The sequence below is a fragment of the Pontibacterium sinense genome, assembly GCF_015209595.1.
In the GTDB taxonomy this organism is placed as follows: Bacteria; Pseudomonadota; Gammaproteobacteria; order Pseudomonadales; family Balneatricaceae; genus Pontibacterium; species Pontibacterium sinense.
Window position 1 is genome coordinate 57,672 of sequence record NZ_JADEYS010000011.1, and the last position, 57,671, is coordinate 115,342.

45 protein-coding genes and 1 pseudogene (2 of these 46 cut by a window edge) are annotated in these 57,671 nt (G+C 50.7%); 22 read left to right on the forward strand and 24 right to left on the reverse strand.

Annotation, left to right across the window (positions count from 1 at the left end):
• Positions 1-1,054: the 3' portion of a class II fumarate hydratase gene (locus tag IOQ59_RS11975; protein WP_193953588.1), read on the forward strand. Its footprint begins 326 nt before the window's first position; only the last 1,054 of its 1,380 coding nucleotides appear in the window; its start codon lies beyond the left edge, outside the window; its stop codon occupies positions 1,052-1,054.
• 10 nt (positions 1,055-1,064) lie between these two features.
• Here the strand turns inward: IOQ59_RS11975 and IOQ59_RS11980 are convergent, their stop codons facing one another.
• The 4 genes from IOQ59_RS11980 to IOQ59_RS11995 form a co-directional block, all read right to left on the reverse strand.
• A complete protein-coding gene (locus IOQ59_RS11980; RefSeq protein WP_193953590.1) occupies positions 1,065-1,976 on the reverse strand; it encodes a DMT family transporter in 912 nt (303 codons plus the stop codon).
• Positions 1,977-2,131: 155 nt separating this feature from the next.
• Entirely contained in the window at positions 2,132-2,701 is a 570-nt protein-coding gene (locus IOQ59_RS11985; protein WP_193953592.1) for a TetR/AcrR family transcriptional regulator, read from the reverse strand.
• Positions 2,702-2,832: 131 nt separating this feature from the next.
• A complete protein-coding gene (locus tag IOQ59_RS11990) occupies positions 2,833-3,069 on the reverse strand; it encodes an HP1242/YdcH family protein (RefSeq protein ID WP_193953593.1) in 237 nt (78 codons plus the stop codon).
• 200 nt (positions 3,070-3,269) lie between these two features.
• Positions 3,270-5,897: a nitrate reductase gene (locus IOQ59_RS11995; protein ID WP_193953595.1), complete on the reverse strand. Its 2,628-nt coding sequence runs from the start codon at positions 5,895-5,897 to the stop codon at positions 3,270-3,272.
• A 231-nt stretch (positions 5,898-6,128) separates the two neighbouring features.
• Here IOQ59_RS11995 and IOQ59_RS12000 point away from each other — a divergent pair, with 231 nt between their 5' ends.
• The gene (locus tag IOQ59_RS12000) at positions 6,129-6,743 is read left to right on the forward strand and encodes an ANTAR domain-containing response regulator (RefSeq protein WP_193953597.1); all 615 of its coding nucleotides are present in this window, start codon (positions 6,129-6,131) and stop codon (positions 6,741-6,743) included.
• Between the two features lie 19 nt (positions 6,744-6,762).
• Positions 6,763-7,800, forward strand: a complete 1,038-nt coding sequence (locus tag IOQ59_RS12005) for a CmpA/NrtA family ABC transporter substrate-binding protein (RefSeq protein WP_193953599.1) — start codon at positions 6,763-6,765, stop codon at positions 7,798-7,800.
• A 356-nt stretch (positions 7,801-8,156) separates the two neighbouring features.
• Here the strand turns inward: IOQ59_RS12005 and IOQ59_RS12010 are convergent, their stop codons facing one another.
• Positions 8,157-9,761 carry an ABC-F family ATPase gene (locus tag IOQ59_RS12010; RefSeq protein ID WP_193953601.1) on the reverse strand — a complete coding sequence of 535 codons (1,605 nt, stop codon included), beginning with the start codon at positions 9,759-9,761 and terminating at the stop codon, positions 8,157-8,159.
• Between the two features lie 415 nt (positions 9,762-10,176).
• On the opposite strand from IOQ59_RS12010, the gene IOQ59_RS12015 reads away from it, so the two are divergent.
• Positions 10,177-10,863, forward strand: a complete 687-nt coding sequence (locus IOQ59_RS12015; protein ID WP_193953603.1) for a PilZ domain-containing protein — start codon at positions 10,177-10,179, stop codon at positions 10,861-10,863.
• Positions 10,864-10,960: 97 nt separating this feature from the next.
• On the opposite strand, the gene IOQ59_RS12020 is transcribed toward IOQ59_RS12015, so the two are convergent.
• From IOQ59_RS12020 to IOQ59_RS21210, 5 genes are all read right to left on the reverse strand, one after another.
• On the reverse strand, positions 10,961-11,878 hold the full coding sequence (locus IOQ59_RS12020) for an MBL fold metallo-hydrolase (protein ID WP_193953605.1): 918 nt from the start codon (positions 11,876-11,878) through the stop codon (positions 10,961-10,963).
• The gene (locus IOQ59_RS12025; protein ID WP_193953607.1) at positions 11,866-12,099 is read right to left on the reverse strand and encodes a thioredoxin family protein; all 234 of its coding nucleotides are present in this window, start codon (positions 12,097-12,099) and stop codon (positions 11,866-11,868) included. Before IOQ59_RS12025 ends, IOQ59_RS12020 begins: the two co-directional genes overlap by 13 nt.
• Positions 12,100-12,111: 12 nt before the next feature.
• Positions 12,112-13,101, reverse strand: coding sequence for a permease (locus tag IOQ59_RS12030; RefSeq protein WP_193953609.1), 990 nt, complete (start codon positions 13,099-13,101; stop codon positions 12,112-12,114).
• Positions 13,094-14,137 (reverse strand): ACR3 family arsenite efflux transporter, encoded by a 1,044-nt coding sequence (gene arsB, locus IOQ59_RS12035; RefSeq protein WP_193953611.1) that lies wholly within the window; start codon positions 14,135-14,137, stop codon positions 13,094-13,096. The genes IOQ59_RS12030 and arsB overlap by 8 nt, the downstream gene beginning before the upstream one ends.
• A gap of 197 nt (positions 14,138-14,334) precedes the next feature.
• On the reverse strand, positions 14,335-14,601 hold the full coding sequence (locus IOQ59_RS21210; protein WP_228050863.1) for a hypothetical protein: 267 nt from the start codon (positions 14,599-14,601) through the stop codon (positions 14,335-14,337).
• Between the two features lie 75 nt (positions 14,602-14,676).
• Here IOQ59_RS21210 and IOQ59_RS12040 point away from each other — a divergent pair, with 75 nt between their 5' ends.
• The 5 genes from IOQ59_RS12040 (at position 14,677) to IOQ59_RS12060 (ending at position 21,694) form a co-directional block, all read left to right on the forward strand.
• On the forward strand, positions 14,677-16,056 hold the full coding sequence (locus IOQ59_RS12040; RefSeq protein ID WP_193953613.1) for a CmpA/NrtA family ABC transporter substrate-binding protein: 1,380 nt from the start codon (positions 14,677-14,679) through the stop codon (positions 16,054-16,056).
• A 60-nt stretch (positions 16,057-16,116) separates the two neighbouring features.
• Positions 16,117-17,124, forward strand: coding sequence for an ABC transporter permease (locus IOQ59_RS12045; RefSeq protein WP_193953615.1), 1,008 nt, complete (start codon positions 16,117-16,119; stop codon positions 17,122-17,124).
• A 24-nt stretch (positions 17,125-17,148) separates the two neighbouring features.
• A complete protein-coding gene (locus IOQ59_RS12050) occupies positions 17,149-18,066 on the forward strand; it encodes an ABC transporter ATP-binding protein (protein WP_193953617.1) in 918 nt (305 codons plus the stop codon).
• Positions 18,067-18,258: 192 nt separating this feature from the next.
• Positions 18,259-19,728 (forward strand): NarK family nitrate/nitrite MFS transporter, encoded by a 1,470-nt coding sequence (locus IOQ59_RS12055; RefSeq protein ID WP_193953619.1) that lies wholly within the window; start codon positions 18,259-18,261, stop codon positions 19,726-19,728.
• A 217-nt stretch (positions 19,729-19,945) separates the two neighbouring features.
• Positions 19,946-21,694 carry a bifunctional protein-serine/threonine kinase/phosphatase gene (locus IOQ59_RS12060; protein WP_228050864.1) on the forward strand — a complete coding sequence of 583 codons (1,749 nt, stop codon included), beginning with the start codon at positions 19,946-19,948 and terminating at the stop codon, positions 21,692-21,694.
• Between the two features lie 13 nt (positions 21,695-21,707).
• Here the strand turns inward: IOQ59_RS12060 and IOQ59_RS12065 are convergent, their stop codons facing one another.
• From IOQ59_RS12065 to hisI, 3 genes are read right to left on the reverse strand one after another with little or no spacing between them, the layout of a single operon-like run.
• Entirely contained in the window at positions 21,708-23,045 is a 1,338-nt protein-coding gene (locus IOQ59_RS12065; RefSeq protein ID WP_193953622.1) for a dihydroorotase, read from the reverse strand.
• 14 nt (positions 23,046-23,059) lie between these two features.
• Positions 23,060-24,046 (reverse strand): GTP cyclohydrolase FolE2, encoded by a 987-nt coding sequence (gene folE2, locus IOQ59_RS12070; RefSeq protein WP_228050865.1) that lies wholly within the window; start codon positions 24,044-24,046, stop codon positions 23,060-23,062.
• Entirely contained in the window at positions 24,039-24,491 is a 453-nt protein-coding gene (hisI, locus tag IOQ59_RS12075) for a phosphoribosyl-AMP cyclohydrolase (protein WP_193953624.1), read from the reverse strand. Before hisI ends, folE2 begins: the two co-directional genes overlap by 8 nt.
• A 168-nt stretch (positions 24,492-24,659) precedes the next feature.
• Here hisI and IOQ59_RS12080 point away from each other — a divergent pair, with 168 nt between their 5' ends.
• From IOQ59_RS12080 to IOQ59_RS12095, 4 genes are all read left to right on the forward strand, one after another.
• Positions 24,660-25,316, forward strand: coding sequence for a DUF1826 domain-containing protein (locus IOQ59_RS12080; RefSeq protein WP_193953626.1), 657 nt, complete (start codon positions 24,660-24,662; stop codon positions 25,314-25,316).
• A 473-nt stretch (positions 25,317-25,789) separates the two neighbouring features.
• Positions 25,790-26,443, forward strand: a complete 654-nt coding sequence (locus IOQ59_RS12085; RefSeq protein ID WP_193953628.1) for a CDP-alcohol phosphatidyltransferase family protein — start codon at positions 25,790-25,792, stop codon at positions 26,441-26,443.
• Between the two features lie 72 nt (positions 26,444-26,515).
• The gene (locus IOQ59_RS12090) at positions 26,516-26,959 is read left to right on the forward strand and encodes an FAD synthase family protein (RefSeq protein ID WP_193953630.1); all 444 of its coding nucleotides are present in this window, start codon (positions 26,516-26,518) and stop codon (positions 26,957-26,959) included.
• Between the two features lie 890 nt (positions 26,960-27,849).
• Entirely contained in the window at positions 27,850-28,059 is a 210-nt protein-coding gene (locus IOQ59_RS12095) for a cold-shock protein (protein ID WP_193953632.1), read from the forward strand.
• Positions 28,060-28,258: 199 nt separating this feature from the next.
• Here the strand turns inward: IOQ59_RS12095 and IOQ59_RS12100 are convergent, their stop codons facing one another.
• Complete coding sequence (locus IOQ59_RS12100; RefSeq protein ID WP_193953634.1) at positions 28,259-28,729, reverse strand: hypothetical protein; 471 nt, start codon at positions 28,727-28,729, stop codon at positions 28,259-28,261.
• Between the two features lie 436 nt (positions 28,730-29,165).
• On the opposite strand from IOQ59_RS12100, the pseudogene IOQ59_RS12105 reads away from it, so the two are divergent.
• Positions 29,166-29,348 (forward strand): annotated as a pseudogene (locus tag IOQ59_RS12105) (transposase); the annotation flags it as partial.
• Between the two features lie 277 nt (positions 29,349-29,625).
• On the opposite strand, the gene IOQ59_RS12110 reads toward IOQ59_RS12105, so the two are convergent.
• Together IOQ59_RS12110 and IOQ59_RS12115 are read right to left on the reverse strand one after the other, a co-directional pair.
• Complete coding sequence (locus IOQ59_RS12110; RefSeq protein ID WP_193953636.1) at positions 29,626-31,644, reverse strand: serine hydrolase domain-containing protein; 2,019 nt, start codon at positions 31,642-31,644, stop codon at positions 29,626-29,628.
• A 133-nt stretch (positions 31,645-31,777) separates the two neighbouring features.
• The gene (locus tag IOQ59_RS12115) at positions 31,778-32,707 is read right to left on the reverse strand and encodes a DMT family transporter (protein ID WP_193953637.1); all 930 of its coding nucleotides are present in this window, start codon (positions 32,705-32,707) and stop codon (positions 31,778-31,780) included.
• A 111-nt stretch (positions 32,708-32,818) separates the two neighbouring features.
• Here IOQ59_RS12115 and IOQ59_RS12120 point away from each other — a divergent pair, with 111 nt between their 5' ends.
• Positions 32,819-33,730 carry a LysR family transcriptional regulator gene (locus IOQ59_RS12120; RefSeq protein WP_193953639.1) on the forward strand — a complete coding sequence of 304 codons (912 nt, stop codon included), beginning with the start codon at positions 32,819-32,821 and terminating at the stop codon, positions 33,728-33,730.
• A 123-nt stretch (positions 33,731-33,853) separates the two neighbouring features.
• Here IOQ59_RS12120 and IOQ59_RS12125 read toward each other — a convergent pair whose 3' ends face one another.
• A complete protein-coding gene (locus IOQ59_RS12125) occupies positions 33,854-34,387 on the reverse strand; it encodes a dihydrofolate reductase family protein (protein ID WP_193953641.1) in 534 nt (177 codons plus the stop codon).
• Between the two features lie 120 nt (positions 34,388-34,507).
• On the opposite strand from IOQ59_RS12125, the gene IOQ59_RS12130 reads away from it, so the two are divergent.
• The 6 genes from IOQ59_RS12130 to IOQ59_RS12155 all read left to right on the forward strand — a co-directional run bounded on the left by IOQ59_RS12130 (position 34,508) and on the right by IOQ59_RS12155 (position 43,949).
• Positions 34,508-35,062 carry a TetR/AcrR family transcriptional regulator gene (locus IOQ59_RS12130; protein WP_193953643.1) on the forward strand — a complete coding sequence of 185 codons (555 nt, stop codon included), beginning with the start codon at positions 34,508-34,510 and terminating at the stop codon, positions 35,060-35,062.
• Between the two features lie 420 nt (positions 35,063-35,482).
• Positions 35,483-36,748, forward strand: a complete 1,266-nt coding sequence (locus tag IOQ59_RS12135) for an NAD(P)/FAD-dependent oxidoreductase (RefSeq protein WP_193953645.1) — start codon at positions 35,483-35,485, stop codon at positions 36,746-36,748.
• A 13-nt stretch (positions 36,749-36,761) separates the two neighbouring features.
• Entirely contained in the window at positions 36,762-39,257 is a 2,496-nt protein-coding gene (gene nirB, locus IOQ59_RS12140; protein WP_193953646.1) for a nitrite reductase large subunit NirB, read from the forward strand.
• A gap of 25 nt (positions 39,258-39,282) precedes the next feature.
• Positions 39,283-39,630 (forward strand): nitrite reductase small subunit NirD, encoded by a 348-nt coding sequence (gene nirD, locus IOQ59_RS12145; protein WP_193953647.1) that lies wholly within the window; start codon positions 39,283-39,285, stop codon positions 39,628-39,630.
• A 455-nt stretch (positions 39,631-40,085) separates the two neighbouring features.
• Positions 40,086-41,630 carry a peptidoglycan-binding domain-containing protein gene (locus IOQ59_RS12150; RefSeq protein ID WP_193953648.1) on the forward strand — a complete coding sequence of 515 codons (1,545 nt, stop codon included), beginning with the start codon at positions 40,086-40,088 and terminating at the stop codon, positions 41,628-41,630.
• Positions 41,631-41,966: 336 nt separating this feature from the next.
• Positions 41,967-43,949, forward strand: coding sequence for a methyl-accepting chemotaxis protein (locus tag IOQ59_RS12155; protein ID WP_193953649.1), 1,983 nt, complete (start codon positions 41,967-41,969; stop codon positions 43,947-43,949).
• 94 nt (positions 43,950-44,043) lie between these two features.
• On the opposite strand, the gene IOQ59_RS12160 is transcribed toward IOQ59_RS12155, so the two are convergent.
• The 3 genes from IOQ59_RS12160 to IOQ59_RS12170 all read right to left on the reverse strand — a co-directional run bounded on the left by IOQ59_RS12160 (position 44,044) and on the right by IOQ59_RS12170 (position 47,328).
• Complete coding sequence (locus tag IOQ59_RS12160; protein ID WP_193953650.1) at positions 44,044-44,607, reverse strand: pilus assembly FimT family protein; 564 nt, start codon at positions 44,605-44,607, stop codon at positions 44,044-44,046.
• Between the two features lie 597 nt (positions 44,608-45,204).
• Positions 45,205-45,444, reverse strand: a complete 240-nt coding sequence (locus tag IOQ59_RS12165; protein ID WP_193953651.1) for a hypothetical protein — start codon at positions 45,442-45,444, stop codon at positions 45,205-45,207.
• Between the two features lie 102 nt (positions 45,445-45,546).
• Positions 45,547-47,328, reverse strand: a complete 1,782-nt coding sequence (locus IOQ59_RS12170; protein ID WP_193953652.1) for a TolC family outer membrane protein — start codon at positions 47,326-47,328, stop codon at positions 45,547-45,549.
• 310 nt (positions 47,329-47,638) lie between these two features.
• On the opposite strand from IOQ59_RS12170, the gene IOQ59_RS12175 reads away from it, so the two are divergent.
• Positions 47,639-48,328 carry a transglutaminase-like cysteine peptidase gene (locus IOQ59_RS12175; RefSeq protein ID WP_371871863.1) on the forward strand — a complete coding sequence of 230 codons (690 nt, stop codon included), beginning with the start codon at positions 47,639-47,641 and terminating at the stop codon, positions 48,326-48,328.
• Between the two features lie 48 nt (positions 48,329-48,376).
• Here the strand turns inward: IOQ59_RS12175 and IOQ59_RS12180 are convergent, their stop codons facing one another.
• The 4 genes from IOQ59_RS12180 to IOQ59_RS12195 form a co-directional block, all read right to left on the reverse strand.
• Complete coding sequence (locus IOQ59_RS12180) at positions 48,377-53,662, reverse strand: retention module-containing protein (RefSeq protein ID WP_193953653.1); 5,286 nt, start codon at positions 53,660-53,662, stop codon at positions 48,377-48,379.
• Positions 53,663-53,928: 266 nt separating this feature from the next.
• Positions 53,929-54,552 carry a response regulator transcription factor gene (locus IOQ59_RS12185; protein WP_193953654.1) on the reverse strand — a complete coding sequence of 208 codons (624 nt, stop codon included), beginning with the start codon at positions 54,550-54,552 and terminating at the stop codon, positions 53,929-53,931.
• Positions 54,553-54,555: 3 nt separating this feature from the next.
• Complete coding sequence (locus IOQ59_RS12190; RefSeq protein WP_193953655.1) at positions 54,556-55,932, reverse strand: HlyD family type I secretion periplasmic adaptor subunit; 1,377 nt, start codon at positions 55,930-55,932, stop codon at positions 54,556-54,558.
• Positions 55,929-57,671, reverse strand: partial view of a type I secretion system permease/ATPase gene (locus IOQ59_RS12195; protein WP_193953656.1) — the 3' portion only. The gene runs 387 nt beyond the window's last position; 1,743 of the gene's 2,130 nt are visible here — the last part of the coding sequence; the start codon falls outside the window, past its right edge; the stop codon is at positions 55,929-55,931. The genes IOQ59_RS12190 and IOQ59_RS12195 overlap by 4 nt, the downstream gene beginning before the upstream one ends.

The window sequence follows — 57,671 nt, forward strand, 5'->3', positions numbered from 1 at the left end:
GGTGATTGCGAGCCTCGCCAGCAACAAACTCGGCGAACCGATCAGTGCCAACGATCATGTGAACTTTGGTCAGAGCAGCAACGATGTTATCCCCAGTACCGTGCATATCAGCGCAGCATTGCAATTGAATAACACACTCCTGCCAGCCCTGCGCCATCTGCTAACAACAATCGAAGCCAAAGCGGAGACCCTGAAAGGATACTGCAAAACAGGCCGCACCCATCTGATGGACGCAATGCCGGTCCGTATGGATCAGTCGCTGCTGAGCTGGGCTGCTCAGATTCGTCAGAGCATTCAACATCTGGAGGCACTGCAACCCGCAATCCAAACACTGGCGCAAGGCGGCACTGCTGTCGGCACAGGCATCAACGCCCACCCAAATTTTGCCCGCGTATTCAATCAAAATCTCAGTGGGTTGACGGGCGTAACCTTCACTCCGGGGGACAACCTCTTTGCTCTGATCGGCTCACAAGACACGGCTGTGGCACTGTCCGGACAACTAAAAGCAACGGCAGTATCTATTATGAAGATCGCCAATGACCTGCGCTGGATGAACTCCGGGCCACTGGCGGGTCTTGGTGAGATATCACTGGAAGCGTTACAACCGGGTTCCTCGATCATGCCGGGCAAAGTGAATCCAGTGATTCCAGAAGCTGCGGCAATGGCGGCTGCGCAGGTCATAGGCAATGACGCCGCCATCACCATTGGCGGTCAGTCCGGCAATTTCGAACTGAACGTCATGCTCCCAATGATTGCCTACAACCTGCTCAATAGCATTGAGTTACTGGCCAACAGCACCACCCTGCTAGCAGATAAAGCCATTGCCAGCTTCACGGTGAACGAAGACAAGCTGAACGAAGCCTTGCACCAGAATCCAATTCTGGTCACTGCGTTAAACCCGATTATTGGTTATCTGAAAGCCGCAGAGATCGCAAAACAAGCCTACAAAGAGAAACGCGCGGTCATCGATGTGGCGGAAGAACACACGGATATCCCACGCGAAGAACTGGCTCGATTACTTGATCCCGCCAAACTGACCGAAGGCGGACTCTGATGTAGTGACGTTATTCATAGCGCCTTTTGAATAGCTTTAGATACAGCGCTAAACGCTGTGACAGATCAGAGTTCGCAACCAGAATCCCCACCGCAACGATGGAAAATCCCAGCCAGTCCATCAGCGTGGGGATCTCATCAAACATCGGCCAGGCCATCAACGCTGCAACCACAGGCACGCCGTAGAACACACTCGCCACCTGTGTCGCCTGTGTGTTACGTAGCATAATGTAAAGCACACTCAACGCCCCGATCGACACCCCCACGCCCATCCAAAAAACAGCTAAAGCCAAGTCTGTATGCCAGACAATATCTCCAGTCTCAAACATCCATCCGAGTATCAACAGCAGAGGTAGGGTCGCCAACACCTGAATGGCACCGCCACTAAATAGATTCATCTGTGCACAGTGTTTTTTCTGCACCAGTTGCCCCGCAGCTAAACCGACCAAAGACACCAACGCCCAGCTCAAATTGGTGAGAGTGATACCTTCAACCGCTAATCCATCAGCCACCACCAGCGCCACACCTAAGACACCAATCACTAAACCCACCCAGCGCTGGCGACTGACCTGCTCTCCCAGATAAGGGCCTGCTAATACGGCAACCAACAAGGGCTGTAAAGCGATAATCAACGCCGAAACGGCAGGTTTCATACCCAGCCAAAGCGCATAGAAGACACCCGCGGAGAACACGCCTTGCATCAACAAACCACTGAGCAGCAACCAGCCCCAGCGTCTTGGCCATACTGCATCCATCAGAAACGCTGCCGCCACTAGCAGCACACCTGCTAACGCAAAACGCATTGCCAGAAAGACAAAAGGCTCACTGTAGAGCAACCCGAGTTTGGCCCCAACAAAGCCGGAGCCGTAAATCACGACAAAAATCAGTGGCAGGCTCAGTGCCTGAATCGACTTGTATTGCATAGTACACCTCTCAAGTTTGTATCTTTATATTTATGTACATACTAGTAGGTACAGTCATTTGATAATAAAAAACGCACTCACTCCGGTGCGTCTCGACATCATTCATAGACCTTACCCGCCGCTTATTGAGCAAGCGACCGAGCTATAGCAGCGGCTTATTCTGCCAAACGCTGAGTATTTAACAGCGTTATAAAACTGTCTGTTGCGTCATTCACCACATCACCTTCCTGCATTGCACGGCCATAGACAAAGCCCCCCTGCAATGCGCTGATCGCCAACGTTGCCAATTGTTCAGGAGATAAGGCATCTGACAACAGACTCTCTGTTTGTGCCTGTTGAAATAGCTGGGTTAATTTTCCATGCTGCTCACCAAAGAAACGTTTCAGTGGCGCATTCAACAAGGGATCTTCCAGCGATGGGTCCTGGACGATACGTCCGATACGACACCCTTTGGACGCATCGCGGGTCTGGCACATGTACGCAGCAACCGCAGCCAAGGGATCGGAATGCTTAGCAACCAGACAATCAAATTCTTCAGACAACTCATCCGCACGCGAATCCATCGCCGCAATCGCTAACTCTTTTTTACCTTTAAAATGATGGTAAAAACTGCCCTTCCCAGCGCCTGAGCGTTCTAATACTAAGTTGGGGCTGGTCGCATCATAACCACGCTCCCACAATAATTGCTTCATGGTCTCTACCAACAGCTCACGGGTTTTGGCCATAACGAACTCCAACAGAACAGACGACAAAAACATACTAGTAGGTACAGTACTAAGTTACAACTCGAATTTGGGCGTATTCAGACAAAAAAATACCCACAACTAGGCGGGTATTTTTTAAACAGCGTCGTCAATCAGTTCATCAGCATGCGGTACAGCTTGTCTTTCAGATTTACACGCTTGAGCTTGTACTCTTCTTCCGTCTGAGTGGTTACCGGCTCAATTTCCGTTTCCATGCGTTCCACGTCTTTGGTCAGGTCATGGTATTCATTAAACAGGCGAGCGAAGTGCGCGTCGGTCATTTTTTTCTCGTGGATGCGCTCACGCAGCTCAGGAAATTCATGTACCAGATCGTGGTGTTCGATGCTCATTCAGGTTCCCCTTTCAGTCCTAGTTCTTGTTCCTTGAGTTCAGTTTCCTCCTCCCCTGAAGCGGCGACATTGACCCGTATCAACGATTGCACCAGCAGGAAAAAAACGCTGTTACCGACCAAAAAAGCCTCTCCAAACTGAGTGGCCGATAACAACAGGAAAACCTCAAATCCAGCCCTGGAAAGGAGATAAAAAACCGATTAACTTGCGCGGGTAAAAAAGCCTTCCAGCTCGGGAATACAGGAGCCACAGTTGGTTCCACACTGGAGCTTTTCACCTAACTCTACGGCCGAGCCACAACCCGACTTAATCGCTTTGTCGATAGCCGTGGTACCCACCTGATAGCAGCTGCAGATAATCGTACCCTGATCTTCCACCTCGACGTTGGTAGCGCTGAGCAGGTATTGATACTGCTGCGTTTCCAGTGTCTCCTGTACAAACAGATGATCGATCCAGTCCGCTGAAGGAAAGTTGTTGAACGGTGTTATCAGTAACACCCAGTTCAGTTTGCCGTTCATAAACCCGGCTGCACGAAATGAACGTTTAGCCGGGTCTTCAATCCAAAGATCCGGCTCACCCAGGTGCTCCTGACACCACTGCTGCCAGGAATCTACGGTATCCAATCCCGCAACGTGATAGGCATCCGTATTGGTTTTAGGAATACGCGCCCAATAATCCACCGCAGGTACCGGCATCGATTTGGTGGTGATCAACCAGCCTTCCCATTGCTCATTTAAAGGTTCCATCTGTACGGCGGCATGTTTTAACTCCGGCTGACCGGATAGAGGATCCGTCACTGGTGCCACTAACGCCCCCATGCGCCCCTGAGAGGCAAACGCTTCGTTCCAATGCATCGGCACGAAGATTTCCCCTTTGCGCTGCCCCTCTTCTATTCGGGTGCGGGCATAATAGTCAGCACGGGGGTTCGAGACTTTCACCAGCATGCCATCGCTGATATTGCGGATCGCCGCATCACGCGGATGCACTTCTACAAACGGCTCTTCACGGTGGTTAAACAGACGCGGCGCGGTGCCAGTACGGGTCATCGTGTGCCACTGGTCGCGGATACGACCGGTATTCATCACCAGCGGTGCGCGATCAGTGGGCTGCTGCACCGGTGCACGTGGGATGATCTCAACAAAACGGGCCCGCCCCGTCGGCGTAAAGAACTTGCCGTCAGCAAACATTCGCTCAGTCCCATCAGGGCATTCCGCGGTGACCGGCCATTGAATCGGCTTCAGATTGTCATAGGTAAAGCGATCGATATTGGAGAAATAGCTGATATCGAAATCGCGCTGCCCTTCGTTCTCAAATCCCGACAACGCGGCATGCTCAGCGAAAATTTCGCTGGGATGACGATAGCTGAATTCGGTGTCATAACCCATCCGCTTCGCCACTTCGCACATAATCCACCAGTCATGGCGGGCTTCTCCACTCATGGGGATCAGACCACGCTGACGTGATATACGACGCTCAGAGTTGGTGACCGTGCCATCTTTCTCACTCCAACCTGTGGCAGGCAACAGAATATCTGCAAACTTGGCCGTATCACTGTCAGCAACACACTCGGAAACAACCACCGTTTCACACTTCTCTAATGCGCGTTTAATCTGATCAGCGTCTGGCAAACTCACCACCGGGTTGGTCGCCATAATCCAGACAGCTTTAACCTCTCCCCGCTCGATCGCCTGAAACAGGTCAACCGCTTTGTAACCGGGTTTCGTCGCCATGTTCGGCGCATCCCAGAATCGTTCTACCCGATCGATAGATTCAGCATCAAAGTCCATGTGTGCCGCCAGCTGATTGGCTAAACCGCCGACTTCGCGTCCACCCATCGCATTGGGCTGCCCCGTCAGTGAGAAAGGCCCCTGCCCCGGTTGACCGACGCGACCAGTTGCCAAATGACAATTGGTGATCGCATTCACGTTATCCACCCCACTCGCCGACTGATTGGTCCCCTGAGAGAAAAAAGTCAGCACGTTTTCTGTCGCACCAAACCAGTTAAAGAAGGAGTGCAAAGACTCCACGGGAAGATCACAGTCTTCCGCCAGCTGACGCGGATCTGCGGAACTGTTTACAGCAGCGGCCAGTGCGTATTCAAAGCCGTCAGTGAAACGGTCAATATAATCCTGATCCAGATGGCCATTGGCCGCCAGCCAGCTCAGCAGGCCGTTAAACAAACGCGTATCGCTGCCGGGTTTGAGTGCCAGATGAATGTCCGCCAGCTTGCAGGTAGCGGTCTCACGCGGATCGATGACCACCACTTTAAGATTCGGATTATTCTTTTTCGCCAACACCATCCGCTGAAATAAGATCGGGTGATTCCATGCTGTATTAGAACCCACCAGCACAATCAGGTTGGCCAGTTCGATGTCGTCATAACTGCACGGCACTGTGTCAGACCCAAACGCGCGCTTATAACCCACCACGGTTGATGCCATGCATAAACGGGAGTTGGTATCGATGTTCGCGGTGCCGATAAACCCTTTCATCAGCTTGTTGGCCACATAATAATCTTCCGTCAGCAGCTGCCCCGACAGATACATGGCAACAGAGTCCGGACCATGCTCCTCAACAGTGCGCTGAAAGCGTGCAGCGACCTCATTCAGGGCATCATCCCAATGCGCAGGCAGGCCATCAACCTGCGGTTTTAACAGGCGACCACGGGTGTCCAGCGTCTCGTGCAAACTGGATCCTTTCACACATAAACGTCCGAAATTTGCCGGGTGTTTTTTATCTCCTTTCACGCCAGAAATCTGGCCTGAATCCCTTATAACCTCTACGCCGCAGCCTACACCGCAGTAAGGACAGGTGGTGTGAGAGTTCATGTGTGACCTCCAAAAAAAAGCCCGACACCGGACCAGGAATCCAGTATCGGGCGACATTGCCCAGCAACTATAAAAACGTCTTTGCTAACTAAAAATGAAGTTCGAGGAGCTCGACACCTCATGACATGGATACTGCAAGTGGTGTGCCAATAGCGTTTTCATTCGCGGCATATTTATTGCTTTACCTTTATCCGAGCCAACTTATCTGGCACTAAAAAGGTTATGTAGTAGATGAAAGATTCACGTTCACTCGATGTCCTGATAGTCGATGACGAGCCCACACGCGCAGATGCACTCTTTGAAGCCCTCAATGCTTTGGGTCACAAAGTCGTCTGCCACCTGTCCGATTCCAGCGGTTTGTGTGATCAGGTCAGCGAGCGTAGTCCGGACATTGTGATTATCGATATGGATTCACCCAATCGAGATACGCTGGAAAGCATGGCAGCGATGAGCCAGAGCAACCCACGCCCCATTGTCTTCTTTGCAGAAAAGGCCAATGACCGTGACAGTATCTCTGCGGCGATCAATGCAGGCGTTAGCGCCTATATCGCAGATGGTCTGCAAACGGATCGGGTAAAAGCCATCATGGATACGGCCATTGCCCAGTTCGATGCTTTTCATTCACTACGGACCGAACTGGAAAAAGCCAAAATCCAGCTATCAGAACGCAAAGTGGTCGAAAAGGCCAAAGGCATGTTGATGAAGCATCAAGGCTGCGATGAAGAGCAGGCCTACAAAACCCTGCGTAAACTGGCGATGGATCGAAGCCAGAAACTGGTAGAAGTGGCACAGAGTGTCATCGACATTCTGGAACTCACCGGCCTGCCCAAAACAGGCAAGCGGTAAGCAAGAGGAATTACGAAGTATGAGTATTGCAGCACCCGAAAAAACAGCATTAAAACTAGGTTTTGTTCCTCTGCTGGATTGCGCACCGCTGGTTATCGCCCGTGAAAAAGGCTTCTTTCAAAACGAAGGACTCAACGTTGTTTTATCCCGAGAATCCAGTTGGGCCAACATCCGCGACAAGGTGAGCTTTGGTCTCTTGGACGGTGCTCAAATGCTGTCACCGATGCCGCTGGCATCCACGCTTGGTCTGGGTAGCCAGTCCACACCGATGATCACGTCACTGGCATTGAGCATGAACGGCAATGCCGTCACCTTATCCGCCGAACTATACAGGGCACTCAGCCCGCAACTACGAGACCGCCCCAACGCAGCAGAAGTTGGTAATGCCCTGAAACAGTGGATTGCATCCGTGCGCACTAAGCCCGTTTTTGCGACCGTGTTTCCATATTCCTGCCAACACTATCAATTGCGTTACTGGTTAACCGCCTCCGGTATCGATCCGGATCAGGATGTGACACTCATTGCCGTCCCGCCAACCAAGATGGTCAGTACCATGCGCGATCACCTGATCGATGGGTATTGTGCAGGGGAACCCTGGAATACGTTGGCAGAATCAGGAGCGGTCGGAAAAGTGGCCGTCACCGGCTATCAGATCTGGTCTGATTCAATAGAGAAGGTATTTGCCGTCACGCAACGCTGGGCGGATAGCCATCCCAATACCCATACTGCACTGATTCGGGCACTGGTCGCGGCATGTGAATGGCTCAGCCACTCCTGCAACCATGCGGAAGCACTGGATCTGCTGCGCCTGCCTCCCTACCTTGATCAGAGTGTCATTCCACTCTGTCAGACCAGTGAAACACATCCGATCATGCAATCATTCTATGGCTCTGACGTGAACCTACCGTCACTGAGTCATGCCCACCTGATGCTGGAACAGATGGAGCGCTGGGGACAATGGAAAGGCGGTGATCGCACGCAGATAGCCCAGCAGGTCTATCGACCGGATCTGTACGCTGAAGCATTAGCACAAGCACCATCACAACAGCTTGCTTAGGCCTGTATGAGAGATAAATCCGTCGGAGGGATTGATACAAAGTGGATGAGAAATCACAAAACTGATATTCGTCAATTTCCCGACTGACCTACTTGGTTATTATCGATCTCGCTCTCAACAACAAATTATTGGCTAGCGAGGTGTTTTATGAGTTCATGTTGTGGTGTGTGTGGTGGCCAGGATGCGGAAGAAGTGAAAAAACAGGAACAGGCTGAAGAAGCCAAATCGCAAGAACAAACTGAACAGACCACGGAAGAATAACCAATGGTTATCGATCAGGCGGGAATCTGTCCTCCCCTCCCCGCCTGACTCAATCTCACCTAGGCCCGTTTCCGGACCCGGTGATCTTATCTTTCTCAGGCAACTTTTGCCGCAGCCACCTGACTTGCCAGATACTCTTCGTACGTACCCTGGAAGTCGATCAGCTTCTGATCTTTGATCTCAACCACACGGGTTGCCAGTGAGGAGACAAACTCGCGGTCATGGCTGACAAAAATCAGCGTGCCATCATACCCTTCCAACGCCCGGTTCAGGCCTTCAATGGACTCCATATCCAAGTGGTTGGTCGGCTCATCCATGATCAGCACGTTGGTGTTCATCATCATCAGCTTGCCAAACAGCAGTCGGTTTTTCTCTCCACCTGAGCAGACTTTTGCTTTCTTGTTAATGTCGTCCGCCGTGAACAACAAACGCCCCAGCATGCCACGTACCGCCAGATCGTCGTGCTTCGGCTGACGCCACTGAGCCATCCACTCGAACAGATTCAGATCGCAGTCGAAGTCTTCAGTGCTGTCCTGAGGACAGTAACCAATCATGGCATTTTCAGCCCACTTAACATCACCGGACTGCGCGCTGATCTCATTCATCAGGCAACGCAGGAACGTGGTTTTACCGACACCGTTTTCACCAATGACAGCCAGTTTCGCACCCGCTTCCAAAATCAGGTTACCGCCACTGAACAGCGGTTCATCATCGTAACCGTGACCAACATTTTCCAGCACCAACGCCTGACGGTGCAGCTTTTTCTCTTGTTTCAGACGGATATACGGCGTCTGGCGGCTGGACGCTACGACCTCTTCCAGCTGAATTTTCTCCATCTTACGCGCACGGGAAGTTGCCTGTTTTGCTTTAGATGCGTTCGCAGAGAAGCGGTTTACAAACTGCTGCAACTCTTCCAGCTCTGCACTCTTCTTAGCGTTTTCGCTATGCAGCTGTTCCTGAATCAGAGACGATGCCGCCATAAAGTCTTCGTAGTTACCCGGATAGATACGCAGGTCACCGTAATCGATATCGGCCATATGCGTACATACGGAGTTCAGGAAGTGGCGGTCATGCGAAATGATGATCATGGTGCACTTGCGCTGATTCAGAACCGTGCCCAACCAGTTGATGGTGTGAATATCCAGGTTGTTGGTCGGCTCATCGAGCAGCAAGATATCAGGATTGGCGAACAATGCCTGTGCCAGCAAGACACGCAGCTTCCAGCCCGGCGCAACCTGACTCATCAGGCCAAAGTGATACTCTTCTTCAATACCCGCCTGCAACAAGATCTCTCCGGCGCGGCTTTCGGCACTGTAGCCATCCATTTCAGCGAATTCAGTTTCAAGGTGTGCAACCCGCATCCCCTCTTCTTCCGACATTTCCGGCAAAGAGTAGATACGCTCACGTTCCTGCTTAACCTTCCACAGTTCCGCGTCACCCATGATCACCGCATCAACCACGCTGTATTCTTCAAACGCGAACTGATCCTGACTCAGCGTACCCACCTTATATCCAGGCGTGATAGACACGTTGCCGGAGGTTGGCTTCAGTTCACCGCTCAGAATTTTCATAAAGGTCGACTTACCGCAACCGTTCGCTCCGATCAGGCCGTAGCGATTGCCGTTGCCAAATTTTGCGGAGATATTTTCAAACAATGGCGCAGGGCCAAACTGCATGGTGATGTTTGCGGTGGTAATCAAAGAACTATTCCTGAGGGCTTACGTTTGGGGAAGATCATTAACGCCAGCAATGGCATACAGACCGGATGACTTACAAGCCAAATAACTTATAAATACGGAGCGCGCACTTTAAAGAGTTGCAACGCTAATGTCGAGGAAAGCTGTACAGAAAACGTACTAAAAAGCACAGAGAGTCTCTCACCTATAGCGCAACCGGCAGATACGCTTTGCTGCACCAGCGAAATAGCAGCCAGAACCCAGCGGTGCATCGACGTATAACTCACGGATTTTAAGGTGATTTTAATGAGCACTCATTCCGAAAAATACCAGAGAAAGCGCAAGATAGTCCCAAAGACAGGGCGATTTTATTACTAAACATAAAGGGCACACCAACTAACATCCATTTTACTGTGCCTTCAGGGCTGGGAAGAGATTGATGCAGCAGATTAGTGTGACACCTCTCGAATACCTGCCAAATTTCCGGGTTGGAACTAAGGTCCAAATCTCTTCGCAGGATGGAAAAATGCGGTTTCTGACATCCCTTGTGGGCGTACATGATCAGGATGTTATCGTTGCCCACCTGCCCACGGCTGAAGAGCTATTAGAAAAGTGTGGATGCTCTCAGGTCCCGCTGCAGTGGTATGAAGCTTTCTTCAACGTCAAACAAGATCTGATCTTACGACTCGTTGATAAAGGTGTGGTGTATGCTTTCGAAACCTCAGTCATGGAGATCACCGGCAGCAAGAATCGAATGATCATGCTGAGTTACCCCGCAAAGGTTTATCAACAAGAGCTGAGAAAAGAACCTCGTTACCCTTGTACGCTGCTCGCGCATATCTATTGTCGCCACGAACAGTTTGACGGCCTTATCAAGGATGTCAGCTCCGGTGGATGCCAGATCCGCCTGCCAGATCATGAATCACTCCAAAAGATCCGTCAGTTGAAAGACTCTGGTTTTTTTATCACCTTTGAGATTCTTTTCCCCGATAACGATACGTACTTTGTCTTCAAAGGCGATCTGATCTCCGTGTTACCGCTGCAGCGTGGATTACGGCTGGGGATCGCGTTCAAAAACCAATATACAGAGATTGCGAAATACCTCGCAGCACTGCATCTCAACTGACAAATTAAGGAAAGGGCTGGCATAGGAGATCACAACACACATCCAGCCTTATAACCGGCTGCAGCAAGGATAGCTGCAGCCGGCCGGGATCGGGTATTTATTCCCACTCCATCTCTTCAAACACACGCTGAGCATTGCGGGCATGGATCTGTTCATACACAGAGAGATAACTGAACGCACTTTGATCAATACTGCTCGTTGCACTCATATCTTCCCCGTTCTCCAGTAGCTGGCCTACGGCACTACGCAGAAACCGTAAATAACGATAGGTATCACGCTCCGCACCCGTCAGGTCCGTTGGCTGTCCGTGCCCGGGTACGATCTTGCCCGGCTTCAGCTGCTGAATGACCTTAAAAGCTTCAATCCATGCCAGATGTTGCGATTGCGGCCCAACGCCCAGCATCCGATCCATATAGACAACATCACCGCTGAATAGCACACCAGATTCAGGTAACCACACCAGTGTCTCTCCACCCGTATGCGCGGGGCCAACAGGAATCAATTGCAACTGAATCCCTTCCACCGAGATATCCGTGACAGCTGACACCATCTCTTTGGCAGGCATCACGTCCGTCCCGTGCCAGCTTTCACCCGTATAACGGGAGGTTGACGCCATCTGAGCGTCTCCGCGGGCCTGCTGATCAGCCAGAGTCTGTTCAGAGGTCAACGTGCGAATGCCCTGCTCAGCGAAATAACGATTACCAAACCAACGGTGATCCTGTCCGCCCGTATTAATGACCAATACAACGGGCTTATCAGTCACCGCGCGGATCTGTGCTTCAATCGCTTTCGCCCCCTTCAGCGTGCCACCGCTATCGATCAGAACAACACCGCGTTCACCCACGATAAAACCAAAATTGGCATTATTCGCCAAATTGGTTTCTGAACGCTGTTCCATCGGACCAATCAGGGCAAAGACATTTTTACTCACCTCGATACGCTGTAACGGATTCGCGTGAACGGAATGAATCACACATGCGCTGAACAACAGGATTGTGCGTATTAAACCAGCCACTGTTTAACCTCCTCCTGCGTGGGTATCCGGCCGCTATGTACCACCGCGTCATTAATCACGACCGCCGGTGTACTCATCACACCATATCCCATGATGACCTCGGGGTTTGTTTCCTTCTCCACGATCACCTCTGTTGCCAGCTCCCGCGCAACCTTCTCAATCACTTCCGCTGTTTTTGTACATTTTGTACAGCCGGTACCCAGTACTTTGATCTCTTTCATCCGATCCTCCGATCAATGTGGAAAAGCCATGTTAAAAATCCAGCCAACGGCCGTGAAAGACAGCAATAACATGGCAAATAGCGTGGCAAGCAGTCGCCACTGCATCACTTGCTTCAATAGAATAAATTCAGGGAAACTCGCGGCTACGGTACTCATGCAAAATGCCAGCGTGGTGCCAACCGGCAGCCCTTTCAGTAACAAACTCTCCATCACCGGAATCACACCTGTCGCATTGGAATACAAAGGTATCCCCATCACCACTGCGGCCGGCACCGACCACCACTGCCCATTTCCCAGATTGGTTTCGACCCATCCCTCAGGCACAAACCCGTGCAGGCCTGCGCCGAGTCCAACTCCTATAAACACCCATTTCCAAACCCGCCCCAAAATCTCTTGCGTTTCTTCACGTGCAAACTGATGACGCTCTAGCATCGATACACGGGGAGCTTCCACATCACCCATCACAGGTTGATGGGAGGCTGCTCGTTGATACGCCTTTGCCGCAAAGGGTTGCAGCCACTGTTCAGCCTTGATCAGATCAAGAAATATGCCGCCAATGACACCCACGCAAATCCCCACCAGCACGTACATCAGGGTAAATTTCCATCCCAGCAGGCTCAGTAATAACAGCACGGCCACTTCATTGATCAACGGAGAAGTCAACAAAAAGGCCATCGTGATACCTACCGGAATCCCCGCTGACGTAAACCCCAGAAACACCGGTATGCTGGAGCAGGAACAAAAAGGCGTGATCGCGCCAAACATTGAACCTAACAGATAACCGACACCACGATGTTTACTGGCCAGATAGTCGCGCACCCGCTCGACATTAAGCGATGCCCTTAGCCACGCCACGAGATAGATCATCACCAACAACAGGGCAAAGATCTTCGTCGTGTCTTCCACGAAAAAATGCAATGCATCCCCGTGTTTCGTGTCAGCTGCCAAACCAAATGTTTCGTACACTAACCAATCGGCAAAATGGGTAAATACCTCAAACATTCTGTTCCTCCTGGAACCAGTGACGTGTGCGGTTCACGATCATCACCAATGACAGCATCACTGGCACTTCTACCAGCACACCGACCACAGTCGCCAGCGCCGCACCAGAATGCAGACCAAACAACGAGATCGCCACCGCGACCGCCAGCTCGAAGAAATTAGAGGTCCCGATCAGGCACGCGGGGGCCGCTATGTTGTGCGGCAAGCGTAGTTTTTTCGCTGCCAGATATGCGATCAGAAAGATACCGTAGGTTTGAAGTAGCAGCGGAATCGCAATCAATACAATTGTCTGGGGTTGAGTCAAAATGACTTCAGCCTGAAAACCAAACAACAGCACGACCGTTGCCAATAATCCCAGCACGGACCAGGGCTTCATTCTATGGAGGAAGTCGTCCAACTGATGCGATTCAGCATGATTCTCTACCCGCCTGTTCAATCGATTCCGGGTGACAATGCCAGCGATTAGGGGTAACACCACATAGAGCACCACCGACAGCAGTAACGTTTCCCAAGGCACCGTGATATCACTCACGCCCAACAAGAATGCGGCTATCGGTGCAAACGCGAAGATCATGATCAGGTCATTGACTGACACCTGCACCAACGTGTAGTCCGGGTCCCCGTCTGTAAGCTGACTCCAGACGAACACCATCGCTGTACAGGGTGCGACACCTAACAGAATCATACCGGCGATATATTCCCCCGCTGACTGAGGGTCAACCAGGTCGGCAAACAGTACTTTGAAGAAGAGCCAGCCCAACGCCGCCATAGAGAATGGCTTGATCAGCCAGTTGATCACCAACGTCAGCATTAAACCCCGTGGTTTTTTGCCAACGTCCCGAATGCGGGAAAAGTCGATCTGCACCATCATCGGGTAAATCATCACCCAGATGAACAACGCCACTACAAGATTGACGTGGGCCACTTCCAATTCAGCAATGACCGCAAAAACCGTTGGTATCCAGTTCCCTAGCAGCACACCCACCGCGATACACAGTGCGATCCAAACTGATAGATAGCGCTCAAAAATACCCATGTTTATCCTTTCCTAATACGGCACGTGTTTATTGCTGCCTGCTCATCCGTTTCTATTCACAAATGAGATAGGGCAACGGTATATGCGAATTTAATCATATATGATTTTAAATATATATGATTTATCGCATATGTTTGTCTTTTGATCTTGGAAACTGATTTTCAGCCGACACGAGCGTTGTCCAAAAGTGCACCGATCTAATCCCTTAACTGAAAGGCATAACTGCGCCAAAACGATGCCCAGGGTTTATCACTCGCCCTATGATGCAGCGCAGCATTAATATACCCACCCTCGAAATCCATCTTTAAAAACCAATAAGCCATTGAAATAAAAGAATTTAAAAAAACTGGCACGCCTCCTGCTACCTCCACGACATCAAGTGCACCAATGGCGGTGCCAGATAAATAACCGGACAAGTACACGCTGACGTGTACTGAACACACAACCGGAACAGCATCAGGCAAAGGCGTCTGTTCTCCCAGTCAATACTGGTGCGGAACGACGTCTTTTTTATTTTTGGGTTATCAACGGAGATGACTATGTTCAAGAAATCACACTCCCTGTTAAGTCGTGTCATCAGCACGACGGTATTGGCGGCTAGTCTGGCTACAGCACCTGCATGGGCTGCAATCGGCGAACCGGAAAAGGAAGACCTGAAGTTCGGCTTTATCAAGCTGACTGACATGGCACCACTGGCCATTGCTTATGAGAAGGGTTACTTCGAGGATGAAGGTCTGTATGTGCAACTGGAAGCGCAGGCAAACTGGAAGGTATTGCTGGACCGTGTGATTGATGGACAACTTGACGGCGCGCACATGCTCGCCGGGCAGCCACTGGGCGCCACCATCGGTTTTGGTACAAAAGCCGACATCATTACCGCCTTCAGCATGGACCTGAACGGCAACGCGATTACCGTATCGAACGACATCTGGGATCAGATGAAGCAATACATCCCCAACGGCCCGGACGGCAAGCCGGTACATCCAATCAAAGCGGATGCATTAAAACCCGTTATCGAGAAGTACAAAGACGAAGGTAAGCCGTTCAACATGGGGATGGTGTTCCCGGTCTCCACCCACAACTATGAACTGCGTTACTGGCTGGCGGCCGGTGGTATCAACCCGGGTTATTACGCGCCTCACAAAGGGGACACCTCCGGTCAGATCGATGCCGACGCACTGCTCTCTGTTACCCCTCCACCTCAGATGCCAGCCACGATGGAAGCCGGCACCATCTACGGTTACTGCGTGGGTGAACCCTGGAACCAGCAGGCCGTATTCAAAGGCATCGGCGTACCAGTGGTAACCGATTATGAAATCTGGAAAAACAACCCGGAGAAAGTGTTCGGCGTATCCAAACACTGGGCTGAAGAATATCCGAACACTCACCTGCGTGTCGTGAAAGCGATGATCCGTGCCGCCAAGTGGCTGGATGACAAAAACAACGCCAACCGTCCGGAAGCGGTGAAAATTCTGTCCCAATCCGAATATGTAGGGGCCGATTACGATGTCATCGCCAACTCCATGACTGGTACCTTCGAATACGAAAAGGGCGACAAGCGTGACGTACCTGATTTCAACGTATTCTTCCGCCACAACGCAACATACCCGTACTACTCCGATGCGATCTGGTATCTGACACAGATGCGCCGCTGGGGTCAGATTGCTGATCCAAAACCGGACAGCTGGTACATGGATATTGCCAAAAAAGTGTACCGTCCCGACATCTACCGCCAGGCGGCTGAAGAGCTGATCGCCGATGGTGTGATCAGTGCAGCAGAGTTCCCGGATTTCGCCACTGAAGACGGCTTCAAAGCACCGCAAACACACTTCATCGACAACATTACGTACGACGGCTCTAAGCCAAATGAGTATCTGAAGAAGTTTGAAATTGGTCTGAAAGACGATCAGAAAATCTGATGACCTGCTCCCTGCTGGCAAGGTATCGCCAGTGGGGAGCGTTTTGCGGGAGTATCCATTATGAGTCATTCATCTACAAAATCATCTAATCCACTGGCAGCTCTGCTATCTGTCTTCCAGTGCGAAAACCCGATTCAGTCTGCGTTGCAGAGCTTAAAACAGCTCATTTTGCCTTTGATTGGCATGCTGGTCTTTTTGCTGATCTGGGATATAGGTGCCAAGAATATTCACACCTCTCTGGGTACGTTTCCCGGCCCTGCACAAGTTTACGAACAAACCGTTGGCCTGATCGACGACCATCAGGCTGAACGCCAAAAAGAGGTCGCTTTCTACGAGCGACAGGAGAAACGCAACGCGAAGAAACTGGAAAAGAACCCGGACGCCAAGATCAAGGTCCGCCCCTATACCGGTAAGCCAACGTTTTTCGATCAGATCGGCACCAGCCTGATCACCGTACTTGCGGGCTTCTTTTTCGCGTCACTGATCGCGATCCCGGCAGGCATTATGATCGGTTTAAATCAGCCTCTCTATTCCGCGTTGAATCCGCTGATTCAGCTGTTCAAACCCGTATCACCACTGGCATGGCTGCCACTGGTCACCATGGTGGTCAGCGCAGTGTACGTCAGCAAAGATCCGATGTTTGCCAAATCTTTTATCACCTCGCTGGTCACTGTATCGCTGTGCTGTTTGTGGCCAACGCTACTGAACACCGCTGTCGGTGTTTCCGGTATCAGTAAAGATCTTCAGAACGTCTCCCAGGTATTACGCCTCTCCTTCTTTACTCACGTGGTGAAGATTGTACTGCCATCGTCCATTCCGATGATGTTTACCGGCCTGCGTTTGTCGCTGGGTATTGCATGGATGGTACTAATCGCTGCAGAGATGCTGGCGCAGAACCCGGGGCTCGGCAAATTCGTCTGGGATGAGTTCCAGAACGGTAGCTCCAACTCACTGGGGCGCATCATGGTTGCCGTACTGGTGATTGGCCTGATTGGCTTCCTGCTGGACCGCATCATGCTGCTGATCCAGAAGAAAGTGTCTTGGGATAAAACAGCCATTCTGCGCTAATTCAACCTCATAAGGAGAAGACTGATGACAACAACACATCTCGAACTGACCGGGGTTGATATTGAGTTCCCAACCCCAGACGGCCCGTTTAAGGCGCTGGACAATGTGAATCTGAAGATCAAAAAAGGCGAATACATCTCCCTGATTGGTCACTCCGGTTGCGGTAAATCCACCGTCCTCAATATTGTCGCCGGTTTATATCAGGCCACTAAAGGCGGCGTATTGCTCGACGGCAAAGAGGTCAACGAACCCGGCCCTGAGCGTGCAGTGGTGTTCCAGAACCACTCTCTGCTGCCATGGCTGACCGCTTACGAAAACGTTGAACTGGCGGTGAATCAGGTCTTTAAGGGCAAGAAAAGCAAAGCCGAGATGAAAGACTGGATTGAACACAATCTTTCACTGGTTCATATGACCCATGCGATGCATAAACGCCCGGAAGAGATCTCCGGTGGTATGAAACAGCGCGTGGGGATCGCCCGTGCACTGGCGATGGAACCTAAAGTGCTGCTGATGGATGAACCCTTTGGTGCACTGGACGCCCTCACCCGTGCACACTTGCAGGATTCATTGATGGAGATTCAGAACGAGTTGAACAACACCGTGATCATGATCACCCACGATGTGGATGAAGCGGTGCTGCTCTCTGACCGTATTGTGATGATGACCAATGGCCCTGAAGCCACGGTGGGTGAGATTCTGGAGATCGACCTGCCCCGTCCGCGTAACCGCATCGCACTGGCCGATGACCCACAGTACAACCAGTACCGCGCAGCCGTACTGAGCTTCCTGTACGAAAAACAGCGCAAGCCGGACACCGGCGAAACCAGTCAAAAACCGGCAGAAGAAGAAAAGCTGGCACACAACCTGCAATCAGAAGAGACAAAAGGTGAAGTTTCAATGACCGAAACCACCGCCGACAGTGAAAAAGTTAAAGCGGCCTAAGTCCGAAGCCCCATAAACACGGGGGTTAAAGCTTAAGCCCGGCAAAGCAGCCATTTCCAAACCGGTGCAAAGGCGCACCACATTGGCTCAACCTCTGCTTTGCCTGCACAGATTTGAACAAAGGCGTTCATGCCCCGCTTCTGAATTGGTGCGGGCTGAACGCCTTTTTGCGTTTTTATAGAGGGCAATCACATGCACGACAGCGGAAAACTCAACCTGCTTTCCTTTACGGGAAAGATGAAGATCCTTCATTTCAGTTGGATCGCATTCTTCATCACGTTCTTTGTTTGGTTTAACCATGCGCCTTTGCTGGGTTCTATCGCTGAATCCCTTGGCCTGACCAAATCCGAAATCAAAACCCTGCTGATCCTGAACGTAGCCCTCACCATCCCGGCCCGCATCATCGTTGGTATGCTGACCGATAAATTTGGTCCGCGTATTACCTATGCGGCGCTGCTCTTCTTCGCCAGCATCCCCTGCTTTATGTTTGCGCTGTCCAGCAACTTTATGGAAGCGGCGATCTCCCGCTTCCTGCTGGGTTTCATCGGTGCCGGTTTTGTCATTGGTATCCGTATGGTGAGCGAGTGGTTCCCAGCGAATGAACTGGGTACGGCAGAAGGTATCTACGGCGGCTGGGGCAACTTTGGTTCTGCGGCGGCAGCTATGTTGCTGCCAACCCTCGCCATTGTATTTGGTGGCGAAGATGGCTGGCGTTATGCGGTGGGCCTGACCGGTGCAATCTGTCTGGTCTTCAGCTTTATCTGGTACAAAAACGTAACCGATACACCAAAAGGCTCCACCTACTTCAAACCGAAAAAGATTGGCGGTCTGGAAGTGACCAGCAAATCTGACTTCGTCTTCCTGCTGGTGATGAAGATTCCTATGTACGCTGCGCTGGCACTGCTGACCTGGAAGCTGTCTCCGGCAGGCGTTTCCATGCTGTCCGATGCTGTCGCACTGGGTATCTACATCGCACTGGCGGCTATTTTTATCTACGACTGCTACAGCGCATATGACGTAAACCGCGAGATCTTCGACAAGCCTGTACCGGAAGTTCACCAGTACAAGTTCAAGCAGGTCGCGGTATTGAATGTACTCTACTTCGCAACCTTTGGTTCTGAACTGGCCGTGGTGTCTATGCTGCCACTGTTCTTCGCCGATGTGTTCGAACTGGACATGGTCTATGCCGGTCTGCTGGCGTCTGCTTATGCCTTTATGAACCTGATGTCCCGTCCGGGTGGTGGCTGGATCAGTGACCGCTTCGGTCGTAAGAAAACCCTGCTGATTCTGACCGCCGGTCTGGCCGTGGGTTACGCGCTGATGTCGATGATCGATAGTACCTGGTCACTGATTCTGGCAGTGCTCACCGCCATGGCATGCTCGTTCTTCGTACAGGCCGGTGAAGGTGCGGTTTTTGCGGTGGTGCCTCTAATCAAACGCCGGCTGACTGGCCAGATTGCAGGGATGACCGGTGCCTACGGTAATGTCGGTGCAGTGTTCTACCTGACAATTTTGTCTATGGTGAGTTATGAGATCTTCTTCAGTGTCATTGCCTGTACGGCGGTTCTTGGCTTCATCGCCCTGCTGTTCCTGGAAGAACCTAAAGGCCACATGGCGGAAGTGAAAGAAGACGGTACCGTCGAGCTGATCGAGGTGTCTTAACCGGCACCCGCTTGTTGGGAGTCGCTGCGCTCACCCCAACCTACATCGCTCTTGTAGGTTGTTGCTGGTTCCCACGGTCCTCCGTGGGAACCCATACGGTGGGTTCCGGCTAATCCATCGTCCCGTATCACTGAGACATATAAAGCGATATGCATTCCCACGCGGGAGCATGGGAACGAGGTATCCGCAGGACCTGACTGACACTGCCACGAGAATCATGATGACCAGTAAACAGCCACCTCAAAAACAACTCAGCATCCGCTTTGGCGGCCGCTCCACTGCCGGTGTAAAAGCGGTTAATCAGGATGCCTTTGCCGCACAACAGCCTGACGGCAGCGAGCTGGAGTTTAAGGGTGTGGCGGCGGCCATCGCCGATGGTGTCAGCAGTTGTGCGGATTCTCAAATCGCCAGTCAAACCTGCGTCACCGGGTTTATTCAGGACTATTTCAGTACCCCCCACAGCTGGAGTGTGAAGCACTCTGTGTCGCGGGTCCTGACCGGCCTGAACAACTGGCTGCATCAGGAAAATATTCAGGCACGACGTGAGAAAGACAGCATGCTTTGCACCTTCTCCGCGCTGGTCATTAAATCCAATACCCTGCACTGGTTCCACGTGGGGGACTCCCGCATCTACCGTTTTCACAACGGTGAGCTAGAGCTGCTTACCAAAGACCACACCCGCCGTGAAGCAGGACGTAACTATCTGTCCCGCGCCATGGGGGGTGATCAACACCTCGAAGTTGATTACAACTCGGCGGTGCTGGAGGAAGGCGCATTGCTTCTGCTCACCACCGATGGGGTGCACGAATTCCTGAAACCGGCCCAGATCAGCAGCACGCTGACCGATGCCGGAGACGATCTGGAAAAAGCCGCCGCCGATCTGGTGCAACAGGCTGAAGAACAAGGCAGCGACGATAACCTCACCGCCCTGCTCATCTCAGTGGATCAACTGCCTCAGGAAACGCTCGACGAAAGTCATCACCGGGTGACCCAGCTACCGATCCCCCCGGTACTGGCGGCAGGTAATAAGATTGACGGTTACGAAGTGCTGGATGTGATCTTCAGCGGCACCCGCAGTCATATGTATCAGGTGAAGGATCTCGAAACCGGTCAGCACTATGTGCTCAAAGCACCCTCGATGAACTTCAGTGAAGATACCGTCTATCTGGATGGGTTTATTCGCGAGGAATGGGTCGGCCAGAAGGTCAACCATCCGAACGTGATGAAGACCTATAAACCCACTCACGCCAAACGTTTCCTTTACTATCTGGGTGAACATATCGAGGGGATGACCCTGCGAGACTGGATGAACGACCATCCCAACCCGGGACTGGATGAAGTCCGTCGACTGGCCTCGCAGATTATCCAGGGACTGCGCGCGTTTCAGCGTGCAGATATGTTGCATCAGGATCTGAAACCGGAAAATATCATGATTGATATGGACGGTCGGGTGAAGATTCTGGACTTCGGCACCGTACGAATCGCCGGTATCGAAGAGATGAGTTCACCACTGGATAAGTCGGTGCCTCAGGGTTCGGTCAACTATGTTGCACCTGAGTACCTGATGGCCGAAATGGGAACCTTCCGCTCTGATATGTTCTCACTGGCGGTCATTGTGTATGAGATGTTGACCGGTCAGCTGCCGTTTGACGAGCGCAATATCAAGCAGGTAGAGATCAATCACTACTCTGAGTTCAGCTACACCCCGGCAATCCAGCACCGCCGGGATCTCCCGCTCTGGATGGAGGGCTGTTTGCGAAAAGCCCTGCAACCTAACCCCATCCATCGCTACGATGCCTATTCCGAATTTATTCAGGATCTGACCGTTCCCAACTCGCATCTGGAAGCCAAAGTACGGCACCAACCCCTGCTGGAGAAAAACCCCACCCGTGTCTGGCAAGGGATCGCCGCGCTGCTGTTGCTGCTCAACCTGGTACAGCTGATGCTTCAGGATACGGTGGGTTAACGTCTGAGACCCTTTATCGGTTGAAACGCAACGCCTGAGCCGCATCGGTGTTGGCGATCACTTGAGTGCCATCAAACACCTCCACTCCGTTGACAAAGGTCTGGCAGATTCGAGCCCGGAAGCGTTCCCCAGCAAACGGTGTCCAACCACACTTGTAACGCACCGAACCATCCTCTACCTGCTGTTCAACGTTCAGATCCACCAGCACCAGATCGGCGGCATACCCTTCGCGAATAAACCCGCGTTGCGCGACCTGATAACGTATGGCCGGATTATGGCAGGCTTTCTGTACGATCTGCTCCAGCGAAAATACACCCTGATGATAGAGTTCCAGCAACATCGGCAAAGCATGTTCCACCAACGGCAAGCCCGCTGGAGCCTGCATATAGGGCTGGTTTTTTTCGCTCAGCAGGTGAGGGGCGTGGTCGGTGGCGATCACATCGATCAGATCACTTCTGACCGCTTCACGCAGTGCGTCCCGGTCGCTTAATGATTTCACCGCCGGGTTACATTTGATGCGATTACCCTTCTCAGAATAATCCAGGTCACTGAACCAGAGATGGTGCACACAGGCCTCAGCGGTAATCCGTTTATCCACCAGATCTCCGGCGGTAAACAGCGCCAGCTCTTTCGCGGTGGTCAGGTGTAAGACGTGCAGATTACTACCATGCTGCTTAGCCAGCGCCACCGCCATCGAACTTGAGGTATAACAGGCGTCCACATCACGGATCAGCGGATGCATCTCCACCGGCACCTCGCCGCCATACTGTACGCTGATCCGTTCGGCATTGGCGTCAATCATCCGGCTGTCTTCACAGTGAGTCGCGATCAGGATCGGGCTGTCACGGAAGATCAAATCCAGCGCGTCAGGATCATCCACCAGCAGATTTCCGGTGGAAGCCCCCATAAACACTTTCACGCCACAGACACGGGTCGGATCAATCGCACGGATCTGGTCGATATTGTGATTGCTGGCGCCAAGATAAAACGAGTAATTCGCCACCGAGCGCTGCGCGGCCCGCGCAAACTTTCTCTCCAGCGCATCCATATTCAGCGTGGGTGGATCTACGTTAGGCATCTCCATATAGCTCGTGATTCCACCGGCTACAGCTGCCGCCGATTCGCTGGCAATATCACCTTTATGGGTCAGTCCCGGCTCACGAAAGTGGACCTGATCGTCGATCATGCCCGGCAACAAATGAAGGCCGCTGGCGTCGATTACGCGATCTGCTGTTTTGTGTTGCAGATCGCTGCCAATCGCCTCAATCTGGCCCTCTTTAATCAGCACGTCACAGGTACGTTGCTTGCCTTCGTTGACCATACAGGCGTTCAAAATCAGTGTGCTATTCATAGTCTTTTTCTCGGTTACCAAGACAACTGAGGCGTAAAACCACCCACCAGACCACGGGTGGTGATGGCGACGGCGTTATGGGCATGTAAACTCTCTTCGTGCGATACCTTGAGCCAGAAGTCACGCACCAAAGTTTCATCCATCAACGCAGCCTGAATGCGGCGGGCGGCATCTTCGCAGAACATCAGATTCTGACCGTTCAACGCTGCGAACGCCTGCTCATCTTCACGCTTCACCGCGGTTTGCACCGGCGTTTGCAAGGCATTTTCGACACAGTTGATAAGATGGACCAGCGGGAAACTGCCCGTCTCGGAACAGCTATCCAGCCGCAGTTTCAGATAGGCCCAGGAACGCTGGCTATGGGGTGTGGCAACAGAACCGCGCTCGCTCAAGAGCCACTCACTGATCTGCGTTTTGCTGAGTGAGGTTTGGTCGGCAAAGTCCTGCTGTAACGCCTCCTCCAATAGCTGACGGGAGAGGGATGCGGAGCACGGGCAGGTGCTGGAATAGGGCACACTCAGCTTCAGATCGATCTCCACCTCGCCACCGTGTAACTCCGCATCGATCTCGACCGGATAGGCCTTCCAGCCCGAATTCTCACTTTTCAGCGCAGGCCGGTTGAGCAACAGATCGAAACTCAGGTGCAGACGCACTGCATCACTGATTCCGTTCTGGCTCTCACACTGGTCAAGCATCAGCTCACTCAGCAATTTGGGTGTCAGCGGCTGCTCAGCACATCGCGCCTGCAACAGCAGATAGAGCCGGGACATATGGATGCCCTTGGTGGCCGGATCGGTGATATTTACAAAAGTCTGCACGCTGGTATCACAGTGCACCCGGCCCTGATCCCGATCGTTCAACGTTATAGGTAACGCAATGCCCGCCATCCCCACCCAGTCCAACGAAGATTGCACGGCAGCCGCGCTGGAACGGGCAACATCCGGCAGCGTACGAACCGATTGAGCGTCCTGCTCTGCGTTGGGATTGACCATCTTATTCATCGCCAGACTCCCCTCCAGATTCAACGCTAGGCATGGTCTGGTTTACACGCACCACCTGTTCGCCGGGGCTGAATGAGAAATAGAAACAGTTGTCACGCCCGGTATGGCAAGCACCGGCCTTCTGATCGGCCAGACAGAGCAAGGTATCTCCGTCACAATCGGCCCGCAGTTCGATCAGCCGTTGCAGATGGCCGCTGCTCTCCCCTTTTTTCCACAGTTGATCGCGGGAGCGAGACCAGTAGGTCACCCACCCCGTCCTCAGGCTCAGGTCCAACGACTCCCGGTTCATCCAGGCCATCATCAATACCTCGCCACTGTCGTGCTGTTGAGTGATCACCGGAATCAGGCCATCGGCGGTCCAGGCGAGCTGGTCTAAAAATTCATCTTGTGGAAATTCAGTGCCCTGCGGGCTCGGTTCGATCTTTTGGAAGAAAGCACGTGTCATCGGGGTAATCGTTATTCGTTGGCTATGGTTGGATGGCACAACCCTCTGCCCTCACGATTGCTCAGAACACAGTGGGCTGTACCACTTATCTTATAATTGTTATAACATAACATAACAAAAGACAGTTAACCCTTTGCCAACAATCCCCGACATCGACAAACCATAATAATGAATACAGCAACACACGCGGCCTTAACTCAGCAGCCCAGTCAGCAACTCAAGCGCATTGCACGTATCAGTGATCAAGCCGAAGTTCTGGGCGAGATCTATCAACCCGACGTTAATCTGGCCGTCTGGCAGCGCGATCTGGGAGCGGAGATAGAACACTACATGGCCCAACTCGCCGACTCTAACCGGCAGGTCAATCTGCGCTGCCTAATCGGCACCGGCGATGAGATGCATGAAGAAACCAGCACGCAGCTCAACCGGGTTCTACCTGACTTCATCGGTAAGGATGCCCTGACCAACAATATCTGCGAACTGGTGGAGATGTACCAGTGCCTGTTTGAACCACAGCAGATCGGCATCCGTCTGGCTACACTCAATCGCGCCATGTGTCCGAAGTTCCATGTGGACTACCTACCCGCTCGTATGGTGACGACCTACAGTGGCGCAGGCACCCACTGGTTGCCGAACCCGGAAGATGGCAGTCCTCGAATTCCGGAAATAGAACCGGAGCATTTCGAACAGATCAGTGCTGGAGATGTGGCCTTGCTGAAAGGGGATGGTTGGTTCGAGAATGAAGGTTTTGGAGTGGTACACCGGTCACCGCCGGTAGCCGAGGGCGAAACGCGGATGTTTCTATCGTTGGATTTTGCGGACTGAGGTTCCAAGGAGTAAGTCCTTATCGGCCGCTTTCGATCCAAAGAAGTCTCTCAGACTAGTCCTGCATAGGCTGAACTTCCCCCAGATTAACGGATACCTTTAATCGGCGAACACTATATCGCCAAAATAGCTTGCAACTGGCAAGAAAACCTAAGCCGTACGAGACGATACAAATTAAAAATTTAACCGCTGTGCGCCTGACCAAATAGAGCGTATAGTGACGTAGTTAGTCTTTCCCTGTATCGAGCCTACTGGCCAACACGCCTCTATCCTCCTTATAGCGACTCTAAATTTGCATGTAAGCAAATAGAGTCGATTCATAGTACCTACCGTTTGTGCTTCTCAAGCTTAATGAGAATAGCCAGTCTTTTAACGTATCTCTGTGCTTTTGAGCAGCGAGATGCTGCGCGTGATATTTTTTTAGCGTGATGTAGGTGCGTTCTTGATTTGTACTTATTCCTTTTAGGAGCTCCATGACTACCGGCATTGAAGAAACTCAAAAGTTACAACCTACCATTATTTCCTATGTGAAAGACCTCCCTAATGTGTGTTCACTTGCCGGCTTAGCTTGCACAATATTGGCGATCTATTTCAGTATTATTGGCGTTTACTACGCAGCAATGATTGGCATGATCTGGGCAGTTGCCTTTGACTGGGCCGATGGTCTGGTTGCGCGAAGAATGAAGGGGCGTACAGGCAGTGACCGAATTTTTGGTGGTCAACTCGATCTGCTCATAGACATTGTTAGCTATGGTGTCGCCCCGGCGATCCTTTTGCTTAGTTATGGAGCGTTCGACCCTATATTTTTGCCAGCCGCTTTCATTGTACTCGCTGCCAGTGCGATACGCTTAAGTTACTTCAGTACCTTCGGCTTGTCTGACGAATCCAAATACACCGGGTTGGCGCTGGACAACAACAACATCCTATTGGTTTCTATATTTCTTTTAGAAAGTGTTCTTCCTAGTGAAATATTCACAGTGATCCTCTATGTCAGTGCTCTAGGGCTGGCCGCTCTCAATGTGTCTCAGATTAAAACGCCCAAATTTTCTGGCAATCCGCGAAATGTTTTTTTGCTTGCGTTTTATACGCTTGGAATTACGGGAATTTATGCTTGGAAGCTTTTATAGTCAGTATTAGCACTGGTAAAACTGCCTGTAAAAAACGGTACTGATAATTATTTTTGAGGAATTAAATAGCATATGATTGTATATACCGTAGGTACTTTTGATTTGTTGCATGTGGGACATCTTGCTTTACTGGAGTACTGTAAATCATTGGGTGGTGTTTTAGCCGTTGGCGTTGCTTCAGATCGTGTTGTGAATTCTTACAAGCCCAATGTGCCTGTTATTCCTCTTGATCAACGCATGGAAATGCTGAGAGCTTTGCGTTGTGTTGATATTGTGCGCCCCTACGATGAACTTGAATATGTGTCTGGTTGCAAAGAACTGAATGCTGATATTTTCGTGATTGGCGAAGATTGGGGGAATAAGCCCCACAATATCGCGGTGGAGTCTTATCTTAAATCGGCAGGAAAGCAGATCAAGCAAGTACTTTATAACCCCCGTACTTCATCAACCTCGATAAAACAAAATGTCATTGCTCAATCTTATAATGTAAGCAATTTAAAGACTACTGTAGCGTAGTGGCTTAATTAACAGGAATAAGTTTGACTACTACGGAGTCCTCTGGACATCTCCTTCCGTTCGGCCAAGGTAAGAGATAATCTTGATCGTTTCCTTTATCGAGGTCGAATTCCTCCACTGGGAGCCTCCAGCAAACGCAACAGTCGGGGGGCTGCTTGACCTTCCCTAGAGGTGAGGCTCTCCGTAACCATATGCAACTCCAAATGCGACATCGGGAAGAATGGGGATGTTTTTTATGCCCTAAACAAAGATCGAAAATAGTACGAAGATCATAATAGGTTCACCCATTATCACCCCTACTTTAGCAGAATATTACGCTATTTTAGAGGATGTCCGCTCCGTGCCGTTAAGCGACCACCCAGGTCGTTACAACCTGCTAACTGCTGGTCACTGGGTAAAGAAGTCGGTTTACGACCCAAAGCGGTCATCAATAGTAAGAGAAAGCTGCTCAAAATAGTCAGAAATATGACCACTAGACCTCATCATAGTTACGTGATCCCCCGTTCGCCGGAGGAAAAACGGTCACAGTAATTATTGGTATGGCATTGGACTATAGTGTGACCATCCGGTGAATACGCCCCACAAACAGTGTTGGAGTGCGCCTTTGGCTCAGATGGATAGGCCAGCTATAACAGGGAGGTAGATGGAGAAAACGTGGTGCACCCGGAGGGATTCGAACCCCGAGCAACAGGATAGAAATAGTTTGCCCCAGACTAATTTTCTGTATGTTATTTGACCGGCCTGATGCTTTATTACCTATTTATGCACGTCATTTCGACGTTTTTCTCAATTCCTCGTCCTGTTTTCATAAGTACAACGTAAAAATTCCTGCATTTTTTTGCCTGCTTCAGGCGGTTCACTCATTTCCAAAAAAAAATAGGATACAAATTATGTCTAATAGGACGACTGGCACAGTTAAATGGTTTAATGATGAGAAAGGCTTTGGCTTTATCGAACAACAATCCGGACCCGATGTTTTTGCCCACTTCAGCGCAAATGCTGGCGACGGCTTCAAAAGCCTTCAGGAAGGCCAGCAGGTTGAATTCTCTGTGACTCAAGGTCAAAAAGGCCCACAAGCAGAGAACATCCGTCCTCTGTAAGTTTTAAATTGGTTTAATTCAATTTAAAACTGCTGGGAGCATGGTTTTATTTTGTTCCCTCAAACAATCACTGTTCCCCACCCTACATTAAAGCTTCACTATTTCCAGATCAGACAACGGTTGTGGTGTGTAGCCACGAGCATTAATGAAACGTTCAAAAAAGGACGCGAAAAACCGTCAGCGCGGTTCAGTATGGACATTATTCGTTTTTTTCGATGTCCTTCTTGATTGTATCCAATCTTTCTTTTTGCTCCTCGCTATTTTGCATCTGCGTCGAACCAGTTTTGTGAGGAGCGGTAAAACGCTCAGTGTTATCTAGCGCCTCGGATAGTTCTTCCAACCTTTCGCTGATTGAACGAAAGAGCATTAAGTCCAGCTGATCCACATCTTTAAGCGCCTGAGTTGACTGCCAGAGCAGGAGCGGAAGTGATTCCAGGATAGTGTGTTCTATGGATTGCATCTCTAATTTGGACTGTAGTTTCTTGCGATCCTCTAGCCATAACACAAGCTCTTTTACCTCCTCAATGAATAGTTCTGCCGCTACATGGGGAGGGACTCGGTCAACTCCGGCATTGAATGAGGCCACATTGATTTGGGTTTCCTTACCCGAATCTTTATCTTTGATAATACGAATGCAATCAATCGTTTCGCCTTTGGTAATGAATTCCATAAGCACCTTCTCACTCTGTGTCAGCTTCAGAGACAACCTAAAATTTAGACTTAGAGAAGAATAATTGCCAACATATAGTCTTGGGCCAATATCTGATTGGTCACGTATGTTATTCCTTGCAGACCTAATGTGGGGGTTAGCTGCGAGTTAAGGAGGATCACCAGCAAAAATAAAAACCAGATTGTTGGGAAAGTCTGGTTTGTGCCGTTAAGCGACAGCCTTAGTCTCTACCGCATTAGCGTCATACTTCAGTCTGCTCTGCCATTTCCCAAAAGCGTCTTCTACGTCAGTTCCCAGCTAACTGACGGTGCTTTCCAGATTACTGTGCCCCAGGAACTGCTGCTGCACGGCCCTGAGGTCCTTAGTTCGTTTATAGATCAGCACTGGTTTGGCTCGCCTCATCGAGTGAGTTCCGTAGACGGAAACTTCAAGACCGATCCATTCTGAATATTTAAAGGCGAGTATTCGTGCCAAAGTGGAACATCTATTCCGTATCATCAAGTGCCAGTTCGGCTTTACCAAGGCTCGCTTCAGGAGAATGCGGAAGAACGACAATAAACTCGCCATGCTTTTTGCGTTGGCAAATGTCGTTCGGGTGATTCAAATGCTGAGGACCTAAGATCAGTGCGTCCGTGGGCTGGGAAACAGATCCGCAGATAATAGAATGCGAATGAAAAGCAGCGAGTTCAACTGAAATCCCGAGAAAAGGCTTGTTGTTGTAATAAGAGACTTAAACAAAGTACTGCCAGGGATAAGCCTACGCTACGTTTCGGTTTGCTCCAGAGCGCAACGTTATACGCTTTTCGTAGCTCCTTTACCGCCAATAGCCTTTTCAGCTCGTCGGTCTCAGCTTAGGTTGCACGTCCATACGAACCCCCTTCGTCTGCGGGCCAGTATTAGTAGGACCACAGTCGCACACCGATCAAGCCCTCGCTTATCAAAAAGATCGCGGTGCCGATACAGGCGATCGACACCAGGCGCGACCAGTTACGCAACAGGAGCCCCCCCTGTGCCGGGAGAAACAGCCTAATAGCCAAATAAAGGCTAATCAGAGTGAACGCGAGCGTGCCAAGGAATAACGACAGAGTCGAGACTGACATGCGCAGCAGGACGTGGATATCTGTCAGCGTTACCACTGTCAATGTAAGTGAACCGTAGAGGCTGAGCGAAGCGAGGAATGGGGGCAACACCACGCCTGTAGGTATTGATATCATCTTGCCGAAAAGTCGCGCGCCCAACCAGACGAGGCCGAAGAGTAGTGAGGAGAGCATAAGCAACTGAGCTAAGCCTGTGGCAATAGGCTGAAACCAGGCCCATAGCGCGGATATCTTACGCATCTGGCCTTCAAAGCCACTTTGTAGATAGGTGGCTCCCTGCTCGTCTGTAACCAGAAAGCGCGTTGCAACGGGCTGATCTTCTGTGCGGAAGCTGTTTTCGCTGACCGGGATCAGTTCCGTTTTTTCGCTCCCCAACAAGGGCTTTTCGTACAGACGCCCCTCTTCCATCCATACGTGTCTCAGCCACACGAACCTAATAACGAAGTTCGTGATCTGGGTGCGCGGCGTCACCGCCTGATAGTACCCCGTGACACGCTGGAGCTGGCTGGCGTCCAGTCTAACGGATGGCTTTTTGGTGGGAACCCGGGCCGCGATTAGAAACTCCGCGATGCGCTCAGCAATGTCGTTGAGCTTGCCGTCGAGTTTGTTGATCGACACGAAATAGCCGACATCTAACTCAGGTGAGTATGCGGTCGTCGCTATAAAACCAGTTATGCTACCACCGTGGCCGTGAAACTGATGTCCGCCCATGATGGACGCGTGATTCCCGAGCCCATAGCCGAAGTCATGACCGGCTTTCGCCGCCAGGGTTGTGGTCGGCCGTTCCATCCGCGCTATGGTTTCAGAACGAAAAACCTGGAGGCTGTCGAGTTGGCCTCGGTTGATCATCATGCGTAGGTAATGACTCATTTCGAGAGCCGAGGTGTTTATCGCTCCCGATGGCCGGACAATGATGTGTTCGTAGATCGACTCGGTTTCTCCGTTAGCCTGGTAGCCCTTGGCCAGCACACCTTCTCGGGGAATCTTGAAGGTCGTATTGGCCATGCCTAAAGGCTCGAACACATGCTCCTTCACATAGCTCTCGAACTCCTGCCCAGTCACTGCTTCCAGCACTAAGGCGGCTATCGCTGGCCCGGAATTTGCGTAAGACATGTGGGTTCCGGGTGGCCATCGACTGGTTCTTGAATGGGGATGGAAGGCCAGTCCAGCCTCTAGAGTGATGTTGGGGTCGTCCATTTTGCCTATCTCGACAAAATGCATGTCATCAAACCCGGTGGTGTGCTCCAACAGGTGCGCCACGGTGATCGGATGCGTCTCCGCCCAGGGGTTTTGGTATTCGAGTTCCGGAACCAGCTTGCGAATAGGGGTATCAAGATTCAGCCGGCCTTGTTCCACAAGCTTCAGCAGGGCCAGCGCAGTGAACGACTTGGTGACCGAGCCTATGCGAAACAAGGTGTCAGCCGTGACATCCACGTTATCGGCAACGTCGGCTTTACCCAGTCCGCCGGCCCAGACAATCTCGTCACCCGTGACGAGAGCAACCGAGGCACCCGGAATACCCGCCTCGTCCATCATCGCCTGGATGTCTGCCTTTAACTGCTCAAGGCCGTCAGATGAATACTGACCGATTTGCCCAAAGGCCGGGGATACGACGCACATGACGACCGCAATAATCACCCACGCATGTAGAGTTGTTTTCATGATTTCCTTCTTTTCGCGGTGGATGGTATCAGCTTCGCCATCCAGCCACCTGGATGCTCCAAGGGACTTTTCATCACGGGTTCTGCCAACTACACCCAGTGCCGCCAACGACGAGGGGTGGAATAAAAAGTTACGTTTCCGGACAGGGTAGTGCATGGCGTATAACTAGGCGTGCGTGGCAAGGGACGTTGCCTTGATGCCTAAAGCGGAAATAGTTAAACGCTACTTACATTGCCAATGGCGTAATGGAGGCAACCAGCCATAACATCCAACTGCTATCCTTGCGACCTCAACAACGTTTTCGCTTCCGCACCAGTTTTGGAAAGCGGGTTGGAAAGGACTTCATTTCCAACATGCAGAGACCGGCGATACTGATTGCTACACCCAACATCTGGGTTGCGTCCAAGGTTTCTCCTAATAGCAAACACGCAAACAACAAGGTGATGGCAGGTCCAGACAGGGAGACCAAGCTAGCACGACGAGCTCCGCACCGTTTGATGGCTTCATACAGTAGAAAAAAAGGGATCACCGTGCAGACTGTGGCGATCAACACACTCCACCCAGCCCCCTCTGGGGTGTACTCCATGGTAAAACCCCTACCGCTACCCGCCAGAAACAATACCACTAATATCAACGTGACGGTGTTGCTCGCGGCAGTAAAGCGACTGGAACTAAGTTGCTTCAAAATCATCTGACTGTAGATCAGATAGAACGCATAGGTAACAGATGCCGCCAACGCCCAAACGATCCCCTTAAGGGTCTCACTAGACAGCGGGGTATCCCCCTGAGGCGACACGACCAACAGCAGGCCGCTATAGCTCACGGTAAAGGCAACCAAATGTTGTCCGGTGGGTAAACGCCGTTCCATTAGTGCAGCGATCAGCACCACAAACAGTGGAAATGTAAACAAAATCAATCGTGATAATCCGGCATCGATATAAGACAAAGCCGTGAAATCAAAATAAGTAGCGAGGAAAAACAAGGTCCCGGTCCCCGCGCAGTGTCCCCATTGTCTACCATCAATACCTCCTGTTGCCCCATATACAACGCGCGCACCGATCCAAAATAATGGAACGGCGATGGCAAAACGTACCAGCATCAGAAAATCCACGTCAGTATCAGCGGCAAAAACGAACTTGGCTAGTATTCCCTTGAACGACAGCGCGATTGTCGCCATCAGGACGAACAGAAAGCTAGGGTCATTGGGCTTGAGGTGCATTGGCTCGATACCCTCTTTTGCGGTTCGGTCTGGGTATTATTGCCAAGCTGAGATATTAATCTATATCCTAATAATTCTTTCAGATATTAAAATTTATTATATCATTTAAGAATGGACTCTAAACATCTACGCAGTTTTCTACATATCTCCGAACTTGGCAGCATCAGTAAGGCTGCCGAACGTCTAAATTTGACCCAACCTGCGCTCAGTCGGCAATTAAAAATTCTGGAGGAGGAAGCCGGAATGCGCCTTCTGCAACGGACCGGACGCGGGGTCAGCCTTACCGATGCAGGGCGTTTGTTGGCACAACGGGCACAATCAGTCATCAGCGAACTGGAGAAAATTAGCAGCGAATTAGCAGCAATAAAGGGCACTGTAAGGGGAGAACTCTGCATTGGTTTTCCCCCTAGTGTCGGTCTACGATTGGCCGGTCCGGTGGTCCAGCGGTTCCATTCCGAATATCCCGATGTACAGTTACGAGTAGAACAACTCATTTCAGGGACACTGGAACAGAAACTGCTCGCAGGACGTATCGATCTGGGTGTGTTGTTTGACGGTACCATCAGCCCTAATTTGCGCACCGAGCCACTATGGCAAGAGCAGTTGGCTGTCATTGCCCATCCGCAGATCGGACTTGATGCATACAGCTCACTCTCCCTGAAGCAGGCACTGCAACTACCGTTAATCCTCCCCAAGGCCCCTCATAACCTCCGGGACATGTTGGAGCAGCAAGCATTTCGGGAAGGTATCCCGTTGAACGTGGAGATCGAAGTGGATTCCCTGATGATCCAATTGGCGCTGGTACGTCGAAATCTTGGTTGCTCTATCATGCCAGCCGCTCTGTGCCAGACTGAGCTGTTGGCAGATATGCTTACTTCTACAGATATTGTTGATCCTGAGCTGACCCGCACTGCACTATTGGCGTGGTCTAAGGACCATCCTTTGACCACCGCTGGCCATATCATGGCTGAGATGGTGCGCGCATGTGCGGCAGATAACAAAGATGGAGAAATATTCTCCTAGAGAGCTTTTGGATTCCGTCGCAGAATGATTGAGTGATCCATTGAATCCACAGCCGGAAGCGGACATTTGAATCGACGATGTTGGATAGCTTTGATCAACCAATTGACGTCATTTACTGCCAAATTATCGCTTGCGTCGATAGTGGGTCTGAACCAAAGCATCCAAATGAACCTGGGTGCTGATATGTTCAAATGCTAATGGTTCAGCCAAAGTCCCGAAGAGCGGCACGCCTCCCCCCAGCAGTATCGGTAGTTGTGTAATGATCAACTCGTCAATCATGTCGGCATCCAGAAAGCTCTGGATAGTTTTGCCACCATCAACATATAAGTCGGTAAAACCTCTTTGATTCAGGGATTCAACAACTTCAGATAATGAGCCTGAAATTATCTCTGCTTTATCACTATACGCCTCTGGAATAGAAGTCATTGTGTCACTAAGTACAAAGACAGGCATAGGGTAAGGCCATTCCACATCGAAGCCACATACGGTCTCAAATGTATTTCTCCCCATAATCAAGGCATCGATTTTTTCCATAAAATCAACCCAGCCTAAATCAAGGTTATCTGGATTTGGAATACTGTGAAGCCAGCCCAATCCCCCATCTTTATCAGCAATGTAACCATCTAGGCTGGTAGCGATGTACACGATCTTCGACATAAAACCCTCTAACAACAAAGCCTTGCAAAAACTGGAATTGGATCAAGATGAGCTTGTATTAACTCTTTGCTCAAATTAATATTCTACAATGTAGAATATATATGCTATCGAGGTTTTGTAATGGCTGTCAAGGCGAGGAAACGTGGGCGTCCTGCCCAAGATCAAAGTCAATTAACTGCCGAACTTATTGTTTTAAGTGCACGAAGGCTGATGCAGGAGAACGGTAAGGTTCCAAGTATTCGTCAGGTTTCTAGTGTTTTGGGAGTTGACCCAATGGCCATTTATCACTATTTCTCAAGTAAATCTGTACTTCTTGAGGCACTGACGATCTCGTTGATCGAGGATATCTACGATCCCAAAGAAGGTAGAAAGTGGCAAGATGAGCTGGAGCAGTTGTGTAAAAGTTACTTGGAATTGCTGAGAACGCATCCAGGACTGTTAGAGACCTTGCTATCCATAAAAGCGTTTGGGCCAGCACAGGTATTCAATCAGCGTTTAGCAATAATATTGGCTCCGCTTGAGCTTTCACAATCAGCTTTTACTCAGGCTCAGGATCTATTAGTTGATTACATGCATGGAGTCGCTTTAGCTATTCAGTGCAATCCAGATAATTTGTCGTCGAATTGTATTGATGGCCCTCTTAGTTTGATTCGTTTAGGGCTGGAGAGTAGATGACAAATACAACAATCTAGTGATATCCGCTCTGTTGTCGAAAACCAACGATCTGTACGGCTTGGGATAGTTGTTTCTGATGTCCACTGTGTACCGAAAGCAGACCGCCCTAGTTTTTGCCCCTCATTGATACCAATTCCCCTCCGCACAATCTGGTGCACCCCGCCCAACTCCGTGCACGCTTTTAGTTCATATAAGCCCCTTCGCTATGTGCGAATACTCCTAAGACAGTACCAAAAAACAAATATACCCAACAAAAACAACATGTTAAAAAACCTGGCACCCTATCTGCTATATACCGTTTAAAAATAAAATTTAGTTTTAACGAATGAACAACGGCGTTCATCAACCACCGGCCCTTCCCGACCGGTTGGTCGATGAGCGCTTTTTTTTTGGCAACCGTGTGAAGGTTAAGGCGTAACGATGAAGAAAGAGCATCTGATCATTATCGGCAACGGCATGGCGACTGGACGGCTGCTCAGCGAGATTACCGCGCTGGATGCAGACCGGTACGAGATCACCGTGTTCGATCAGGAACCACACGGTAGCTACAACCGTATCATGCTCTCTCCCGTGCTTGCCGAAGAGATGACAGCAAAAGAGATTGTTATCCACACCGCCGACTGGTTTACCAATAACAACATCACACTGCACACCAACGACCCGATTGTCAGTATTGATCGTGAGAACAAAACAGTTACCAGCCAGCGCGGCGTAACCGCCCACTATGACAAGCTGGTGATGGCGACGGGTTCAGAACCCGCACTGCCCGCAGCAGCACGCGACTGCTCTCTGAACGGCATTCTCAGTTTCCGCAATATGCGTGATGTACAACGCATTAAAAGCCACGCCAACAACAGCGAACACGCCTTAGTTATCGGTGGCGGCTTACTGGGACTGGAAGCGGCTTATGGCCTGCGTAAACAGGGTGTGCATGTCACTGTACTGCACCGTGGAGAATGGCTGCTGAACCGTCAGTTGGACGAAGCTGCGGGCAAACTCCTGCAGACTGAGCTGGAACGCCGTGGCATCAACATCGTACTGGGCAAAGAGGTCACCGCCTTTAAGGGCGCTCAGCACATCTCTTCGGTCAGCCTGTCCGACGGCAGCGAACTGAACGTACAGCAGGTGGTTATTGCGATCGGCATCGTACCCCACACAGAGTTGGCAGAACGCGCAGGGCTTGAATGCCAGCGTGGCGTGCACGTGAACAACTGCATGCAGACCAGCGATGAAAATATCTACGCCCTGGGCGAATGCTGTCAGTTCGGCGATGACACTTTTGGCCTGGTTGCTCCGATCTGGGATCAGACCCGTGTCCTGAGCAACCTGCTCTGTGATGACGGCAGCCACCGTTTCGAGGTAAACCCTACGGCCACCAAACTCAAAATCTCCGGCATCGATCTTTATTCTGCCGGCGAATATCTGGACAGCGACGATACCGACGCAGTGATCTTTAACGACCGTCTGCGCGGCACCTATAAAAAGCTGCTATTCCGCAACGACCAGCTGGTCGGCACCGTGCTCTACGGCGCAGTGCAGGACGGTAACTGGTACTTCGACCTGATCCAGAACAAACAGAATACCCGGGCAATCCGCCCACATATCATTTTTGGCCGCGCTTTCAGCGAGAAAAAGAGTGCCACAGGCACCGACACAGAGCGCACAACCCTTGCGGCAGCTTCTTAAGAGGACCTCTCCCATGAGTAAACAGAAATTAGTAGTGATTGGTAACGGAATGGTGGGACACCACTATCTGGAAAGTCTGGTGGAGTCCGGTTTTGCCGAACAATACGAAATCACCGTGTTCTGTGAAGAACCGCGCCTGGCCTATGATCGTGTACATCTGAGTGCCTACTTTGACGGTTCAAGTGCCGATGATCTGGCCATGGGTACACCGGCGCTGTATGACAGCTGGGGCCTGAACGTCCTGATCGGTGAAAAAGCGGTCGAAATCGACCGTAAGAATAAAACCGTGACCGCGACCAACGGTGACGTGCTGAATTACGACAAACTGGTACTGTCGACCGGCTCGTACCCGTTTGTTCCCCCGGTTCCTGGCCATGAGCGGGAAAACTGTCTGGTCTACCGCACCATTGAGGATTTAGAGGCGATTGAAGCCGCTGCCAAGGGTTCCAAAGTGGGCGTAGTCGTGGGCGGTGGTCTGCTCGGTCTGGAAGCGGCAAAAGCCCTGCGTGATCTGGGTCTGGAGACCCACGTAGTGGAGTTTGCCCCCCGTCTGATGGCTGTGCAGCTGGATGAAGACGGTGGTCAGCTGCTGCGCAACAAGATCGAAGGCCTGGGTGTAAAAGTACATACTAATAAAAATACCCAGCTGATCGATGAGGGCGAAACCGCAAAACACTGTATGAATTTTGCGGACGGCAAAAAGCTGGAGACAGACCTGATACTGTTCTCCGCCGGTATTCGCCCCCAGGACGAACTTGCCCGTCAGAGTGGACTCGAGATAGGCGAGCGCGGCGGTATCGTAGTGAACAATCACTGCCAGACCTCCGATGAAAACATCTACGCCATCGGCGAGTGCGCCCTGTGGAATAATCGAATCTTTGGTCTTGTTGCGCCGGGCTACACCATGGCAAAAACAGCGGTCTCCCACATGCTGGGCGGCACTGAAGAATTTACCGGTGCGGATATGAGCACCAAGCTGAAACTGCTGGGTGTGGATGTCGGTTCCATCGGCGATGCGCACGGCATGACACCCGGTGCGATCAGCTACAAATACTCCGATGACAACACCGCCAGCTACAAGCGCATCATTGTCTCTGAAGACAAGAAAACCCTGATCGGCGCGGTGCTGGTGGGTGATTGTGAGCAGTATGACACCCTGTTGCAGTACGCCCTGAACGGCATCGAACTGCCCGAACATCCGGAAAGCCTGATTCTGCCAGCACTGGACGGTAGCTCTGCACCCGCGCTGGGGCCTGATGCATTGCCTGATACCGCAACAATCTGCTCCTGTCTGAACGTCACTAAAGGTCAGATCTGCTGCTCCATCGATGACGGCGCAACCGATGTAGGTATGGTTAAAGACGCAACTAAAGCCGCATCAGGCTGCGGTGGTTGTGCCGCACTGGTGAAATCGGTTGTCGATTGTGAGCTGGAAAAACGGGGTGTCGAGGTAAATACCGACATCTGTGAACACTTCCCGCATACCCGTGAAGAGATCTACCACATCATCCGTGTCGAAGGCATCCGCAGCTTCCATGAACTGATTGGCAAGCACGGCAAAGGTCTGGGTTGTGACATCTGTAAGCCCGCGGTTGGCAACATGCTGGCATCGTGCTGGAACGAGCACATCATGGATGAAAAGCATGTCAGCCTGCAGGACACCAACGATACCTTCATGGCGAACATGCAGAAGAACGGCACCTATTCCATCGTTCCCCGTATCGCTGGTGGCGAGATCACCCCGGACAAACTGATCGTATTGGGTCAGGTGGCAAAGAAATACAACCTCTACACCAAAATCACCGGCGGTCAGCGAGTTGACCTGTTTGGTGCACAGCTACATGAACTGCCACTGATCTGGGAAGAGCTGATTGCCGCCGGATTCGAAACGGGCCACGCCTACGGTAAGTCCCTGCGTACAGTTAAATCCTGTGTCGGTAGCACCTGGTGCCGCTATGGCGTCAAAGACAGTGCCGGTACGGCCATTAATTTAGAGAACCGTTACAAAGGGCTGCGGTCTCCCCACAAAATTAAATTCGCAGTCTCCGGTTGTACCCGTGAATGTGCCGAAGCTCAGAGTAAAGACATCGGTGTCATCGCCACAGAAAACGGCTGGAACCTGTATGTCTGCGGTAACGGTGGTATGAAACCCCGTCATGCCGACTTGTTCGCGACCGATCTGGACGACGAAACCCTGATCAAGTACATCGACCGCGTATTGATGTTCTACATCAAAACCGGTGATCGCCTGCAGCGTACCTCTGTCTGGATGGACAATCTGGAAGGCGGTCTCGACTACCTGCGCGATGTAGTCATCAACGACACTCTAGGCATCGCTGAGGAACTGGAGAAACAGATGGCACATGTTGTAGATACCTACGAATGTGAATGGAAAGCGACACTCAACGATGAAGAAAAACTGAAACGCTTCCGTACCTTCGTCAACGAAGACGGTGGCGATCCTCAGATCGTTAATATCATCGAACGCGATCAGATCCGTCCGGCTTAAGCCTTAGATTAGAAGGAGATAACAGATGAATACTGCAACGAAACTCGACTGGAAAACACTCTGCTCTCAGAACGATCTGGTGCCTTTTTCAGGCGTCGCGGCCAAGCTAGATGAAGCACAGATCGCACTCTTTTATCTGCCCGGTGAAGAGGAAAGCCTGTTTGCCGTGTGTAACCACGATCCTGTCAGCAGCGCGAATGTCATCGCCCGTGGCCTGATCGGTGATGTAAACGGAGAGCCTGTTGTTGCCTCTCCCCTGTATAAACAGCACTACGCACTAAAAAGCGGTTTGTGTCTGGAAGATGAATCCCTGCAGTTGCGTACCTTCCCGGTACGCATCAATGGTGATCATGTTGAAGTCCTCAACGCCTAACCCATAATTATAAGCAATGTCCCCCAACCCTAAGGGCCGTTATTAAACGGCCCTTTTTTTGGTCGAAATAAGGCAAGAGTGATACTCCCCCATTAAAACGCGCCTTAGACCGCAAGAGTTCCACTTTGTTCAGCATGAATTCAGATAACCAATGAGACACTCATCGACGAGTAGAAGCCAGATGCTAACCAATCAACACATTCCGATGTCATGCAACCGATCTGTGGGACCGGTATTCGAACCAACCCTTTGCCAGATGCAGCACATATGTCGAAACGTACAGCATTTGAATACCCACTCTTAACCCTTTTGCCTTATGCCTTATGTATTAAATAAATCATACTTATTATCGTTTCACGCTAAAACTAGTTACGTCATAGACGTTCGAGGTCAGTTTTGACGCGTAAAAATGTGTGGAGTGTACTCCTTACATTGCCCACTTTCAGGAGGAAAACATGGCTATTACCCGTAAAACCACCATGAAGCTAAGCGTGCTCTCTGCTTCGATATTGCTTGCTGCATGCAGTGCGAACGACCCAAAATCACAACAACTATCGCCTTACTCGGCAACTGAGCTAGAACAACGTAATCAGGAACTGCTGGAACGTGAGCGTGAAGTATCACGCCGTGAAGCTGAAGCGCAGAACGCACTGGCGGCTTCCAAAGAAAAAGAAGGTATCAACGATCTGCTTCCGCCAAACGCTAAATCCGGCGAATGTTATGCACGTGTTTGGGTCGAACCAACGTATCAGAGCTACACAGAGAAAGTACTGGTCAAAGAGGCAAGCGAGCGTGTAGAAATCATTCCAGCACGTTACGAAGCGCAATCTGAAACCGTTCAGGTACAACCCGCAAGCCAAAAGATCGAAGTCACTCCTGCTCAGTATGATGTGGTAACAGAGCAGAAATTGATTCGCGAAGCCGGTACTCAGTGGTTGGTTGATCTGGCTAAAGGCAGTGCGCCAGCCAGCAAGCAATTGCTGCAAGCGGCAAGTGCGCATGGTATCGATCTGGATGCGGCTCAGCCAGGTATGTGCTTCCACGAGCACTACAAGCCTGCTCAATTTGAAAAGGTTAAAGAGTCCGTGCTGGTAAAAGACGGATATGATGTCGTTGAAACTGTACCAGCCAAATTCCGCTGGACTGAAAAGCGTGTACTGGTGAAAGAAGCCAGCACCCGTATCGAAGAGATCCCAGCTCAATACGACACAGTCATGGAAGAAGTTGTCGACGTACCGGCCCACACTGTGTGGAAGAAAGGTACCGGTCCGATTCAGAAAATTGATGAAGCTACGGGCGAGATTATGTGTCTGGTTGAAGTACCCGCTACCTTCAAAAAGATCTCTAAGCGCGTGATGGTTTCTGCACCATCAACCCGTACCGTAGAGATCCCAGCAATTTACGACACCGTGCGTGTACAAGAACTGGTATCTGAAGCGAAAGAAGTCCGTAATACCGTGCCTGCCAAATACAAAGATATCAGCATTACGAAGAAAGTTGCCGATGTCGGATTTGTATGGCATGAAGTGCATAACATGCACCACCCTGCTTCCACACGTACAGGCAACAAAATTTGTCTGACTGAACGTGCAGCTGAATACGAAACGATTCAACGTACCGTTGTAACGCAGAAAGCCAGCACCAATACGGTAGATATTCCGGCTAAATACGAAACGGTGAAAGTAACCAAGCTGGTATCTCCTGCTGCAGAAAAACGGATCAAGATCCCAGCTGAATACGATACGGTATCCCTGAGTAAGATTAATCAGGAAGGTTTCATGGAGTGGCGTTCAATTCTCTGCGAAACCAATATGACTCGTACCACTATTATGGACATTCAGCGTGCTCTCGATGCAAAAGGGTACAACCCGGGTGCCATCGATGGTGTTGTCGGTCGAGAAACCATGAGCGCGGTGAACAAATTCCAGCAAGACAATAAGCTGCCAACCGATAAGTACATCAATATTGAAACGGTTAAGGCGCTGAGTGTTGAAATCTAAAACTCTCATATAGGGTTTAAGCCCTCCCACAGCAGCCCCTCCTACTCACAGAGGGGCTGTTCTTTATGCTAAGCACCGCATTTACTTCCCCTGCCCATCACATATTTGCTCGTTTCCCTCCAAGTCAAAGAGTTTACCCATTCAACAGCACTGACAGATAAGTCATTTCAATACTCATGAAATTCATACTTTGGTCGATGTAATTGTGAGGCTTTAGAAATAAGGATTAGACCAACCAGTCTTCGTCTTTGGCGTTTTCTGGACCTCTGATCTACAGTCAAAAGCTCAAATAATAATTAAAAAACAAAAACATATGGACAATGCGGGCGACGTACTATGAATTTATCTATAGGAATACGGGTTGGGGTCGGCTTCTTAGCCATGATCATACTCCTGATACTCTGCGGCAGCGCAGGTCTCTTTGGTGTGAATCAGGTCTCCTCTTCCCTTCTCTTTGTCTCAGGCCCGGCCAGAGACGTATCCGACGGCGGTCGGGAAACAACCATCAATCTGCAACAAGAGATGCTGGTCACCGAACGAATTCTCTCGAACGATATCCCTCTCAAGCAAGGCAAAAAAATGTTGAGGGAGTCCCGCAAAGCCTCCCGCGCATCACTGAAATCAATCAAAAGCACCGGCCTGATCGAAGAACAGGTACTCGTCAAAACAGAAAGCCTGATTGCCCAATATCGGGGTTCACAGCTGTCGCTACTCAGTGATTTCAAAACCATTCGTGAACAACGTATGCAGCTTCTGGAAGCCACTAACAACACACTCGACAAAGTGGCCGTTGCCCAGGAAGACGTGCTTATTAAAGCCGATGAGCATTTTCTGGATCGTCGCAAATCAGAAGAGCTTAACGACCTCGATATGATGCTGTCGGAAATACGCGTGGGTGTTCTGATGCGCAACTACAGCCTGCAACAGCTGTTTGAAGGTGCAGACCCGACCGAACAGATGCTGATTATGAACGAGCAGCGTAAGCAGCTAGTCGATACGCTGGATCGGGTGCTTCAACGTCTCAAATATCACGAGATGTCTGAGCAATCAGAAGGATTGGAACAATCCTTTCAGCAGATGCAGCAACTTTACGTGCAGGTCGTGGTTGAATTCACCACCTTTAAAGAATCACGTAAGGACATGGGCAAACTGATCGATCGCGTATTGGCCGCGCTGGAAAATGTTCAAAATAAAGGGACAGAAGCGGTCACCGGAGAGATCAGTAAAGTCGATGACTTGGTGACCACCGCCGATACGATGATTATCGCTGCCGCGGTTGGTGGCGTGCTGGCGGCAATTATTGCACTCGCCGTCACTATTTTCACCGTCGTTCACCCCATCCGTAACGTTGCGGAAAACCTACAACTGATCGGTGCCGGTGAAGGTGACCTGAACGTTTCTCTGCCTGAATCCGGCGCGACTGAATTGAAGACGCTGGCCGAGGGGTTCAACGGATTTGTTGAGAAGATCCGTACAACGGTGTCGGGCGTTTCCAGTGCCGTTGATGAACTCGGAAGCGCTGCCTCGTCCCTGCGTAATGTCAGCAATGACGCTGCCCTGGCTATCTCCCGTCAATCTGATGAAACCGATCAAGCCGCTGCCGCTATCAATGAGATGAGCGCAACGGCTACCGATGTTGCAGAAAACGCAGCCTCTGCTGCAACCGCCGCGAACAGCGCCGACAAGGCTGCGGATCAGGGCAAAAATGAAGTGGACACCACCATTGATGCGATCCGCAATCAGGTCAGTCAGTTGAACACAGCCGCGGGCGTCATCGAACAACTGGCACAGGACAGCAAGAGTATCGGAACGGTGCTCGACGTGATTAACGATATCGCTGACAAAACCAACCTGCTGGCACTTAATGCGGCCATTGAAGCCGCTCGTGCGGGCGATGCAGGACGGGGCTTTGCTGTCGTTGCTGATGAAGTTCGTGAACTGGCCAGTCGCACGCAGAGTGCTACAACAGAAATTCAGGATGTCATCAACAAACTGCAATCCGCCGCCTCCGAAGCGGTAACCTCCATGCACAACAGCCGCGATTATGCCGAACAAAGCGCCGCTCAGGCAGAGCATGCCGGCACCTCACTGAATGAAATCACACGTGAGTCCAGCACGATCAGCGACATGACGGTGCAGATTGCACAAGCCGCTGAGCAGCAAGCGGATGTAGCGGAAACGATTAACCAGAACGTCGTTACCATCAGCGAACGGGCGCGGGAAACACAGGACGCATCCACACGCATCAGCTCATCTACAGATGAGCTTGCGCTGATCGCGCAGCGACTACAAACGCTGGTATCCGAATTTAGGTACTAAGCAGAGAATGATCAACAAGTATAAAGGGAGGCTGAGCGCCTCCCTTTGTTATGGGATTAGGTGAGGACAACGATTCTTATCCGTGTACGTGTCATTAACACCCGGCCACAACCGTTCCGGTAATCGGATCATCCCCATTACTCGGGTTGTAATAATAGGCATAACAATGATCTGAAATCTTCATTCCTTCAAGCCAAACGATCACCAGACCCCGACCTGAAGTAGCGATAGGTAAACCACTGGCCTTTTTTTGATTGCCTACGCCACAGAATGCATTTTGGGTGCAGGATTGATTGGTTCTGGTGTAACCGATCTCTTTGCCAATATTCAGTGCATAACGCCAGGCGTTGTTCCAATGACCGGCAATATATCCGTCAGTCACCTTGATTCGATTTCCGTCCACGGTGATCCAGCCATCTTTAACGCCCTCGACCATGGATTTGGCCGCAACCATCGTAGAGGTCGATGCCATCGCTGCCTGAACACCCTCAACGGATGCTCGTCGGGCATCGGCACCTAAACTGACAAATCGGGGCAATGCGACAGATGCCAATATACCCAGTAATGCGATAACGACTACCAGATCAACCAGAGTGAAACCTGAAACAGGAGGATGAAGCGTACAAGACTTATAAAGAGGCATTTGATTGGTTCGCATCGGTATATCCTAAAATCACTTCAAGGAACATCGTAATACCGGAGTCGATCAAGATCGTGAGCACTGACCTCTCTTAAAGGCTTCTACTGAACAATCACCAACGATCGATATTGTTCAAAATACTAATAACTCTATCTGTATAAATCCTTACATGAAGCCAGATAAATCCAAGGTTCTGTTCAAAAACTTCTACGAAGGGGGCCACACCTTGAAATTGGTAAAGTTTCTTATAGGGTGAAAAATCATAATTACTGCAAAATACCACAGTTAAAAAACCTGTTAAGATCCGGGTTATAGGTAATCGTTCTTTGCGGTTCTTCTTTTCTATAACAACGTGTATACATTTAGCGTGCTTAGTTTTGTTTGCAGGTATGCGTAGAGGTATACGTGAACGCATATGTATTATATTTTCCGCCTCACCTTCTATAAAACCACTAAAAACACATAGATTTCATATAGTTGCAAAAACCAACACACTCTCCTATGAATATATTTTTGATGAACAGCAAGGCTGTATTGTTCAGTTTTCGTAAAACCTGCGCAGCGTAACAACGAACCAGCCGACATCCATCTCTATTTTTTTACGATCAAAACAACTCAATCTCCACCACAGTCTGCAAAACCATCGATGAAACTTCCGGTGTCAGAACCACCCAACTTCAATCCCTCTTTCGCCCGTTTTCGACTCTCCTTTTTATCGAGTTCATCCAAGCGTTTTTTATCATCCTCTGAATACAACAGTGCGACTGGAAACTGATAACCGCAAAACTCACAGGTTTTTACCCGGCGGTTATAGATCGCTCTATTACATTCCGGACATTTAAACTGAAAATGCATTTTTAACTACACCTTTAACGTCATCTATTTCAGGTAAACCAACATAAAAAAGCCTGCCGGACACACTGTCCCAAGCAGGCTTTTATAGAGCCGTATTAGCCACTACTTCGGCTTATCAATCACCATATCTACCCGGCGGTTAAGCTTCCTTCCACTTACCGTTTTGTTGGTCGCCATCGGTTGAGTTTCGCCATAACCCTTCACCGTCAACCGCTTAGGATCAATACTGTAGTCATCAATCAGACGCTTATACACCGCATCGGCACGCCGTTCAGATAACCACTGATTGTATTCATCGGTGCCGGTAGAGTCCGTATGACCCGCGATAACGGCATCCATATCAGGGTTCGCTTTCAGGTATTCCGCCGCATCATTGATGTCTTTATCGTATTTGTTAACCAACAAGGACGAATTTAGTGCGAACTTCACATCCATACGAAACGCAAGTTTATTACCTTCAATTTCCCGGAACCTATCGTCTTCTTTGATCAGTCCCGCCATCAAGGCGTCTTTATCGAATGTCTGCTGTACCGGCGTTTCAGGTGGGCAGCGTCCAAAGGCATCAGACTCATCAGCATGGCTAACCATCGCGTCTGCACCTGCAGTGCCAGCAACGTCAAAGGAAGACACTAACTGCCCCATGGCCGCCAACGTACGTGCCTGTGCCAACTTCAGATTATGCTCTGTGTTGACGTAGGTACGGCGGACTTCGAAGTATTCGTTTTCGGTATCGAGCAGATCGAGCAACGTACGTTGGCCGATATCAAACTGTTTGCGGTACGCATCGCGGGCTTTGCCAATCGCCTGCTGGTTGCGATCGAGGTACTGCGCCTGCTGCGTCAGGCTGTTGATGTCATTATGCGCAATCACAACTTGCTGGCGGACGTCACGGCAGACTTTACGGCGCTCGTGATAGGCGGTATCCATGCGACGATCAAACTGACGCTGACGGGCCCGGTCAGAACCCCCGTTATAGAGGTTGTAACTCATCAACAGTTCGATCGCTTCTTCGTCACGTTCGACATCAACTCCATCGGTGAAGTCTTCCACTTCCTTACGCAAGCGCAGGTCCAATCGGGGCAACATATCGGCATCTTTGGATTTACGTGCCGCTTGCGCAGCCAGCATATTTTCTGTCGCGGCATTCAGATCCGGATGCATCACATACGCACGGTTCAGTGCGTCATTACGTGTGACAGGGATCAGCTCAGTTTTGAGGCTGGGTTCATCAAGCTGTTCTGCTGGTAGCTCGCCAATCACTCGCTGGAAACGGGCGGTAACATCATGCAGATTGGTCGCTTCGGTCAGGAGGTTCGCTTCAGCCAGAGCCAATCGTGCTGTCGCCTGCTCCAGATCGACGCGCCGGCCAATACCTGCGTCGGTGCGCTCTTTGATATCATCATAAACTTGGCGGTGCTCAATGTAGTTTTCCTTCGCTAGCTCGACGAGTTTTTGGTAACGCAAGGTATCGAGGTAGGCCCGGGTGGTGTCGAGCACAACATCTTCAGATGTTTTTCGGAACTGGTAAAAGCGGACTTTACTGACATGATTCAGGCGTGCTACTTCGTTTTTCGTCGCAAAACCATCAAACAACATCTGTGTCAGGCTCAAACGCACACTCCAAGGATCGTACGAGATGTCGGATGTGTTATCTCGGTCCAAACGCTCATGCCCTATCTGCGCATTCAGGTCCACCCGTGGGTAATACCCTCCTTTGCCAACCCGCTGCTCTTCCTCTGAGGCTTCAAAGTTGTACCAGCTGGCTTTCACCTCGGGGTTCCCTTCAACCGAACGAGAGATCGCATCGTTAAGAGAACTTACGGGTTCGGCCCAGGCTGGGGCTGCTGAGATCACTAATGCAGCCAGAAATAAACGATTGCTCATTTTCTAATCTGCCTTTCAAAATCATCGGTAAAATCCACTGATTAAATTTTAACCAGCAGTCGTATATTTCAAGATAGACGACAGTGGTATGTAAAGACAGCTTTACACCTAAAAAATTGAGGATTAATTATTCAAGAAAAGATAGAATCGGCCGATATTTAACCAGATGTCGCGGCACCATTGTAAACAGAGACGCTATAAACAAAGAAACATCAGGTCATTTTTCAACCAGAAGTTTATTTTTCTCTGTTAGCACCATTTTTGGCTTTATTCAGTTTACTGATCAGTTGTTTAGTCAGGAGCAGTATTTGTGCGTTTAAGAATCGGTACATGGGCAACAAACAGTCTGTTTTCGCTGTTCCTTCTGGGTGCATCAGCCAGTGTTGTTGCCAATACATCAGTAGAAAATCTCGAAAGCCTGAGTAATATCCAGAATCTGGCCGAAAGCCGTTATGGCAATCTAGCAGCCGATTCAGTGAGTCGCTGGCGCCACCTGTTAGATGCCAGCTACAGTTTGCCTGAGCAGGAAAAACTCCAAAGAATCAATAAGTTCTTTAACCTCCACGTATACTACGACGAAGATAAGAAAATCTGGCAGAAGGCTGATTATTGGGCCACACCACTTGAAACGCTGGCCCGAGCACGTGGCGACTGTGAAGACTTCACCATCGCTAAATATATCTCTCTGCGTCTGCTGGATATTCCCGCAAACAAGTTAAAGTTAACGTACGTTAATCTTTATCCGGTAATCGGAGATAATAGCGAAAAACAAGCACACATGGTGTTGGCTTATTATCCGGACGAACAGTCAGACCCGCTTATTCTGGATAACTTACAGGGTAAAATACTACCCGCATCCAAGCGCCCTGAATTAAAACCCGTGTTCAGCTTTAATGACTCTACAATGTGGATCAATGGCCAGCAAAGCGATGTAAAGCCACAGTTACGCCTTAGCAGATGGCGCGATGTTTTAAATCGTATGCACGACGATGGTTTGTAATAAAAAACAGCCATCGTCGCGCGGGGCTAATTAGAACCTCTGAACAGGTTAAAGATCAGTGATTAATGTTCCGTTGGTCACCAGATCCTGCACCAAAGCCGACTGATCCACCACGTTGTTGACGGTATAGGCACTGACCAGATCCACATTTTCCAGTACGATCACCTGTTCCACATCACCGGCGTTAAAGCCACCAGCAAAGTCACCGTCGGTGCTGATCTGCACCACCGTATCGCCATCCCCGTTCAACTCGAAGTGCAGGAAGTGGGTCAGATCCCCTCCGCCTTCTCCGTCAAGTAGTTCACTCAGGTTCAGTGCATCCCCTCCGCTGGCAGGCAAGCTGCTATCAAAGTCTGTAATGGTATCTGTTGCCGGAGTTCCTGCGACACCGCCATCATTAAGCTGCCATACAAAGGTATCTGAACCGGCACCGCCAATCAGCGTGTCATCACCCTCTCCACCAATCAGTATGTCATCACCCGCATTACCGGATAGCTGGTCATCTCCCGCCAAGCCATTCAGGGTATTGCTATCTTCATTACCGCCCAATGCATTGTTGCTACCGTCACCGTTCAGATCATCCAGCGTACCGCTCATGTTGATCTCAATCGTATCGCTGTCGGTGTCCTGATCACTGTCGGTCACGTTTATACCGGCACTGATATTGAAGTCCTGAGCTTCAGTCAGATAATTCACTGTCAGCTCGTTAGGGACCAATTTGTATGCCCCACTATCGGATTCAAAGACGATAAATGTAAAATCATCCAGACCAAAGTCAGATGCATTGATGGTCACGGTGTCGTTATCCGAAACGGTGACCACATTGCTGGAGACACCAGCCGGCAGAGCAGTATAGGTAAACCCATCAACCCCGAGGTTTTCCAATTCGGAAGGTTTCACACTGTAAACCGTATACCTCAGATCGGCCGTACCGTTCCCTACAATATCCACCTTCAGGCTCATACCTGTCACGTTCTGATCAAAGCTCATGAACAGGTGATCATCCTTATCAGTATCTGCATCTACATCCTGGCCCGTTCCAACCCCCATAGTATTTGCGCTGGTGTTGACTGTACTGCGAATGTAAGCACTGCTACCTGCCTCATATTCATACCCATAAAACAGGGTTTGAATAGGATCTTCGAGCGCGCCATTGGAGGAGAGTCGGAAACTGCTGGTGTTCCCGCCCGAGAGGTTTGCAGCAATTCCCACATCACTGGCCACCGTTTGGACAGCCATATACTGGTGATAGGTATACGTGCTCAGATCCTCATTCAGAGTCAGAGTAAATACGGTTGTATCGTCGGCTAACTTACCTGTCACCGTTTTAGTACCCGCATCACTGGTGATCGTTATCGGTTCTTCATTGGCATACAGGTCAACACTGGTATTCACCGTACCCCAACTGAAACTTTCGGGTGTATCGGCAGAGGAGTCCAGATCAATAGCCCCCAAAACCTGCCCTACTCCGTTCAAGCCATGCGCATCCGATATCGAAAGAATCTCGGGTTGATCATCTATCTGACTAATGATGAGCGATCCGGAAGGAGAGCTATCACCATCAATATCCAGTGCGCTGACGACAAACGATACGCTATCCAGATCACTACCTGGATCGTGATTCACCGGGTTAAGCAAGGTATAGCTGTACGACACATCTCCGGTACCTGCGTTATAACCGGTGACAACCAGCTCTTCATTAAGATTGCTGACCACACTCAATGGGGTGATAACCGTTGCGGTGGCCAGTTGAGCGGCGGTGAGCGTCACGCCAGCAATAGTGACTGATGCCAGACCGTCCGGTGCAATCACTTTAAAACTACCATTGGCCGTTTCACTGGTATCCCCCACCGACAACAAGCCAACATCGTAAACAGCAACGCCATCACTGCCGGTGAAATCCAGTTCAACACCATGATCCTCCCCAACATTAATGGTGACTGTAGCCGTATTTGAAACCGCGCCCGAATCATCTTTGATGGTATAGGTGAAGCTGTCCTGCCCAATAAAGGTGCCATTTGGCGTGTAGTTAAACGTACCGTCCACATTCAGAGTGACTGTTCCTTGCGACGGCTGAGTGAAGCTGTTGATCTGAATTGGATCACCTTCTGGATCAGAGTCGTTACTCATCACATCGATATCAATCGCCGTGTTCTGATCTGTTGTATCGCTATCATTGACCGCGACTGGCGCATCGTTCACCGGTTCAACGGTGATGCTGACCGTCGCCGGGTTTGAGGTGGTGCCCGTGGCATCATCTACGGTGTACGCAAAGCTGTCCGGTCCGTTGTAATCCTGATCCGGCGTATAGGTCACCACACCCGTCACGGGATCTACTGAAACCGAACCGTGATCCGGCTGAGCCGTGATCGTCACTGTCGTTGGATCAATGTCTCCGTCCGGATCGGTATCGTTGGCCAGTACATCAATATCAATCGCGACATCTTCATCGGTTGTCACAACATCGTTCACAGCCACCGGAGGATCGGCTACCGGATCAACCGTAATACTGACCGTTGCTGCATTTGATGTCGTACCGGTTGCGTCATCCACTGTGTAGGCAAAGCTATCCGGCCCGTTGTAATCCTGATCCGGGGTATAGGTCACTACACCCGTCACCGGATCCACAGAAACAGAACCATGATCCGGCTGATCCGTGATGGTCACCGTCGTTGGATCGATGTCGCCATCCGGATCGCTATCATTGGCCAACACATCAATATCAATCGCTACATCTTCATCGGTGGTTACAGCATCATTCACCGCCACCGGTGGATCGTCCACTGGATCCACTGTAATACTGACCGTCGCCGGATTCGAGGTGGTACCCATCTCATCATCTACGGTGTAAGCAAAGCTGTCCGGTCCGTTATAATCCTGATCCGGCGTATAGGTCACCATACCGGTCACCGGATCTACTGAAACAGATCCGTGATCCGGTTGAGTCGTAATGGTCACTGTCGTTGGATCGATATCTCCGTCCGGATCCGTATCATTAGCCAATACGTTGATATCAATCGCCACATCTTCATCGGTGGTCACAGCATCATTCACAGCCACCGGTGGATCACCTAATGGGCCCACGTTAATGCTAACAGTCGCCGGATTCGAGGTCGTACCCGTCGCGTCATCTACGGTGTAGCCAAAGCTGTCCGGTCCGTTGTAATCCTGATCCGGGGTATAGGTCACGACACCGGTCACCGGATCTACAGCAACAGAACCATGATCGGGTTGTTCCGTGATCGTCACTGTCGTTGGATCGATGTCGCCGTCCGGATCGGTATCGTTGGCAAGGACATCAATATCTATTGCCACATCTTCATCGGTGTTCACAGCATCGTTCACGGCCACCGGTGGGTCGGCGACAGGTTCCACTGTGATGCTGACAGTCGCCGGATTCGAGGTGGTACCGGTTGCATCATCCACGGTGTAGCCAAAGCTGTCCGGTCCGTTATAGTCCTGATCCGGCGTATAGGTCACAACACCGGTGACCGGATCCACTGATACCGAACCGTGCTCGGGTTGTGACGTAATGGTCACCGTTGTTGGATCAATATCTCCATCCGGATCGGTATCGTTGGCCAATACATCGATATTAATCGCCACATCTTCATCCGTAATGACTTCGTCATTCACGGCCACCGGAGGGTCAGGCACCGGCTCCACAGTAATACTGACCGTCGCAGGATTCGAGGTGTTGCCTTCATTGTCCTGTACGGTATAAGCAAAGCTGTCCGGTCCGTTATAGTCCTGATCCGGTGTATAGGTCACAACACCGGTGACCGGATCCACCGATACCGAACCATGATCCGGTTGATTGGTGATGGTCACCGTCGTCGGATCAATATCTCCATCCGGATCACTGTCGTTCGCCAGTACATCGATATCAATCGACACATCCTCATCTGTAAGGATTTCATCGTCCAGGGCAACAGGCGGAATGGGCTCTGGTGGATCAACAGGCGGTTCCACGGGCGGTTCCGCTACAGGCTCTACAGTAATACCCACTGTAGCCGGGTTCGACGTAATACCCGTGGCATCATCAACGGTATAGCTAAAGCTATCCGGACCGTTGTAGTTCGGATCTGGGGTATACGTCACCTCGCCGGTGACCGGATCCACAGACACAGAGCCATTATCTGGCTGGCTAGTGATTGTCACTGTCGTTGGGTCAATATCCCCATCCGGATCCGTATCGTTGGCGAGCACATCAATAGCTATCGCCACATCCTCATCGGTCGTCACTACATCATCGACCGCCACTGGGGGATCAGCCACCGGATCGACAGTGATGCTAACTGTCGCAGGATTAGACGTATTGCCCTCATCATCCTGTACCGTGTATTGAAAACTGTCCGGGCCGTTGTAGTCCTGATCCGGGACATAAGTCACCGCACCACTGGACGGATCAACGGAGACTGTGCCATGGCTCGGCTGACTGGTGATGGTAACGGTCGTCGGATCTATCTCCCCATCAGGGTCGTTATCGTTTGCCAGAACATTAATTTGGATCGCGTTATCTTCATCTGTACTGACGGCATCATCTTCAGCAATTGGAGATTCCGCAACCGGATTCACATTGATACTCACCGTTGCAGGATTAGAGGTATTCCCCTCATCATCCTGTACCGTGTACTGGAAACTGTCCGGACCGTTATAATTTTCATCCGGCGTATAAGTGATCGCCCCGCTCACGGGATCAACATTGACGATGCCGCTGGAAGGCAGAGACACGATATTCACTGAAGATGGGTCAAGATCATCATCTGGATCACTGTCATTGCCCAAGACATCAATAACCGTGCTGCTGCCCTCATCAAGACTTACAGAATCAGCAACAGCAACAGGGGGTAACCCATCGAGATCAATCAGATCCGGGGTTTCAAAGACAAACGGCAACCCCTCAAAACCAGGACCGCCATATTCCAGCCCTTCTACATTTTCAATGATTCGGGCCAGACGCACAAAACTATGACCCTCATCTCCGGCCGCACCCGCCGCTGGTGCAGGTAACACTTGCGATGGATCCTGTCCCGCTTCTAATGCACTCAAGACAGCAGCAACCGAGGGATCAGTGATACTTTCCTCTTCCGCGATCACCGTCTGGTCAGCAAGCATCTCCCGCGTCAGAGTAACCTCTACCGGGTCACCGAAACTCAGCGATGTGTCATCAGCCATCAGCAGCTCAACGTTGCCTGCCGATGAAGGTAAAATGACATCCCCTTCTTTCAGTTGATCACCCACTTCCAATAAACGTAACTGGCCATCGCTGTCACGGACATATGCATCGCCAGTGACTGCGGAAACCGTTGCAATGGGGGTATGGTTAGCCATGTTGTCGCACTCCCCTTTCAAGGCCAAAAATTCTTTAAACCATTGGGGCCCGATAACGCGATAAGAATGCGCTCTTGAACAGTGCTCTACTCAACACAAACCATTAAAAATCAGATTTCCCTGTAGATTCCCCGCAAATAAAGGAGAACGGCTCCGCCAGTCGGATTCCGTTCCAAAACTCATTCCAATCGCGTTTACAGGCTTCTATCAGGTTAGAAAGGGGGCAAATTGCAGGCATTGTACTCAAGGTACAATATGACCAAATTTCATACAGTAGTTGACGATAGATGATTCAACATCAATACGAGCTGTATGCGATCACGCGCACCGGTTTTAGCGAAAATTGAGGCCAGGTGAGCTTTCACTGTTCGTTCTGTAATTTCAAGTGAACTGGCAATTTCACGGTTGGTTGCACCTCTGGCAACTTCACGTGCAACCATTTGTTCACGCTCTGTCAGCAGGTCTGAACAATCGACCTCCTCCGTGTGCATCACGTCCTGCATATGACCTGCACTCAGTTGCAACACTCTCTCAATAAAAGAAGATCCCACCCAGTATCCACCATGCTCAACGACAAGCGCGACTTCTCTCAGCTGATTTACAGCGGCCAGAACATGGCAATAACCACAAGCCCCAGCCCCGAAAACATGCACAGCTTCATCGTTGTTCGGGATATTGGACAACACAACAATCGGACAACATAGTTGCTTGGCCTGTTCTAACCAAAGCAGACGATCCACCGCTGTCAGGGAGGTAAAATCCAGCCATACACAGCTTTTTCCACGCATAACCGCGGAGACTTCTGAGGGTGTACGTACCGTAATAGAATCAGGAAACGCCTGATGCCAGCGTACGGGAGATAACGGTTTTTGGCTCACGAATACATGCATAGTTTATCGCTCCGTCAGCGCATACTGCTTAGCACGGAATACAGGTTTTAGCAGATAATTGAGGATGCTTTTTTTCCCCGTCAGAATATCCACCTCTGCAACCATCCCCGGGATGATCGGCTTCCCCTCTCCAAGGCTGGACTCCAGAGTTTTAACCCGAACGATATAAAACGGGTTTCCCTTATCGTCCAACACCGTGTCAGCGCTGATGTGCTCCAGCGAGGCATCTAAACCGCCATAGACCACAAAGTCATAGGCCGTAAACTTCACCAGAGCGTTCTGCCCCGGTCGCAAGAAAGCGATATCACGGGGACTGATTTTAGCTTCCAGTAGCAGAGCATCATCCAGAGGCACAATTTCAACAATCTCACGCCCCGGCAATACCACACCACCGATCGTATTATAGAAAAGTCTTTTCACTGTCCCCCGTACAGGCGAACGTACCGCTGTTTGTGCAACGCGGTCAGACAAACCACGACTACTCTCCATTAAGGTATTAATGCGGGCCGTCGTACGCGATAGTTCCTCACGAATGTTATTTTTAAACTCCAGCTCAACCTCCCTCAGCTTATCCTTAGCCTCAGCGATCGCTTCTTTGGTGCGCTGAATTTTAGCCCCCGCTTGCTGACGCTCTCCGCGTAAACGTGATACCTCGCGACGCAACTTCAGCAGATCAATGGGAGACACGGCGCCTGACTCCAACAGGGGTTCACTGGCATTCAGTTCCTGCTGTGCAAAATCATAAGCGCGATCCAACTGTGCTTTCAGTGCGCGACTCTCCTGGCGTTCCTGCTCACGCTGTCTAAGTTGTTTACCAGCTATATTTTTTGCCGCGGTTAGTTCCGCCTGACTCGAGTGGTACAACGTCATTTCCTGCTCGACAACACCAGGCGCCAACTCACGCAGGTCATCGTTAGGGGTAAACGCCATCTCTTCAGCCACAGCCCTCAATCGAGCCGCCTTTATCTGCAGCGCTACCAACTCAGCTCTGTTCTCCCTAAAACTCGCCACTGAACGTGTCGCATCCAACTTGACCAGCAGCTGCCCCGCCTCTACCGTCTGCCCCTCCACAACCGCAAGTTCAGTGACTACACCGCCGTCCTGAGACTGAATAACCTGTACCTGCCGGGACGGAATGACCTTACCTTCCCCTCGGGTAACCTCATCGATTTCGGCATAGGCCGACCAGCAGATCAACACGATGACCACCAGCGCGACGCCATATAACAGCGCGCGGGCTTTCAACGGATTTTGTTCCAGCATCGCTCGATCAGCATCTTCCAGCCAGTTGAGATTATTCGCATCTTCAACAGGAATGCCCTGCTCAAAGTTGCTCTGAAATCTGAGCTTTGGAGGATCACTGTGCGGCTGATCGCTCATAATGCCCTCCCAATACGACCCTTGCGTAACGCATCCATTACGTTGTCACGCGGACCATCTGCCACCACCTGCCCGCCATCTAATACAATAATACGGTCGACCAGCTGCAACATGGACGTGCGATGCGTCGTCAGCAACATGGTTTTTCCCTTCGCAAACTGCTCAAGATGAGACAGAATCGCCGCTTCAGATGTGTGGTCCATTGATCCGGTGGCTTCATCCAACAGCAGCAACGGCGGGTTATGGATCGCTGCCCGTGCCAGCGTCACCGCTTTTCGTTGCCCACCGGAAAGAAACTCCCCTCGCTCGCCCACATTCATATCAAAACCTTGTGGATGACGATTAATGAAATCACTCAGATCAGCCAGCTTTACAGCCCGGTCCAATGCAGCCTGTGACACCTGAGCATTTGCCAACACCAGGTTTTCCTTCAATGTCCCGTAAAAAAGAGTTGCGTCTTGAGGCACGTAACCTATCTGATGACGTAACTCGGCAGGGTCCAGCTGACGAAGATCCATTCCATCAACCAGTACGGCCCCCTCTGCCGGTTGATAGAGTCCCATCAACAATCGGTTCAATGTCGTTTTTCCCGAACCCACCCGTCCGAGGACGGCCACATGCTCACCGGGCTGCAGCGAAAAACTCACATCGTTGAGGGTAGAGATTTCAGCACCCGGATAAGTAAAAGAAACATGCCTGAACGTAACCTCACCTTTTAATGAAGCTCGGCTGGAGAAACGCTTACCGACTGGACGTTCTACCGGCTGATCCATAACCTCATTCAGTGCGGTCAACGCCGTCCGGGCATTATGATATTGAGTTAATAAACCGGCCACCTGACTGATCGGTGCCATCGCACGGTTGCTCAACATGGTCGCCGCAATCAACCCACCCAGGCTTAATTCACCTTCTGCGATCAGGTACACACCCATCACAATGATGCTGACACTCACCAATTGTTGTGCCCACAGCGCTACATTGAGGTTCGTTGATGCCAGCAATCTCAACTGAACACCCACCCGATCCAGAAACGCCGCAGCCTTCTCCCAGCGGCGCTGCATCATGCCTTCGGCACACATGGACTTAAGCGTATCCAGCCCGATCAGGCTTTCGATCAACACTGAGTTTCGCATGGAGCTGGCCTGATACATGCTTTCAGTCAGCTTTCGCATTTTTCGCTGTGTCGTCAGTGCATATAGAACCACGACGGCGATACCCACCAGCAAGGGAACTACCATGCCTGTCGCGATCCAACCAATCACCAGAATAAAGATCAGGGTAAATGGCAGATCAATCAGTGCGGTCAGAGACGCCGATGTGGTGAAATCACGCACCGACTCATAAGAACGCAGGTTAGCCGCAAACGCCCCCACCGACTGAGGCCGGTGCTCCATCTTCAGCCCTAACACTTGTTCCATAATCCGTACCGACAGGAGGATATCCACCCGCTTGCCAGCCAGATCGAGAAAGTATCCACGCATGGTTCGCAACGCCAGATCAGCCACCAGCACCACGCCGATCCCAATCGCCAACATCCACAAAGTTTCAAGCGCGTGGTTGGGTACCACACGGTCATACACATTCATGGCAAATAATGGCAATGCCAACGCAAACAGGTTGATAAAAAATGCCGCCAGCAACACATCTCTATAGAGTCCCAGGTTCTCCCCCATGGCACTCCAGAACCAATGACCTTTTGACGCTTTACTGATATTCGAGGTACGGGAATCAAAACGAAA

Bases quoted from the DNA above. Each gene is read 5' to 3' on its own strand.
- IOQ59_RS12045 (WP_193953615.1), top strand. From the start codon at position 16,117: ATGAGTCATTCATCTACAAAATCATCTAATCCACTGGCAGCTCTGCTA.
- IOQ59_RS11980 (WP_193953590.1), bottom strand. From the start codon at position 1,976: ATGCAATACAAGTCGATTCAGGCACTGAGCCTGCCACTGATTTTTGTC.
- IOQ59_RS12190 (WP_193953655.1), bottom strand. From the start codon at position 55,932: ATGAGCGATCAGCCGCACAGTGATCCTCCAAAGCTCAGATTTCAGAGC.
- IOQ59_RS12030 (WP_193953609.1), bottom strand. From the start codon at position 13,101: ATGTTTGAGGTATTTACCCATTTTGCCGATTGGTTAGTGTACGAAACA.
- arsB (WP_193953611.1), bottom strand. From the start codon at position 14,137: ATGGGTATTTTTGAGCGCTATCTATCAGTTTGGATCGCACTGTGTATC.
- IOQ59_RS12095 (WP_193953632.1), top strand. From the start codon at position 27,850: ATGTCTAATAGGACGACTGGCACAGTTAAATGGTTTAATGATGAGAAA.
- IOQ59_RS12005 (WP_193953599.1), top strand. From the start codon at position 6,763: ATGAGTATTGCAGCACCCGAAAAAACAGCATTAAAACTAGGTTTTGTT.
- IOQ59_RS12055 (WP_193953619.1), top strand. From the start codon at position 18,259: ATGCACGACAGCGGAAAACTCAACCTGCTTTCCTTTACGGGAAAGATG.
- IOQ59_RS12110 (WP_193953636.1), bottom strand. From the start codon at position 31,644: ATGCACTACCCTGTCCGGAAACGTAACTTTTTATTCCACCCCTCGTCG.
- IOQ59_RS12120 (WP_193953639.1), top strand. From the start codon at position 32,819: ATGGACTCTAAACATCTACGCAGTTTTCTACATATCTCCGAACTTGGC.
- IOQ59_RS11990 (WP_193953593.1), bottom strand. From the start codon at position 3,069: ATGAGCATCGAACACCACGATCTGGTACATGAATTTCCTGAGCTGCGT.
- IOQ59_RS12065 (WP_193953622.1), bottom strand. From the start codon at position 23,045: ATGAATAGCACACTGATTTTGAACGCCTGTATGGTCAACGAAGGCAAG.
- IOQ59_RS12185 (WP_193953654.1), bottom strand. From the start codon at position 54,552: ATGCATGTATTCGTGAGCCAAAAACCGTTATCTCCCGTACGCTGGCAT.
- IOQ59_RS11985 (WP_193953592.1), bottom strand. From the start codon at position 2,701: ATGGCCAAAACCCGTGAGCTGTTGGTAGAGACCATGAAGCAATTATTG.
- nirD (WP_193953647.1), top strand. From the start codon at position 39,283: ATGAATACTGCAACGAAACTCGACTGGAAAACACTCTGCTCTCAGAAC.
- IOQ59_RS12125 (WP_193953641.1), bottom strand. From the start codon at position 34,387: ATGTCGAAGATCGTGTACATCGCTACCAGCCTAGATGGTTACATTGCT.
- IOQ59_RS12165 (WP_193953651.1), bottom strand. From the start codon at position 45,444: ATGCATTTTCAGTTTAAATGTCCGGAATGTAATAGAGCGATCTATAAC.
- IOQ59_RS12180 (WP_193953653.1), bottom strand. From the start codon at position 53,662: ATGGCTAACCATACCCCCATTGCAACGGTTTCCGCAGTCACTGGCGAT.
- folE2 (WP_228050865.1), bottom strand. From the start codon at position 24,046: ATGAATAAGATGGTCAATCCCAACGCAGAGCAGGACGCTCAATCGGTT.
- IOQ59_RS12025 (WP_193953607.1), bottom strand. From the start codon at position 12,099: ATGAAAGAGATCAAAGTACTGGGTACCGGCTGTACAAAATGTACAAAA.
- IOQ59_RS12080 (WP_193953626.1), top strand. From the start codon at position 24,660: ATGAATACAGCAACACACGCGGCCTTAACTCAGCAGCCCAGTCAGCAA.
- IOQ59_RS11995 (WP_193953595.1), bottom strand. From the start codon at position 5,897: ATGAACTCTCACACCACCTGTCCTTACTGCGGTGTAGGCTGCGGCGTA.
- IOQ59_RS12130 (WP_193953643.1), top strand. From the start codon at position 34,508: ATGGCTGTCAAGGCGAGGAAACGTGGGCGTCCTGCCCAAGATCAAAGT.
- IOQ59_RS12150 (WP_193953648.1), top strand. From the start codon at position 40,086: ATGGCTATTACCCGTAAAACCACCATGAAGCTAAGCGTGCTCTCTGCT.
- IOQ59_RS12085 (WP_193953628.1), top strand. From the start codon at position 25,790: ATGACTACCGGCATTGAAGAAACTCAAAAGTTACAACCTACCATTATT.
- IOQ59_RS12100 (WP_193953634.1), bottom strand. From the start codon at position 28,729: ATGGAATTCATTACCAAAGGCGAAACGATTGATTGCATTCGTATTATC.
- IOQ59_RS12115 (WP_193953637.1), bottom strand. From the start codon at position 32,707: ATGCACCTCAAGCCCAATGACCCTAGCTTTCTGTTCGTCCTGATGGCG.
- IOQ59_RS12040 (WP_193953613.1), top strand. From the start codon at position 14,677: ATGTTCAAGAAATCACACTCCCTGTTAAGTCGTGTCATCAGCACGACG.
- IOQ59_RS12155 (WP_193953649.1), top strand. From the start codon at position 41,967: ATGAATTTATCTATAGGAATACGGGTTGGGGTCGGCTTCTTAGCCATG.
- IOQ59_RS12160 (WP_193953650.1), bottom strand. From the start codon at position 44,607: ATGCGAACCAATCAAATGCCTCTTTATAAGTCTTGTACGCTTCATCCT.
- hisI (WP_193953624.1), bottom strand. From the start codon at position 24,491: ATGACACGTGCTTTCTTCCAAAAGATCGAACCGAGCCCGCAGGGCACT.
- IOQ59_RS12060 (WP_228050864.1), top strand. From the start codon at position 19,946: ATGATGACCAGTAAACAGCCACCTCAAAAACAACTCAGCATCCGCTTT.
- IOQ59_RS12050 (WP_193953617.1), top strand. From the start codon at position 17,149: ATGACAACAACACATCTCGAACTGACCGGGGTTGATATTGAGTTCCCA.
- nirB (WP_193953646.1), top strand. From the start codon at position 36,762: ATGAGTAAACAGAAATTAGTAGTGATTGGTAACGGAATGGTGGGACAC.
- IOQ59_RS12015 (WP_193953603.1), top strand. From the start codon at position 10,177: ATGCAGCAGATTAGTGTGACACCTCTCGAATACCTGCCAAATTTCCGG.
- IOQ59_RS12000 (WP_193953597.1), top strand. From the start codon at position 6,129: ATGAAAGATTCACGTTCACTCGATGTCCTGATAGTCGATGACGAGCCC.
- IOQ59_RS12090 (WP_193953630.1), top strand. From the start codon at position 26,516: ATGATTGTATATACCGTAGGTACTTTTGATTTGTTGCATGTGGGACAT.
- IOQ59_RS12135 (WP_193953645.1), top strand. From the start codon at position 35,483: ATGAAGAAAGAGCATCTGATCATTATCGGCAACGGCATGGCGACTGGA.
- IOQ59_RS12170 (WP_193953652.1), bottom strand. From the start codon at position 47,328: ATGAGCAATCGTTTATTTCTGGCTGCATTAGTGATCTCAGCAGCCCCA.